This window comes from Pseudomonas triticifolii (assembly GCF_014358015.1).
Taxonomy (GTDB): domain Bacteria; phylum Pseudomonadota; class Gammaproteobacteria; order Pseudomonadales; family Pseudomonadaceae; genus Aquipseudomonas; species Aquipseudomonas triticifolii.
The window spans coordinates 1-56,221 of sequence record NZ_JACONV010000017.1 but is presented as its reverse complement, the minus strand read 5'-3'; the positions used below and the strand labels follow the sequence as shown (position 1 = coordinate 56,221).

Here is a 56,221-nt window from a genome sequence, read left to right as displayed (position 1 = left end):
CGAGCAGATCAAGCTGGCCAACGCCCATGGGCTGCACGCGCGCCCGGCGAAAATCCTTGCGCAACTGGCCAAGGAGTTCGAGGGCGAGATTCGCGTGCGTATCGTGGAAACCGGCGATAGCGCCGTCTCTGCCAAAAGCTTGAGCAAGCTGCTCAGCCTGGGCGCACGTCGCGGTCAGACGCTGGAATTCATCGCTGAACCGACCATCGCCCCTGACGCCTTGCCTGCCTTGCTGGCAGCGGTAGCGCAGGGCCTGGGTGAGGAGGTCGAGCCACTGCCGGTCGAGTCCGAAACCAAGGCAGCACCCGCGCCAGCCGCCGTTGCCAAACCGGTCAATGCACCGGCAGCCGGCAGCGTGTTGCAAGCCGTATCCGCCTCGCCGGGCATTGCGATTGGCCCGGCGCATATTCAGGTGTTGCAGGCCTTCGAATACCCTCAGCAGGGCGAGTCGGTCGCCGCCGAACGCGAGCGCCTGCAAAAGGCGCTGGCTGAAGTGCGCCGCGACATCGAAAACCTGATCCAGCGCAGCAAGGCCAAGGCTATCCGTGAAATCTTCATCACCCACCAGGAGATGCTCGACGACCCGGAATTGACCCACGAAGTCGAACAGCGTCTGAACCGCGACGAAAGCGCTGCCGCTGCCTGGGCGAGCGTGATCGAGGCGGCTGCCGTGCAGCAGGAACAGTTGCAAGACGCGCTGCTTGCCGAGCGTGCGGCAGACCTGCGTGACGTCGGTCGTCGTGTGCTGGCGCAAATCTGCGGCGTCGAAACCGTTGCCGCGCCCGACGAACCTTACATTCTGGTGATGGACGAAGTCGGTCCATCCGACGTGGCGCGTCTGGACCCGGCGCAGGTAGCGGGCATTCTGACGGCTCGCGGCGGTGCGACGGCGCACAGCGCCATCGTTGCGCGTGCGCTGGGCATTCCGGCGCTGGTCGGTGCGGGTGATGAAGTGCTGCTGCTCAAGCCGGGCACTGTGCTGCTGCTGGACAGCCAGCGCGGCCGTTTGACGGTGGCCCCGGACGACGCCACCTTGCAACGTGCCATTGAGGATCGCGATGCACGCGAGCAACGTCTCAAGGAAGCCGCAGCGCTGCGCATGGAGCCTGCGGTGACCCGCGACGGTCACGCGGTTGAAGTGTTCGCCAACATCGGCGACAGCACTGGCACACCGGCTGCGGTTGAGCAGGGCGCCGAAGGCGTCGGTCTGCTGCGTACCGAGTTGCTGTTCATGGCGCATTCACAGGCCCCGGACGAAGCGACACAGGAAGCCGAGTACCGCCGCGTGCTCGAAGACCTGGGCGGGCGTCCGCTGGTGGTGCGCACGCTGGACGTGGGCGGCGACAAGCCGCTGCCGTACTGGCCCATCGATAAAGAAGAAAACCCGTTCCTCGGCGTGCGCGGCATCCGCCTGACGTTGCAGCGCCCGGACGTGATGGAAAGCCAGCTGCGTGCGCTGTTGCGCGCCGCCAACAGCGGGCCGCTGCGGATCATGTTTCCCATGATCGGCACCGTCGAGGAATGGCGTCAGGCGCGGGACATGACCCAGCGCCTGCGTGAGGAAATTCCGGTCAGTGACCTGCAACTGGGGATCATGATCGAAGTGCCGTCCGCTGCGCTGATTGCGCCGGTGCTGGCCAAAGAAGTCGACTTTTTCAGCATCGGCACCAATGACCTGACCCAATACACCATGGCCATCGATCGCGGTCACCCGACCCTGTCGGCGCAGGCTGATGGTCTGCACCCTTCAGTGTTGCAACTGATCGATATGACCGTTCGCGCTGCTCATGCCAATGGCAAATGGGTCGGCGTCTGCGGTGAACTGGCGGCAGATCCGCTGGCCGTGCCGGTACTGGTCGGCCTGGGTGTGGACGAGTTGAGCGTTTCAGCGCGCAGTATCGGCGAGGTCAAGGCCTGCGTCCGTGAGCTGAGTCTGAGCAGCGCGCGTCAACTGGCGCAAACTGCGTTGACGGTGGGCAGTGCCGCCGAAGTCCGTGCTCTCGTGGAGGCCTTGTAATGGCGAAGATTCTTACCCTGACCATGAACCCGGCGCTGGACCTGACTGTGCAGTTGGGGCAGATCGAACTGGGCCAGGTCAATCGTAGCAACGCGATGCTCACTCACGCGGCGGGCAAGGGCCTGAATGTGGCGCAAGTGTTGGCCGACCTGGGACATGACCTGACCGTCGCCGGATTTCTGGGCATCGACAATCAGCAGGCGTTCGAGGCGCTGTTCGAGCGTCGAGGCTTCGTAGACGAGTTCGTGCGCGTGCCGGGCGAAACCCGCAGCAACATCAAGCTGGCCGAAGGCAGCGGCCGCATCACCGACCTGAATGGCCCCGGCCCGCAGGTCAGTGACGAGGCGCAGCAGGCGCTGTTCGCCCGGGTGCAGCAGATCGCGCCGGGTTTCGATGCGGTCGTCGTTGCTGGCAGCCTGCCACGTGGTGTAACGCCTGAATGGCTGCAAAAACTCCTGATGATGCTCAAGGACCTGGGCCTGAAAGTCGCGCTGGACAGCAGCGGTCTGGCCTTGCGTGCCGGTCTGGCGGCAGGTCCGTGGCTGATCAAACCCAACACCGAAGAGCTGGCCGACGCGCTGGACGCGCCGATCATCTCCATCGCCGCTCAGGCCGAGGTGGCGGCTCGTCTGCATACCCAGGGCATCGAGCACGTGGTGATTTCCCAGGGATCGGAAGGTGTGCACTGGTTCAGCCCCACACTTGCGCTGCACTCGCTGCCGCCCAAGGTCACCGTCGCCAGCACCGTGGGCGCGGGCGACTCGCTGCTGGCAGGCATGGTTCACGGTCTGATCAGCGGCGATGAGCCGCACAAAACATTGCGCACTGCGACGGCGATTGCCGCCATGGCAGTGACCCAGATCGGCTTCGGCATCACCGATGCCGCGCAACTCAAACGGCTTGAAGGCGGCGTCACTGTGCGCAGTCTGACAGAACAATAAGAGAGGATCGTCATGAAGTTAGCCATAGTAACGGCCTGCCCGAACGGCAAGGTCAGCAGCGTACTCAGTGCACGATTGCTCGAAGCGGCGGCGATGCGTCAGGGCTGGGAAACCAGCGTCGAGATCATTGACCCGCACAAACCGGATCGCCAACTGTCGGCCCAGGACATTGAGGCCGCCGATCTGGTACTGGTCGTCAATACCGGGCCTGTGGACCTGAGCCGCTTCGTCGGCAAGCGTCTGTTCCAGGACTCGCCTTCTCATGCCTTGCAGGACGTTGACGGCTTTCTGCTGCGTGCTGACAAGGAGGCGAAGGTCCACGTTGCCCAGCAGGCGGTCGCGCCTGAAACCGCGACCGGCTCCGGCGCTCAGCCGCGCATTGTTGCGATCACCGCGTGCCCGACTGGCGTGGCGCATACGTTTATGGCTGCCGAAGCCATCCAGCAAGCCGCCAAACGTCTGAATTACGACCTGCAGGTCGAGACCCAGGGTTCGGTCGGCGCTCGTAACCCGCTGAGCCCGAAGGCCATCGCTGACGCGGACGTGGTGTTGCTGGCCGCGGATATCGAGGTCAACACCGACCGTTTCGTCGGCAAGAAAATCTATCGTTGCGGCACGGGCATCGCACTTAAACAGTCCGAGGCCACGCTGAAAAAAGCGCTGGCAGAAGGTCAGGTCGAGTCCGACGCAACCGCTGCCAAGTCGCCTGCCGCGCAAGAGAAGACCGGCGTCTACAAGCACCTTCTGACCGGCGTATCGTTCATGCTGCCAATGGTGGTGGCCGGTGGTCTGCTGATCGCGCTCTCGTTCGTGTTCGGGATTACGGCGTTCAAGGAGGAGGGCACGCTGGCCGCCGCCTTGATGCAGATCGGTGGCGAGGCGGCGTTCAAACTGATGGTGCCGTTGCTGGCCGGTTACATCGCGTATTCCATCGCTGACCGGCCGGGCCTGGCGCCGGGCATGATCGGTGGTCTGCTGGCGAGCACGCTGGGAGCCGGTTTCATCGGTGGCATCGTGGCCGGTTTTCTGGCCGGTTACAGCGCGGCTGCGATCAATCGCTATGCACGCTTGCCGGCGAGTGTCGAAGCGCTCAAGCCGATCCTGATCATCCCGTTGCTGTCTAGCCTGTTCACCGGGCTTGTGATGATCTACGTGGTCGGCAAGCCGGTGGCGGGGATGCTCGAAGCGCTGACCCACTTCCTCGACAGCATGGGCACCACCAACGCGATTCTGCTGGGTGTGCTGCTGGGCGCGATGATGTGTGTCGACCTCGGTGGGCCGATCAACAAGGCGTCCTACGCCTTCTCGGTCGGCTTGCTCGCGTCGCAGAGTTACGCGCCGATGGCCGCTGCGATGGCCGCCGGTATGGTGCCGCCTATCGGCATGGGTATCGCCACGCTGCTGGCGCGCCGCAAGTTTGCCCAGAGCGAGCGTGAGGCTGGCAAGGCTGCGTTCGTGCTGGGGCTGTGCTTTATCTCTGAGGGTGCGATTCCGTTCGCTGCCAAGGACCCGTTGCGCGTGATCCCGGCGAGCGTCGTGGGTGGTGCACTGACCGGTGCGCTGTCGATGTACTTCGGCTGCAAACTCATGGCCCCGCACGGCGGCCTGTTCGTCATGCTGATCCCCAACGCCATCAATCACGCCTTGCTTTACCTGCTGGCGATCGTGGCTGGCAGCGTGGTGACGGGTGTGGTGTACGCCGTGCTCAAGCGGCCCGAAGTGGTCGACATGGACGTCGCCCCGGCCAGCGCTTGAGTGTCATCTGATCTGATGTAGATCACGCTCGTGCTTAACAACTCCGCTCCCACAGAAGAAAAGCTGTTTCTTCTGTGGGCGGCTGCGGTATCTCGCACTCATGTGTGAGTCGTCTCCCACGCTGCGCAAGCGCTGTCACACTCCCCCAACATTCCCCTGCTAGGTTGCTCTTTTGCCTGTCTGCGAGGGGATAACCGTGAGCCAGTTCGATCTCAAGCGTCGTCGTGTCATTCAGGCCGTCGGGGCCGGGTTGTTGTTGCCAGGGCTTGCGCCGGCGGTCATCGCGGCGGTGCAGGATCGTCCGAAGATGACCGACGGCGTCCAGTCGGGTGATGTGCTGGGCGACCGTGCGATGGTCTGGAGTCGCAGCGACCGACCTTCGCGCATGATCGTGGAGTGGGACACGCGCAGCATGTTTACCCAGCCGCGACGTGTCGTGTCGGCGCTGGCCGATCAGCGCACCGATTTCACCGCCCGCGTCGAGCTGACCGGCCTGCCCGTCGATCAGACGATCTTCTACCGGGTGTCGTTCGAAGATGCGCAGAGCGGCGTTGCCAGTGAGCCCTGGTTCGGCCATCTGCGCAGCATGCCGCAACAGCGTCGCAATATTCGTTTTGTGTGGAGTGGCGACACGGTCGGGCAGGGTTTTGGTATCAACCCGGACGTGGGCGGCATGCGTATTTACGAAGCCATGCGCCTGCGTCTTCCGGACTTTTTTATCCACAGCGGCGACACCATTTACGCCGACGGCCCTGTCCCGGCGCAGATCACCGTTGAGGATGGACGCATCTGGCGCAACCTCACCACCGAGGCGAAAAGCAAAGTCGCCGAAACGCTGGACGAATACCGCGGCAACTACCGCTACAACCTGATGGACGAAAACTTGCGCCGGTTCAACGCCGAGGTGCCGCAAATCTGGCAATGGGATGACCACGAAGTGACCAACAACTGGTCGCCGAGCAAACAGCTGGATGACCGCTACAAGGTCAAGGACATTCAGTTGCTGTCTTCCCGCGCGCGTCAGGCTTACCTGGAATATGCGCCGCTGCGTTTGCAGGAAGCGGATAACGGCGGGCGGATCTATCGCAAGATCCCCTATGGCCCGATGCTGGATGTGTTCGTCCTCGACATGCGCAGCTATCGCGATGGCAACGACGCCAATCTGGCCGACAAGCCTGGGCCGACCACGGCGTTCCTGGGGCGCGAACAACTGGACTGGCTCAAGCGTGAGCTCAAAGGCTCCAGGGCACAATGGAAGGTCATCGCAGCTGACATGCCGATTGGTCTGGGGGTGCCGGACGGTGAGGTCAGCCCAGGTGTTGCACGCTGGGAAGCGATTGCCAACGGCAATGACGGGCCTGCGCTGGGGCGTGAGCTGGAGGTGGCCGAGCTGCTGGCCTATCTGCGCGCGCAGAAAATTCGTGACTGTGTGTGGCTGACGGCGGACGTGCATTACTGCGCCGCGCATCATTATCAGCCGGATCGGGCCGTGTTTCAGGACTTCGACCCGTTCTGGGAATTCGTTGCCGGACCGTTGAACGCAGGCAGCTTCGGGCCCAATAAGCTGGACAAGACCTTCGGCCCGGAATTGGTCTTCCAGAAGGCACCGCCCGCGCAGAACACCTCACCGTTCGCCGGTTTTCAGTTCTTCGGTGAAGTGAATATCGACGGGCAGAGCGGCGAAATGACCGTGACCCTGCGCGATCTGGACGGTGTGTCGGTGTTCGAGCGCCAACTGCAGCCGACGGTGGAGGTCAGTCGCATCGTCTGACGCGTCGCGCTGTCAGGAGATTCGGTGTTTGCAGAAATTCCTTGCAACACGTCCGTCGTGGGTGGCTTATCATCAGCTACCTATCGACGGGACCGGGTGCGCTGGATGCTGGCTATTTTTCTTGAAACCCTGAACATCACCGCCCCGGTGTTCGCCATGCTGTTCCTCGGTGTGTTTCTCAAGCGCATCGGTGCCATCAACGATGGTTTCATCGTTGCAGCGTCGGGGCTGGTGTTCAATGTCACCATGCCTGCGCTGCTGTTTCTGGGCATCATCCACGCCGACCTGCGCGCGGCGCTGCAACCCAAACTGCTGATCTTCTTCGGCGTCGCCACGCTGCTGAGTTTCGCGTTCACCTGGTGCTGGGCGATCTGGCGCTGCCCGCAGGAAGACCGTGGGGTTTACGTGCAGGGCGCATTTCGCGGTAATAACGGCGTGATCGGTCTTGCCCTGGCCGCCAGTATGTATGGTTCCTACGGCATTTCACTGGGCGCGATTCTTGCGGCATTGGTCATCGTTTTTTACAACACGCTGTCGACCGTCGTGCTGGCGGTCTACAGCCCGGTGATCAAGTCCGACCCGTGGAGTGTGTTCAAAAGTGTATTGGCCAATCCGCTGATCATCAGTGTGATCATCGCCTCGCCTTTCGCCTACTTCAGCATCGGTCTGCCCAAATGGCTGGAAACATCCGGCAGCTATCTGGCGCAGATGACGTTGCCGCTGGCGCTGATCTGCATCGGGGGTACGCTGTCACTGGCTTCGCTGCGCAAGAGCGGCAAGCTGGCCATCAGTGCCAGTGTGATGAAGATGGTCTGGCTGCCGGTGCTGTGCACGTTCGCGGCCTGGCTGGTGGGCTTTCGTGGTGCGGAACTGGGCATTCTGTTTCTGTACTTCGGCAGTCCGACCGCCGCCGCCAGCTACATCATGGCGCGCACCGCCAATGGCAATTACGAGTTGGCAGCCGCGATCATCGTGCTGACCACACTGGCCGCCGCCGTGACGACCAATATCGGGATTTTTATCCTGCAGTGGGGCGGCTGGATCTGACGAAACCAGGCGTCTTCGCCTTCAGTAACCCGGTTGTTCAACAGGTTGCTTCTGTGCCTTTGAAAACCTGTAAAACAGATTCGGCTCGCTGACCACGTACAGATTGCCATCGCGGTCCATGGTCAGTCCTTCAGGCTGGGGGATGCTGTTTTTCAGGTCGGAAAGTCCCGCTGCCAACGATCTTATGCTGACGAATCTTCCGTTACCGTCCAGCTCCGTGATTGAGCGTGACTGGTCACTGAGTAGCAGCAAGTGTCCGGTACGTGGATCGTAGTAACCTTCCGAAAGATCACGGGCAGCAACACCCTCTGTCACCCAATCCAGCCGATCGACAACTTTTATCTGCAAGCGGCCCTGGTCGATGGACCGCAAGACGCCAGAAACCTCGAATAGCTGGCGTGGATCACGCTCCTTGATCGCGAATAGACGGTCGTTATCACGATCGTAAGTGACACCTTCAAAGCCCTTGTTGTGCAGGCTTGGATTGATCACTAACGCAATGTACTGGGCCTCTTCGACCTGGATTGGACGAGCGGCTGCCGGCAAGGTGACGATATCCAGTTGCTGAAGCTGCTCGTCGCAAAGCGCTACGCGTCCGTTACCCAGGTAGGCCACTCCTTCTGTGTCGTCAAAACCGATCAGGGGGTAGCGTTCGAGAATGTCGCCGTTCATGTCCAGCGCCAGCAGTTGCATCGGCCCCTTGTTGGTCACCGCCAGCAGGCGATGGTTGTCGTAGTCGTAAGCTATTCCCGAGATATTGGCCACATCCGGGCCGATGGGTTTGGCTTCGACAACCACCTGAAAGTCCGGCAACCCGATGTTTTTATCGGGTGCTTCATTTCCCTTCAACCAGGTGCGGCCGTACTGATAGAGCTGCTGATGGATCTGAAAGTGTGTCGACACGCCGTATGCCAGCATCAACACCCCAAACGTAACGGTGACGAGCAGTATCTGCGCGAGTGAGACTCGTCGTCGATACAGGCTCGACCCACCCTCGCGCGGCTTTCTTACCTTGTCCAGAAGCATGGCGTCAGGCACTCCCTGCTTGCTTGGCGATTGGGCTGGTGATCATTGGACAGGCTGTTTCCAGGCGAATCGATAGACTTCCAGAGGGCGTTCAGGCCGGCACACGCCGTTGTCGGCCTGGGTATCGACCACGAACCAGTCCGCTCTGGACGTCTGACCCAGCGCATGAGCCTTTTCCGGCAGGAAACAGTTGGCCAATAGCTCGCCTGGAACCAGCGCGAAAGTGCCGGGGTGCTCTCGCAGCCACTTGGCCGCCTGCTCGACCGCCAAGGGGCGGGCAAAGCCGAAATGCACGATGGGTTGGCGTGCATAAAGCCAGTGGCCCTCACGCCAGTTGACCAGGACCAGATCGGCTCCCTGAGTGACTTTAGCGGCCTGCTCCATCAGATCCTTGTGTGGATTCTCACCTTCGATGAGCGGTTCGACGAAGCCTCTGGCGAACCACAGACCCAGCCATACAACGACCACTGTCGGGAATATTCGCCGAGCCCAGGCGCGTTCCTTGAACCAGCGCCGCAGAAGCCAGGGCACCAGTGGGGCCGCGACCAGTACCAGGCCGGGGAGCGCCGGAAAGATGTAGAGCTTGCGTTTGCCACTGGAAAGGCTGAAGAACAGCAGCACCAGCAACACCCAGCCAAGCAGTACCAACACTCGGCCATCCTGTTTGCTCAATTGCCTGCGCCACGCCGGGATCAGCCAGGGCAGCGCGAAGATAAGTGGAAGCCAGTACTGAGGGATGACTTTGACAAAGAAATACCAGAAGGGCTCGCGGTGGTCCCACGCACTGGCGTAGCGATTGGCCGTCTGGTGCAAGAGTATTTCATGAATGTAAGCAAAGCCTTCCGGCCCCCCGTCACGTACGACCGAGATCACCATGGGGACCAGCCAGAGGCAGCACGCCAGCAATGTCACCAGTAAACCCAGTGCCCAGCGTGCAGCCTGGCCAGGCATTTTCACCACACCTTGCCAGTTTTTACGCACGGCGTAGGCATACGGAATCAGCATCAAGGCCGGTACAAAACCTACGCCTTTGCTGATGATTCCCAGGCCCATCGATGCGCAACTGAAATAAAACCAGCGCCAGGACGGTCCGAGCAACAGGTGACGAACCAGGCCGTAGAACCCAAGCGCGACCCATAGGCAGAGGAAGCTGTCGATCTGTCCGGTGCGCAGGATGCTATAGGTTTGATAAGTGGCCAAAAACAGCAAGGCGGCGTATCGACCGATGCGCCGGTTCCAGAGACGTCTTCCCAAGTCGAAGAGGACTGCGGTGGTCGCGCCTGCCGAGAACAGCGCGGGCAGATAGAGCGCTATGTTCGGGCTGCCGGTCAACCAAATGAAGAATGCAACCGCCCACATGAACAAGGGCGGTTTATCGGCATAGATTTCGGCTGCCCTGTGGGGGACGAACCAGGACCCGTTCTGCAGCATCTCCAGCGCAACGCCCAGGAAGCGTTCCTCGTCGACGTTCTGGGGCTGACGCAAACCCAGACCAGCCCCGATCAGCACGACGGCCAGCGCGACCAGTAACCATCCCTCGAGGCGAGGCGAAAAGGAAGTTCGCAAACTCATTGCTCCTTGGGTGTCTTGGCCTGTTGGCTGATCAACTGAAGGTTGCGCATGTACACGATCAGTCCAAAGGACTGACCTGCAATGAACACAGGGTCCTGTCGATAGATCGCGTAGATCAAAAGAATTGAGCTGCCCAGCATGCTCAGGTACCAGAAGCCCACCGGAATGACGCTGCGCTTCTTGAATTCGCTGTACAGCCATTGCAAGACGAAACGGCCGGTAAAGACGGCCTGCCCGACGAAGCCAAGGATTAGCCAGAGGGTTTCGCTATCGGGTTTCATGGGCGCTGCTCCTGTACCGGGACATCCAGGCGTGTCCTGCGGATCAGCCACCAGACACCGAACAGGTCAAGAATGCCGACCAGCGCCCGGTCCAGATTGCCGTACTTGGATACACCGGCCTGTCGGTGGCGGTGATTGACGGGGTGGATGACCATCCGGCCGTTGTGTCGCTGAATGAGTGCCGGAATGAATCGGTGCATATGGTCGAAGTAAGGCAGGCGCAAAAAAGCCGCTCGCTCGATCAGCTTCAGGCCACAGCCGGTGTCCGGTGTGGCGTCTTTGAGAAGGCGGCTGCGCAGGCCGTTCGCGAATCGCGAGGCCCAGCGCTTGCTGGCCGTGTCACGGCGATTCACCCGATGCCCCGCCACCAGTTGGATGGCATCCGGGCCCCCCTGACGAGCGCGTACCAGCGATAACATCCCTGGAATGTCGGCAGGATCGTTCTGGCCGTCACCGTCCAGCGTCGCCAGCCATTCACCCTCAGCGGCCAATGCAGCGTGATAAATCGATGTGCTCTGACCGAGAGATTGCTCATGGCGCAGGATGCGCAACGCGTCGAGGCCGCTTTCCTTCAGGTGCGTCAGCACGTGCAGGGTGTTATCCGTGCTGCCGTCGTCAACCACCAGTATCTCGTAGCGCTCGCCAACGAGCGCTGTACAGACTTCCCTGACCAGCGTGGGAAGGTTTTCGGCTTCGTTTTTAGCGGGAATCACGACGGACAAAAAAATGGGCGTGGTCATGGATGTCCTTATTAAAGAGATGGCAGACGGGGCCCGGATTGATAGTGATCTCGGTACCAGGCAACGAAGGCGCTCACGCCGGTGCCGACCGATACCTGCGGCTGGAAATCGATCCACTGGGTCAATGCAGTCACGTCGGCCCAGGTTTGCAGTACGTCGCCGGCTTGCAGAGGGAGATAGCGACGCTTGGCGCATACGCCCAGCGCTTTCTCCAGGCAATCGACGAACTCCAGCAGTTTGACGGGCTGGCCGCGGCCGATATTGAAGAGCTGATGAGGCGGCTCGCCGTCCACTGACTCAGGTGGACGCAGGCGCAGACGCATGATGCTTTCGACGATGTCATCGATGTAAGTGAAGTCTCGCGCCATCTCGCCGTGGTTGTAGATATCCACAGGCTCATCGCAGAGCATGGCCTGGGTAAACTTGAACAACGCCATGTCTGGTCGGCCCCAGGGGCCGTAAACCGTGAAGAAACGCAGCCCGGTGGCACGCAAGCCATACAAGTGGGAATAGCTGTAGGCCGTTAGTTCATTGGCGCGCTTTGTGGCGGCATACAGGGAGAGCGGCCTGTCGACCGCATCCTCTACCTGAAACGGCATACGCGTGTTGGCCCCGTAGACCGAGCTGCTGGAGGCGTAAACAAGGTGCGCTGGTCGGTGCTGACGGCAGGCCTCAAGCACATTGATAAAACCGACCAGATTGGACTGAACGTAGGCGTTGGGTTGTTCCAGTGAATAGCGCACACCGGCCTGGGCTGCCAGGTGAATGACCTGTTCGAAGCCATGCCGCTCAAATAGAGCGCCAAGACCCTCTGCGTCGGTAATGTCTAACCTGTTGAAGGTGAAGCCGGGCATGCACTGAAGCACGGCCAGTCGCGATTGTTTCAGTTCGACGCTGTAGTAATCGTTGAGGTTGTCGATGCCGACTACCTCAACACCGAGTTCACACAGACGCTTGGCAACATGGAATCCAATAAACCCGGCTGCGCCGGTCACGAGTACCGTCATGGGTGGACCCTCTGGCCGCGCCCGATGCCATAGTACGCAAAGCCCGCTTCCTGTAATTGCGTTGGATCGAACAGGTTGCGGCCATCGAAAACCACCCGATCACGCAGTGCCTTGCCGAGTTGATCCAGATTCAGAACGCGGTAGTCCTGCCACTCGGTCACCACCACCAATGCGTCCGCTCCTTCAAGTGCCTGTTCCTTGCAATCCACCAGTTTCATGTCCTCGCGCTCGCCGTAATGGCGACTCACGGCTTGCATCGCCTGCGGATCATGGGCCTGAACCTGCGCACCCGCGGCCCACAGCGCTTCCAGCAAGGAGTGGCTGGAGGCCTCGCGGATATCGTCGGTGTCGGGTTTGAAAGCCAGTCCCCAGACCGCAAGCACCTTGCCCTTGAGTGCGCCGTGGTAATGCGAGCGGATCTTCTCGAACAGGCGGTGTTTTTGGCGGCGGTTGACCTGTGCCACGGCGTTGAGAAGGGATGTTTCGATGCCGTGTTCTTCAGCGGTGCCGATCAACGCCTGAAGATCCTTGGGAAAGCACGATCCGCCGAAGCCGCAGCCTGGGTAGATGAAGTCGTATCCGATGCGCGGATCTGACCCAATGCCCAGGCGAACCTGCTCAATATCTGCGTCCACCCGCTCGGCCAGATTGGCCAGTTCATTGATGAAAGAGATCTTGGTCGCCAGCAGACAGTTGGCCGCGTACTTGGTCAGCTCAGCACTACGGGCATCCATGACCACAAACTTCTCACGGTTGCGGCTGAAGGGTTGATACAGCTCACGCATGAGCTCCAGCGCTGCCTGACTGGCACCGCCAACGATAATTCGATCCGGGCGCAGGCAATCACTGACAGCGGAGCCTTCCTTGAAAAATTCCGGGTTGCTGATCACTTCGAAGCCGTCATCACGTCGCGGGCTGGCAGCGATTTCGGCCAGTAAACGGTCCACCGTCCCGACAGGTGAAGTGGATTTGTTGACGATCAGCCGAGCACCGTCGGCGTGCCCGAGCAGGGAGCGCAGCACAGCAAACACCTGGCTCAGATCCGCTTTGCCGTCCGCCTGCGACGGTGTACCTACCGCGATGAACACGATCTCGGCAAAGCGGCTGGCTTCGGCAACGTCCGTAGTGAAATGCAAACGCTGGCAGTCCAGCCCGTTTCGCAACAGTTCTTCAAGGCCGGGTTCAAAGATTGGGCACAGGCCGTCGCGTAGCGCTTCGATACGGTTCTCGTCCACATCCATGCAACAGACGGTGTGGCCTACTTTCGCGAGGCAGGCGGCTTGTGTCAGCCCCACGTAGCCAGTTCCGAACACGGTCACTTTCATGCGCTGCTCCCTCTGCTCCTTGAGTCAATGAGCGTGTTTTTAATGCCCGATCGAAGCTGGACGTGTAGCGCAAGATAAATGTCATAAATATGTTAAGAAACGATGACTGTGTTTATTAAATAAGGGCGGGCGCATTGACTTTTTATCGCTCCACCTCGCCTGGACCAGGCAAGGTGGACATTAAGGGTGTTATTGCTCTGCCAGTGCGCCACCATCCAGGGTATTTCTGCACCCTGCAAATATATCCAGGGTCGGATCATAAGCCAGGGTGTTTACGCGCAGTAACCCCAGCATCGAGTGAAACAGGTTGTCCTGGCTCAGTGCTGAAGTGCGCTTCTTTTCCAGACAGGCTGAGTTGATCTCGAACGAGGCCTGATAGTTTTCAGAGAACCAGGCGATCATCGGCACATGTTTTTGTTGTGCTGGCGCCAGCATATAGGGTGTGCCATGCAGGAACAGGTTGTACTCCCCTAATGATTCGCCATGGTCTGAGAGATACACCATGGCGGTATCGACGTTTTCCTGGTTGCTGCGCAATATTTTAATCAAGCTGGCCAACACATGATCGGTATAGACCACTGTGTTGTCGTAACTATTGATGATGCTTTCTCGCGAGCAATTATTAAGCGCATTGCTCTCGCAAATCGGTGTGAATTTCTCAAACGTTTTTGGGTAACGTTTGTAGTACTCCGGACCGTGGCTACCCATTTGATGAAGTACCAGCACGGTGTCATTTTCAAGGCGGTCAATACGCGCTTGCAGGCCCTGCAACAGAATTTCGTCGCTGCACTCGTTATCCCGGCACAACGCAGAGTCTTTGAGATTGCTGACATCTTCAAATGTCACGCGGTCGCAAGTTCCTTTGCAGCCGGACTGGTTGTCTCGCCAGATCACATCCACACCCGCCCGTTTCAGCACATCAAGCAAGCTTTCCTGATTCTTGGCTGTGGTCGGATTGTAGTTTTTTCGCCCCATATTCGAGAACATGCACGGCACCGAAACCGCTGTCTCTGTGCCGCAGGATTGCACATCGCTGAATGCAATCACGCCCGGTTGGCTGCGCAGTTCCGGCGTCGTGTCGCGCGTGTAGCCGAGCAGTCCGAAATTATCAGCCCGTGCGCTTTCGCCAACGACCAAAACCGTCAACGATTTACGTGTGTGCTGCGTCCAGGCGCTGCTCAACGTTGCGTCTGCCGCGATCGTTGAAAACGGCTTCCGTGCGGAGATCGCTTTCTCACGCACGTAGCTAATGGAGGCACCGATGTAATTGCTGGGAACCACCATCAGTCGCAACTCATGGTGGTTGCGAAGAAGCGATGACAGCCCTTGGTAATTAAACAGTGCCATCGAACCTATCACAAAGCCGCAGCCTGCTATGACAAGCGCTTTACTGAGTAACGCTCTGTGCCAGCTTCTATGGTGGATCGGGGTTTTCCACAGGATGACAGAAGGCACGATCCCCAGCAGAACAAGGTAAGCGAGAAGTTTGAGCGAAAGCAGGCCTTGTGCTTCAGTGATGTTGGTTTCGGCCACGTTTCTGAACATGCCCACATCGATCAAGACGCCGTACTGGCTCATGAAATATGAAACCGCTGCACTTAGAATAAACAGCACTGTCAGCAGCGGTTTGAGGACGCGTTTAAACGCCAACAATGTAAGCACACTATTGAACATACACAGTACGATGAGGCCGAACGCGACACGCAGTACGGTATTTCCGTCATGGTTGTCAGTGATGTCGAACAAGTGTTGCCACAACGTTGTATTGAACGCCAGCAACAAAAACACGCTGGCGAGCATAATCGCAAGCTCGGGGCGAGCTGCTTTGATTTTCCACATGCCGGTCTTCCTGACTTCAGTAAGCAACTATTGGGCAGCGCGTTCGTGGCTGCGGCAAGGCTGCGAACTGTAGGGTGCGGATTATAAAATTTATGTGAAAAAGGTGGTAATAAAAGATCGGCAAGCGTGGCGAACATACCCGCTATGTTTCAACTAAGCCGACCACGGTCTTTTTTCAGAGAATCCTTCTCGTTACCCATTTTTTTTTGACATCTTCTTCACTGCTCTGCCACAGCAGTACCTTTATTTTACGCTCATGTTATAGCGCGAGACTTTACGTGCACGAAGCGGCATCACGGCGACCAACAGGAGCACTCACATGGCACATACGTTTATTCAGGATCTGGACGCGCTCAACATAAGCGTTGGCCCATTTCGCCTCTTCAGTTGGCGCACAGTGATCGCTGTCTGCTCTTTAATGCTGGCAATCACGCTGACGTGGTACCTGACCACGGCCGGTGTTGCAGACCTTGGCAGCAGCAAAAATCTGGTCAGCTCCGGGCTGGTCGAGCAGTGGAAGCATGGCGATGTAGTGGTCATGATCAGGCATGCAGAGCGTTGCGACCGGTCCGCGAACCGCTGTCTCGGCAGCGCTGATGGCATTACGGTGAATGGCAGCCATGTCGCGTCTGACGTAGGCGCGGGTCTGCAAAGGTTGGGCCTTGAACGGACACACATGATCGCCAGCCCATCTACCCGCACACAGCAGACAGCGAGTTATATCGCCGGACAAGCCGTGGTCGCTCAGGACTGGGTGGGTGAATGCAATAAACACTTCAAAGATGAGGTCGTCGGCCACAAAGTAAAAGGTGAAAATCTGGTGCTGATAACCCACAGCGGTTGTATCGATCATTTCGAACGAGCAATGGGGATGCCTGCGGGGGAGCGATCCAGTGAATACACTCAAGCATTCTTTGTAAAAATGGACGGCAAGGCGATACCCAGGATTCTCGGTTCCTTAAGCGCGGAGCAATGGAAGAGCCTGACCCACGAGCAGTTGAAATAATAACTGTTTATTGGGCTCGGCCTGACGTTTGATCAACGCATGTAGAGTTACTGTTGTGTCAGCAAGAAAACCTTTTTATACACAATCCGGCACCGGACAAGCGGTGCCACGGGCGTCTGTTACAGTTTACTCAGCACGTAGACCCGCCACATCGCGTAGAGCGGTATGAAATCAATACGCTCTTCGATGACGAACCCCGCCGAAAAGAATTCTGCTTCTGCGGTTGCCCGATGCAGTACAAAACGATTTGAGTTCTCTGCTTGTTCACCCGTTGCCCTGCGAGCGGCCTCTTGGCGTCTGCGCCTCCAGGATTTGTAGTTGCCATCCACCCACAGTGAAAGGATGACGGTCTCTCGGGTAACGCGGTGAAACTCTCTGAGCATCGTCATACGGTTTTCTGCCTCTGCTATGCGGTAAAGCAGACGCATGCTGAAAATGGTATCAACCGAGTTATTGGGCAGCGAAATATTGAACGCGGATGTCTGCAACGGCTTGACGCGCTTAACGATGTCCGGGTCCTGTAGCGAACAGGCAGTGCTCAAGATGTCTGCCGAGTGATCTGCCCCTATGATGATTCGACTTTTCTTTTCTGCCAGCACAGGCCAGAACCTGCCTGCGCCGCAGGGCAGATCCAATACCAATCCTGGATCTCCCGCTCGCTTGAGTGCTTTGCGCACCATGTGCTCATCCCGCAAGTGGGACAGGCGACCGGCGAGAGCGGCATGGTGTTTCAGGAAGTACTGCTCTGCAGGATCCTGATCGTACGGTTCATAAAACTTGAGTCTGACTGGGCCGCTCATGACGCTCTCCGGGTGGTCATGAGCAAAAAATAGAGCGATCGGCGTTGCGACTGAGTCAAGTGATCGTGAAAACCATGTTGCCCTGGAACGTACTATTCCGCCGGGCTGAGTTTATAACCAAGTCCATGAACGGTGTGAAGCAAGGGCGCATCAAAACCGCCGTGCAATGTACGCCTCAGGATATGGATAGTGCTGCGTAAGCTGTCGCTGTTGGGCGCGTCTCGCCCCCAAACGACATCTTCAAGTTCTGCGCGTTTTACAATGTGAGGGCTTTTGCGCATTAATAACTCCAGCAACTTCATGCTGGCGGGGTTGAGTTTAAGGCGCTTGCCGCTTCTGGAAACCTCCCAGGTGTCCAGGTCGAATTTCAGATCAGCAACGACCATGATTCGGTTATTCCGTCGTTGACTGCGGGCGACGACCGCCTCGACTCTGGCAAGGACTTCCGACATGGCGAACGGTTTCGTAATGTAATCGTCAGTGCCCACATTGAATCCTACAAGACGATCTTCAAGCTCGTCGCGGGCACTGAGCATGATGATTGCGACTTCAGTCTTGGCGTACTGGCGCAGGCTTCGACATATCTCATTGCCATCGATTCCCGGCAGCATGATATCGAGAATGATTGCGTCGAACTTCTGAGTGGCCGCCAGGTGCAGCCCGCTCAAACCGTCAAGCGCGCCCTTTACGTTGTGCCCTCTCAGTTCAAAGTATTCCACCAGGTTGTCGTGGATGTCGGGGTGATCCTCAATAACTAGAATATCCATTACGGTGCCTTATATTGTCCATCAACTCCACTGAGCATCTGCATCCACTGGGCGCCTGGCGGTAAACCCCGTGAAAGATCGCACCGAGCCCAGCGACAAACATGACGGCCACGAACGCAATCATCAGCGCGAACACAAGGACGATTCTTTTGGTGAGGCTGTGTCTGACGTCCATAGCGCTCCGGGTCATTGCTCAAGGCCGCCGGTATGGCCAGTCCTCCACTCGCAGCACTTTCCGATGGCGTCAGAGCAGTTCCGGGTAAAGATAGCGCATCGGGGAGGGGCGAGAACCGTAATCGTGGGCGGCGGGACCCGTTGATCATCGTTTGCTATTAGCTACTATCAGGCGGCGAGCCACGGCTTCATACATCAGCTTTTAATGGGGTCGAACACATCCGCGCCTGCACTGTAGCGAGGCAGGCACGCCTGGGTTGTTCTGATCGCCCTGTCCCTTTTGCGGAATGAATGCAGTTGCCACCCAATGGGTGGCAGCTGTTTCATCGACTGACTATCACCTCATGGAGGCTTGCAGGTAAGGCCCGGTTCTTAGTCTGGCTTCACGTAACTGTCGATCACTTCCTGCGCTGCGCGAAACGCCTCGATGGCGGCCGGTACGCCTGCATACACCGCGCAATGCAGCAGCGCTTCGCGGATTTCTTCCACCGTGCAGCCATTGTTCAGCGCACCGCGCACATGGCCCTTGAGCTCCTGCGAGCATTTGAGTGCGGTCAGGGTTGCCAGCGTGATGAGGCTGCGGGTTTTCAGAGGCAAGCCCTCGCGGCTCCAGACACTACCCCATGCGTGTTCGTTGACGAAATCCTGCAACGGCTGGCTGAAGTCGGTGGCGTTGCCCAGTGCGCGGTCCACATAGGCATCGCCCATCACCTGGCGACGAATCTGTTCGCCATCGCTGATCGTTTTGTCTGTCATGGCATTTCTCCTCAGGCGTAGTGGTCGGTCGTTTCGAATGGCGGTCAGTGTTGTTTTCGCCAGGCGCGCACGGTGCCAAAGGCAACGATCACGCCCAGCAGCGGCAGGATGAACCTGAGCATCATGCCTTCCAGGCGCTCGGCCAGCAGCATGCCGGAGCTGATCGACACGATGTGCAGGCCGTAGGTCAGGTAAAGCGACAACAGAAACAGCCCCTCGATGCGGTCTATCCGGTAGCCGGAATAGAACAGCGGCACGCAGAGTACCGCGACGCCCAGCATGATCGGCAAGTCGAAGACCAGCGCGTTGGGTGAGATGGTCAGCGGTACCGGCGCAATCAGCGCGGTTAACCCCAGCACGCCCAACAGGTTGAACAGGTTGCTGCCGATCACGTTGCCGACGGCGATGTCGCGCTCGCCACGCAAGGCTGCAATCAGCGAGGTCATCAAGGCGGGCAGTGAAGTGCCGATGGCGATAACGGTCAGGCCGATGATGCGCTCGGACAGGCCCAGGTTGATCGCGATCACCACCGAGGCGTCTACCAGCAACTGCCCACCCGCCGTCAGCAGCAGCAAACCTGCCGCCAGCATCGCGATGCGTATCAGGCTGCGGGGCTTTTCGGTCGTGGTTGCATCACCGTGGCGTGGCACCTGTCCACCCTGGCGGATAACAACAAACAGGCAGGCCAGCATGGCGGCCAGCAGCAGCACGCCATCGAACTTGCTGAGTTCACCGGTCCACGACAGGCCGATGACCAGCAGGCAGGCCGCGATCATCAGTGGGATGTCCACGCGCAGCACCTGCCGGGCCACCCGCAACGGAATGATCAGGGCACACAGCCCCAGAATCACCAGCACGTTGAAGATGTTGCCGCCGATCACGCTGCCCACGGCGATGTCGTTGTTGTCCGAGAAGGCCGCCTGCAGACTGACGGCCATCTGCGGCGCGCTGGTGCCCATTGCCACGACGGTCAGGCCGATGATCAAGGGTCTGACCTTGAACAGCGCGGCGAGGTGGACGGCCGACCGAACCGACAGCTCTGCGCCGATCAACAGCAATAAAAGGCCGCAGACCATCTGGATCAGGGCGGGGGCGGGCAGTGTGGATAGCTGGAGAATCGAGGGCGTCCTTAGTCGAGGGCCTGAATGCGTACAGGGGCGGTGCCGCTGCGCAGCATACCCAGTTGTTCGGCCGCCTTGCGAGAGACATCGATCAATCGGCCTCGCGTGTGAGGGCCGCGATCATTGATGCGCACGACGACGTATCTGTCGTTGTCGAGATTGGTCACTTTGACGCGCGTGCCGAATGGCAGTTGCCTATGAGCGGCGGTCAAGGCGTTCTGGTCGAAGGGTTCGCCACTGGCGGTACGGTTACCGTGATGTCGGGAGCCGTAATACGAAGCACGCCCGGTTTCATCATAACCGTGGGGGTCTATAAGACTGTTGCTGGAGCAACCAGCCAGTAATGTCAGCAGGCTGCAGGCAGAGAGAAGTCGGCGCATGGGTCGGGTCCTGAGTGCCTGTGGGTAAGCGCGGTTGTCATACAATTCCATGTGGCCCGGCTATTTGTGGGAGGCGGCTTGCCGGCGAAGGCGTCAGGCCAGTCATTAAGTTGTCGCCTGAAAAGACGCATCGCCGGTAACAAGCCGCCTCCCACAGTCTGTGCAAGGCGGCTGCGCATCTCTCGCAGGTATCAGCCTTCCAGTTTGGCCTTGAGCAGTTCGTTCACCTGCTGCGGGTTGGCCTTGCCTTTGGAGGCTTTCATGGCTTGACCGACGAAGAAGCCGAACATCTTGCCGCGTTTCGCTTCGTCTGCGGCGCGGTATTGTTCGACCTGTTCGGCGTTGGCCGCCAGGACCTCGTCGAGCATCGATTCGATGGCGCCGCTGTCGGTGACTTGCTTCAGGCCACGCTTCTCGATGACTTCATCGGCACTGCCTTCGCCATTGGCCATTGCCTCGAACACCATCTTGGCGATCTTGCCCGAGATGGTGTTGTCGGTGATGCGCTTGAGCATACCGCCCAGTTGTTCGGCGCTGACCGGAGACTGCTCGATCTCGACGCCCTGCTTGTTCAGCAGGCTGCCCAGTTCGACCATGACCCAGTTGGCGGCCAGCTTGGCATCGCCGCTGATGCTGACCACTTGCTCGAAGTAGTCCGCCTGCTCGCGGCTGGAGGCCAGCACACTGGCGTCGTAGGCCGACAGGCCGAACTGGCTCTGGAAGCGTTCGCGTTTCTGCGGCGGCAACTCCGGCAGCGTGGCGCGGGTCTCTTCCAGGAACGAGTCTTCGATGATCACCGGCAACAGGTCAGGGTCGGGGAAGTAACGGTAGTCGTTGGCTTCCTCCTTGCTGCGCATGGCGCGGGTTTCGTTGGTGTTCGGGTCGTACAGGCGGGTCTGCTGAATGACCTTGCCACCGTCTTCGATCAGGTCGATCTGGCGCTGAATCTCGCTGTTGATCGCTTTCTCGATGAAGCGGAACGAGTTGACGTTCTTGATCTCGCAACGCGTACCGAATTCGACCTGGCCTTTGGGGCGGATCGACACGTTGCAGTCGCAGCGCAGCGAGCCTTCGGCCATGTTGCCGTCGCAGATGCCCAGGTAACGCACGATCGCGTGGATCGCCTTGACGTAAGCCACGGCTTCCTTGGCGCTGCGCATGTCCGGCTCGGAGACGATCTCCAGCAGCGGCGTGCCTGCACGGTTCAGGTCGATGCCGGTCATGCCCTGGAAGTCTTCGTGCAGGCTTTTGCCCGCATCTTCTTCAAGGTGCGCACGCGTGATGCCGATGCGCTTGACCGTGCCGTCTTCCAGCGGGATGTCCAGGTGGCCCTTGCCGACGATCGGCAATTCCATCTGGCTGATCTGATAGCCCTTCGGCAGGTCAGGGTAGAAGTAGTTCTTGCGGGCAAACACGTTGTGTTGACCGATTTCGGCATCCACCGCCAGGCCGAACTTGACGGCCATGCGCACGGCTTCCTTGTTCAGGACCGGCAGTACGCCCGGCATGCCCAGATCGACGAGGCTGGCCTGGGTATTAGGCTCGGAGCCGAACGTCGTGGCGCTGCCGGAAAAAATCTTCGATTGGGTCGAAAGCTGGGTGTGAATCTCCAGCCCGATGACGACTTCCCATTGCATGTGTTTCTCCTCAGAAGCCTTCAGGTGCGCGAGTGTGCCAGTCGGTGACCTGCTGATACTGGTGCGCGACGTTGAGCAGACGGCCTTCCTGGAAATACGGTGCGAGCAATTGCACGCCCACCGGCAGACCTTCGACGAAGCCTGCAGGCATCGACAGGCCCGGCAGGCCCGCCAGGTTGGCGGTAATGGTGTAGAAGTCTTCCAGGTACTCGGCAATCGGGTCGTTGGTCTTGGCACCGATTTTCCAGGCCGGGTTAGGCGTGGTCGGGCCGAGGATCACGTCGACTTCGGCGAACGCATTCATGAAGTCATTCTTGATCAGGCGACGGATTTTCTGCGCCTGCAGGTAATAGGCGTCGTAATAGCCGGCCGACAGCGCATAAGCGCCAACCATGATGCGACGCTGCACTTCCGGGCCAAAGCCTTCGGCGCGCGAGCGCTTGTACAGGTCGGTCAGATCCTTGGGGTTTTCGCAGCGATAGCCGAACCGCACGCCGTCGAAGCGCGACAGGTTGGAAGACGCCTCTGCCGGTGCGATGACGTAATAGGCCGGGATACCGTGCTGCAGGTTCGGCAGGCTGATTTCCTTGACGATGGCGCCGAGTTTTTCCAGCTCCTTGACGCTGTCGTGGACCAACTGCGCGATGCGTGGGTCCAGGCCTGCACTGAAATACTCTTTCGGCAAGCCGATACGCAGGCCTTTGAGCGATGCGTTGAGGGTCGCCGAGTAATCCGGGACGGGCTCATCGATGCTGGTGGAGTCCTGTGCGTCGAAACCGGCCATGCCTTGTAGCAGCAGGGCGCAGTCTTCTGCAGTGCGGGCCATCGGGCCGGCCTGATCAAGGCTGGACGCGTAGGCGATCATGCCCCAGCGCGACACACGACCATAAGTCGGCTTGAGGCCGGTCAGGTTGGTCAATGCTGCAGGCTGGCGGATCGAGCCGCCGGTGTCGGTGCCAGTCGCGGCAGGCAGCAGGCGTGCCGCAACGGCCGCCGCCGAACCACCGGATGAGCCGCCGGGAACGCACTCAAGGTTCCACGGGTTTTTGACTGCGCCGTAGTGGCTCGACTCGTTGGCCGAACCCATGGCGAATTCGTCCATGTTGGTCTTGCCCAGCGTCACCGTACCGGCCGAGGCCAGTCGGGAAACCACGGTGGCATCGTACGGTGCCTTGAAATTGTCGAGCATCAGCGAGCCGCAACTGGTGCGGATGCCCTGGGTGCAGAACAGGTCCTTGTGAGCCAGAGGCGCGCCGAGCAGGGCGCCATTCTCACCGGCAGCACGGCGTGCGTCTGCGGCCTGGGCCTGGGTGATGGCCAGGTCTTCGGTCAGGCTGATGAAACTGTTGAGCTGAGGGTCGAGCTGCGCGATGCGCGCCAGCAGGACACGGGTCAGTTCTTCAGAGGAAAACTTCTTTTCGGCGAGTCCGCGGGCGATCTCGGCCAGAGTCATTTGATGCATGCAGGCTCTTTCCCTTACTCGATGACTTTCGGAACCAGATAAAGTCCGTCCTGGACGGCTGGTGCGATGGCTTGGTAAGTCTCGCGACGATTTCGCTCGGTAACGGCGTCTTCGCGCAGGCGCTGAGAGGCTTCCAGCGGGTGGGCGAGGGGTTCGATGCCGGTCGTGTCGACCGCCTGCATCTGATCGACCAGCCCTAAAATACTGTTGAGGGCTTCGGTGGTACGTGGGATATCGGCGTCATTAAGACCCAGTCGGGCCAGATGAGCGATCTTTTCCACGTCGGAGCGTTCAAGCGCCATGGGGGTATCTCCAGTGGAATACGAGCAGGTTTGCTTTATAGCAGAATGCGGAACACTATCGTGTTTCTGCGGTCTCAAGCCGCTAACGTCGAGGGTCGTGGTCATAAAAGCGCCAATTTAACATATTGGCTCCTTGCCCAAAATCCCTGTCGTTGTTAGAGTTTGCCGCACTTTTTTACCCACGCGTTCCCTAGGGTCCCTTTCCCATGTTCAAGAAACTGCGTGGCATGTTTTCCAGTGATCTATCCATCGACCTGGGCACTGCCAACACCCTTATTTACGTGCGTGAGCGCGGTATCGTTCTGAATGAGCCCTCTGTCGTTGCCATCCGTACTCACGGCAACCAGAAGAGTGTCGTGGCCGTCGGTACAGAAGCCAAGCGCATGCTGGGCCGTACACCAGGCAACATTGCAGCCATCCGCCCCATGAAGGACGGCGTCATCGCCGATTTCAGCGTCTGCGAGAAGATGCTTCAGTACTTCATCAACAAGGTCCACGAAAACAGCTTTCTGCAGCCCAGCCCTCGTGTGCTGATCTGCGTTCCGTGCAAATCCACCCAGGTTGAGCGCCGCGCCATTCGCGAGTCGGCCCTGGGTGCAGGTGCGCGTGAAGTGTTTCTGATCGAAGAGCCCATGGCTGCGGCCATCGGTGCAGGCCTGCCGGTTGAAGAGGCGCGTGGCTCGATGGTTGTCGACATCGGCGGCGGTACCACTGAAATCGCACTGATCTCCCTGAACGGCGTGGTCTATGCCGAATCCGTTCGTGTGGGCGGCGACCGCTTCGACGAAGCGATCATCACCTATGTGCGCCGCAACTACGGCAGCCTGATCGGCGAATCCACTGCCGAGCGCATCAAGCAGGAAATCGGCACGGCCTACCCGGGCGGCGAAGTGCGTGAAGTCGACGTGCGTGGCCGTAACCTGGCCGAAGGTGTTCCACGTGCCTTCACGCTGAACTCCAACGAAGTGCTCGAAGCGCTGCAGGAGTCGCTGGCGACTATCGTTCAGGCCGTGAAAAGCGCCCTTGAACAGTCTCCGCCGGAACTGGCTTCGGACATCGCCGAGCGCGGTCTGGTATTGACCGGCGGCGGTGCGTTGCTGCGTGATCTGGACAAACTGCTGGCTCAGGAAACCGGTCTGCCGGTCATCGTTGCCGAAGACCCGCTGACGTGTGTGGCACGTGGTGGTGGCCGTGCGCTGGAAATGATGGATAAGCACACCATGGATCTGCTCTCCAGCGAGTAATTCGCCGGGGTGCCTGACATGAGCCTTTTGTTTACAGGTGGCGCTTGTGCTGCCTGTATGCGTTAGGCTGATGTCAAATCAGGGTGCCTATTTCTTTCATCTGTCCAGGCCGGTTCCATACCGCATGAATATCTGCCAATTGAAGCTCGATCCGTTGATCGCATGCCCCGGAGGAGCGGCCTATTAAACCGCTTTTCGCAAAAGGCCCGTCATTGGGCGTTCGTCTGCTGGTACTGGCTGTGTTGTCTGTGGCGTTGATGGTGGTCGACGCACGCTTCACAATCCTCAAGCCCGTGCGCAGCCAGATGTCACTGGTCTTGATGCAATCCTACTGGATCGTCGATTTGCCGCAGCGCATGTTTCAGGGCGTTGCGAGCCAGTTTGGCAGCCGTACCGAGCTGATCGCCGAAAACGAAAAACTCAAGACCGAAGCGCTGCTGCTTCAGGGTCGCCTGCAAAAGCTGGCGGCACTGACCGAGCAGAACGTTCGCCTGCGCGAGTTGTTGAACTCCTCGGCGCTGGTCAACGAGAAAGTCGAAGTTGCCGAGCTGATCGGCATGGATCCCAATCCCTTCACCCATCGCATCATCATCAACAAGGGTGAGCGTGACGGCGTGGTGCTCGGTCAGCCAGTGCTCGACGCACGGGGTCTGATGGGGCAGGTGGTCGAGCTCATGCCTTATACCTCGCGTGTGCTGCTGCTGACCGACACGACCCACAGCATTCCGGTTCAGGTCAACCGTAACGGCCTGCGCGCCATTGCCAGCGGCACCGGGAACCCGGAACGCCTTGAATTGCGTCACGTCGCCGACACGGCGGACATCAAGGAGGGCGACCTGCTGGTCAGCTCTGGCCTGGGGCAACGCTTCCCTGCGGGTTATCCCGTGGCGACCGTGAAAGAAGTCATCCATGACTCCGGTCAGCCGTTCGCCATTGTGCGCGCCGTGCCGACGGCCGCCCTGAACCGCAGCCGCTACCTGCTGCTGGTGTTCTCCGACGGCCGCTCGCCTGAAGAGCGTGCCGCCGATGCCGCCCTGGCGCAGGAATCCATCGACAAGGGGCTTGAGCCCGCTACGGTGCCGACCCTGCCGCCGCCAGCCCCTGCGTTCCCGATGTGGTCGCAGCCGGTCGTGCCGGTGTTCCCGACCAGCACCACTACGCACCGTGCGGCGGGGCAGGGCGCAAGCCAGGCACCGGCTGCAGCACCGTCAACGCCCGCGTCAAGACCGGCCTCGCGGCCTGCTGCCTCCCAGCCCCCGGCTTCTTCACCTTCCAGCTCTCGGGAGCGTATCGATGGTTAGTCATGTTTCCGGACGCAATGGCTGGGTCGTCTGGCTTACCTTCGCAATTGGTCTTTTGCTGAGTGTTTCGCCGCTGCCGCAGTTCATGGAGATTTTCCGGCCTCTTTGGCTGGCCTTGCTGCTGACCTTCTGGGTGCTGGCCCTGCCGCACAAGTACGGCATGACCACTGCGTGGCTGCTGGGGCTTGCGGAGGACGTGTTGTATGGCACGTTGCTGGGTCAGAACGCGCTCATTCTCAGCCTGATCACGTTTCTGGTCATGTCGTTGCAGCAGCGCCTGCGCATGTTCCCGATGTGGCAACAGTGTCTTGTTCTGCTGGTGGTGTTCGGTCTGGCGCAGCTCGCCCAACTGTGGCTCAGTGCCTTGACCGGTAACCGTCAGCCAACCCTGGCGCTTGTCTTGCCCGCATTGGTCAGCGCCTTGCTGTGGCCTTGGGTCAGCTATGGCTTACGTGGATTGCGCAAGCGTTTGAAGATCAATTAAGCGCAACGTGAACACAGCGGCCTGCGTGGCGCCGTGTTCATTGTCACCGACACGGAGAGTTCCTCATGCCCTCGCTCTATCTGGCTTCCGGCTCACCGCGCCGTCGCGAACTGCTCACCCAGATCGGTGTGCCTTTCACGGTGCTGACTGCGCAGATCGACGAAACCCCTTTCGATTCGGAAACACCGTCTGCCTACGTCGAGCGTCTGGCGCTGGGTAAGGCGCGGGCGGGTCTGGCGCTGCTGGCCGGCGACCGGCAGGCGTGCGTGATGGGCGCCGACACCGCGGTGGTGCAAGGCAGCCGGATTCTTGGCAAACCTGTGGATGAGGCCGATGCCCTGGGCATGCTGGCCGCGCTATCGGGAACCGAGCATGAAGTCATGACCGCCATTGCCCTGATCGACCATCAGCGCAGCGAAGCCTGTGTCGTCACCAGTCGCGTGCGCTTTCGCCCGATTCAGCCCCATGAGGCCAGCGCCTACTGGGCCAGCGGCGAGCCGCATGACAAGGCCGGTGGCTATGCCATTCAAGGCCTGGCGGCAATCTTCGTCGAGAGCCTGCAAGGCAGCTATTCTGGAGTAGTTGGCCTACCTCTGTGCGAAACCGCGGAACTGCTGGGTCGTTTCGGCATACCCTGTTGGCAATACCTGGAAGGTAACAAGCCATGAGTGAAGAGATTCTGATCAACATCACCCCGATGGAGTCGCGGGTGGCGCTAGTGGAAAACGGTGTGCTGCAAGAGGTCCACGTTGAGCGGACCCAGCGTCGGGGCATCGTGGGCAATATCTACAAGGGCAAAGTTGTGCGTGTGCTGCCCGGCATGCAGGCCGCGTTCATCGACATTGGTCTGGACCGCGCTGCCTTCATTCATGCGTCGGAAATTTCCATGCGCGAAGGTCCCGCTGTCGAAAGCATTGCCTCGCTGGTGCATGACGGGCAGAGCCTGGTCGTACAAGTCACCAAGGACCCGATCGGCAGCAAGGGCGCGCGGCTCACCACGCAGTTGTCGATCCCGTCCCGTTATCTGGTCTACATGCCGCGCACCGCGCATGTTGGTATCTCGCTGAAGATCGAGGACGAGGCCGAGCGTGAGCGCCTCAAGAAAGTCGTCAGCGATTGTGTGGCGCTGGAAGGCATCAAAGAGTCGGGTGGCTTCATCCTGCGCACCGCCGCCGAAGGTGCAGGCGCTGACGAAATCCTCATGGACATCCGTTATCTGCGCAGGCTCTGGGATCAGATCGGCGAGCAGATCAAGACCGTCAGCCCGCCCACGGTCATCTACGAAGACCTGGGGCTGGCCTTGCGCACCTTGCGCGATCTGGTCAGCCCGCGCATCGAGAAGATCCGTATCGACTCACGCGAGACCTTCCAGAAAACCACGCAGTTCGTTGCCGAACTGATGCCGGAGATCGCCGATCGTCTTGAGCATTACCCGGGCGAGCGGCCGATTTTCGACCTGTACGGCGTCGAGGACGAAATCCAGAAGGCCCTGGAGCGCAAGGTGCCGCTCAAGTCGGGCGGCTATCTGGTGGTCGATCCTGCTGAAGCGATGAGTACCATCGACGTCAACACCGGGGCGTTCGTCGGGCATCGTAATCTGGAAGAAACCATCTTCAAGACCAACCTTGAAGCGGCCACCGCCATCGCCCGCCAGCTGCGCCTGCGCAACCTGGGCGGCATCATCATCATCGATTTCATCGACATGGAAGACGGTGAGCATCAGCGTCAGGTGCTGCGCACGCTGGAAAAGCAGCTGGAGCGCGATCACGCCAAGACCAACATCATCGGCATCACCGAGCTGGGGCTGGTGCAGATGACCCGCAAGCGCACCCGTGAAAGCCTGGAACAGGTGCTGTGCGAGCCTTGTCATTGCTGTCAGGGACGCGGCAAGTTGAAGACCCCGGAAACCATCTGTTACGAAATCTTCCGTGAGATTCTGCGTGAGGCCAGAGCCTACCAGGCAGTGGGTTATCGCGTGTTGGCCAACCAGCGTGTCGTTGACCGCCTGCTCGACGAAGAATCGGGCAATGTGGCTGAGCTTGAGAGCTTTATCGGTCGCACCATTCGTTTTCAGGTAGAAACCATGTACTCGCAGGAACAATACGACGTCGTACTGCTCTGAGATTGTCACCGTTCCATTGTTTGCAACAAGCGCCCGACGGGGTTCTGCCGGTCTACCCTTATATCGAGAATGATGCGTGGCGAATGAGCAAAACCTGTACCTGACCGGACCCGCCTGCGTGAATCATGTTCATGTCGAGCGCCCCGAACGGCGATGCCTGTCGTGGAGGGCGTGCTGATGCAACGTCTTCCGCGTCTGGTTGCGGCGATGACCCGTTGGGGCCTGAGTCTTTGCGCGCTGATTCTGGTACTCGCTGCACTTTATGTGAGCGTCGGGCGGCAGCTCACGCCGATGGTGGCCGAGTACCGCGTCGATGTGGAGACCAAAGCCAGCGCGGCGTTGAACATGCCACTGAGCATCGGCAGTCTCGAAGGCAGCTGGAGCGGCTTTACGCCTGTGGTGCTGGCCCACGATGTGATGGTGGGCGAGGGCAGCAGCGCCTTGCGTCTGGACAGCGTCAGGGTCGTGCCCGATATGTGGGAGAGCCTGCTGGCCCGGGACGTGCGGCTCGCGCATCTGGAGGTCGATGGCCTCAAGGTGGTGCTCAAGCAGGATCAGGACGGACACTGGGCGGCGCAAGGTTTGCCTGTCAGCCAGGACAGTGCCTTCAATCCGGAGCAAGTGCTGACGCAGATGCAAATGGTGTCGCAGCTGTCACTGCTCAACAGCCAGGTGACCCTGCAGCCCTTCGCTGAGTCCCCGTTGACCCTCACCTACGTCAACCTGAGCCTGGCGACAGGCAGCTATCACCAGCGCCTCGACGCCCGGCTGACCCTGCCCGATGGCCAGCCGCTGGCCGTAAATGTGCAGTCGCGCATTGAGGCCAGTCGCTGGAAGGAAGGCGAGGCCGACGTTTACGCAAGCCTGCCGCAAAGCGACTGGGCCAAGTGGCTGCCCAAAAGCATGACGCAGGAGTGGACGCTGTCCAGGCTGCAGGCCGGCGGCGAATTCTGGTTGAGCTGGGGGCAGGGTTCGGTGAAGAGTGCGGTCGCCCGTCTTCATGCCCCGATGCTCAAGGGTGTGTATGCCAAGCGCAAGCCAGCGACCATTGAAGATCTGGCGCTGAATGCCTGGTTCGAACGCACGGAAAAGGGCTTCGATGTGAAGCTTGATTCGCTGGCGATGAGCCTTGGCAGCACGCGCTGGGAAAGTCGGCTGCAGTTGAAGCAGACCGCCGCGACCGCTGACAGCGGCGAGCTGTGGCACGTGCAGGCCGACCGCCTTGACCTGACGCCTCTAACGCCCCTGATTGACTCGCTGGCACCGCTGCCTGACCCGGTCATGGCCGTGGTGGACGGGCTCAAGGTGACGGGCGGGCTGCGTAACGTATTGCTCGACTATCGCCCGCAGGAGACCGGCGACAAGCGCTTTGGCTTTGCTGCCAATCTGGACAAAGTCGGCTTCAACGCCTATCACGGCGCTCCGGCTGCCGCGAACGTCAGTGGGGCCATCAGTGGTGACCTTGGACAGGGCGAATTGCGTCTGGACACCAACGATTTCATGCTGCATCTGGACCCGATCTTCGCCAAGCCCTGGCGTTATCAGAAGGCCAATGCGCGCCTGACCTGGACACTGGACGATCGGGCCTTCACGTTGATCGCGCCTTACATCAAGGTATTGGGCGATGAAGGCAAGATCGCCGCCGATTTCCTGATTCGCATCCATCTCAAGCACGACCAGGAAGACTACATGGACCTGCGCGTCGGCATGGTCGATGGCGATGGGCGCTACACCGGCAAATACCTGCCAGCCGTCCTGAGTCCCGACCTGGACCAATGGCTGCGCACGGCCGTTGTGAGCGGCGCGGTCAAGCAGGGCTTTTTCCAGTATCAGGGTTCGCTGAACAAGAATTCCCCCGACACGGCGCGGGTGATCAGCCTGTTTTTCGACGTGAATAACGCAACCCTCGCGTTCCAGCCGGGCTGGCCTTCGCTGACCGGTGTGGATGGCAAGGTCTACGTCGAGAACAGTGGTGTGCGGGTCAAGGCCAGCAAAGGGCAGTTGCTCAATACGCAGGTCAGCAACGTCGTCGTCAATATTCCGCACGTGCCGTCAGGGCAGGACAGTCACCTTCTGGTGGACGGCAACTTCTCCGGCACGCTGGCCGATGGCATGAAGATTCTGCAGGAAGCACCTATAGGCACCGGCAGCACGTTCGCCGGGTGGCAGGCTGAAGGGCCGCTCAGCGGCAAGCTCAAGCTGGATATTCCGCTGGCCAAAGGCACCGAACCCAAGATCGCGGTGGATTTCAGCACCGAGAATGCACGCCTGAAACTGGCCGATCCTGTTTTGGACCTCACACAACTCAAAGGTGATTTCCGCTTCGACAGCGCCAGCGGGCTCAGTGGCAAAGGTATTCGTGCCCAGGCGTTCGACCGCCCGATCACGGCAGAGATTGCCGCCGAGGGCAAGCCGGGCGCCAATGTGACGCGCATCATGGCCAATGGGCAAATCACCCTCAAGCGTCTGACCGAATGGCTCGACGTCAAGCAGCCGCTGCCGGTCTCGGGCGACATGCCGTTTCAGTTGCAACTCACGCTGGACGAGAAAGACAGCCCGCTGCTGATCACCTCGCCCCTGAAGGGTGTGGTGATTGATCTGCCTGCGCCGTTTGGCAAGACGGCGGAGCAGGAGCGCGCCAGCGAATTCCGTATGACGCTCAAAGGCGCTGAAAGACGTTTCGGAGCCGCGTACGGCGACCTGGCCAACCTGGCTTATGCAGCGCCAGCGGGAAAGATCGCTGACGGACGCGGCGAACTGTTTCTGGGCCAAGGCGGCGCTATTGTGCCCGACGCCAAGGGACTGCGAGTCCGCGGCAGCCTGACGGAGCTGGACGTCGCGCCCTGGCAGGCTATCGCGGAGCGCTACTCGGGCAGCGACCCGGGCGGCAGCGCCAAACAGCTGGTCAACAGCGTCGACCTGCAGATCGGCAAGCTGACGGCGATGGGCACCACACTGGACGACGTGCGTGTGCAACTGCAACGCGCCGCTGCCGCCTGGTCACTGTCGCTGGACAGCGCGCTGGCCAAGGGCACTGCTACGTTGCCCGATGCCAAGTCCGCGCCGATCGGCATCAACATGCTGTACGTGCGTCTGCCTGCGGCCGACCCAAACGCAGCGGTGGTCGAGAACGCGCCCGACCCGCTGGCTGATATCGATCCCCGCAAGATTCCGGCACTGGACGTCAAGATATCCCAGCTGTTTCAGGGCGATCAGCTACTGGGCGCCTGGGCGCTGAAGACTCGTCCAAGCGTTGCAGGCATGCGCATGACTGACCTCAGCCTTGGCCTCAAAGGCATTCTGCTGGAAGGTGAAGGTGTGTGGGAGGGGACGCCCGGATCCAGCAGCAGCTGGTTCAAAGGGCATCTGGGCGGCAAGAGTCTGGGCGATGTGCTCAAGGCCTGGGGGTTTGCACCGACGGTCACCAGCGAAAGCTTCGACCTGAATTTTGACGGCCGCTGGCCTGGTTCCCCGGCATGGGTGGGGCTCAAACGTTACACTGGCAGCCTGGACGCGACGTTGCGCAGCGGCCAGTTCGTCGAGGTCGAGGGCGGTGCCCAGGCCCTGCGTGTGTTCGGCTTGCTGAACTTCAACTCCATCGGCCGTCGCCTGCGTCTGGATTTCTCTGACCTGCTCGGCAAGGGCCTCAGCTATGATCGGGTCAAAGGTCTGCTGGTGGCCAGTGACGGCGTTTACGTCACCCGCAACCCCATCACACTGACAGGGCCATCGAGTAACCTTGAACTCAACGGTACGCTGGACATGGTCAAGGACCGTGTCGATGCCAAGCTGCTGGTCACGCTCCCCGTCACCAACAACCTGCCGATTGCCGCGCTGATCGTTGGCGCGCCAGCCATTGGCGGTGCGTTGTTCCTGGTGGACAAGCTGTTGGGCGACAAGGTCGCTCGCTTTGCCAGTGTGCAGTACAAGGTCGAAGGTCCGTGGAAAGAACCGAAGATCACCTTCGACAAGCCTTTTGAAAAGCCTCAATAGCGCGGCATGGAGTACAGTGGTGCCCATGTCATTCAAAAAAGGGTCGCCATGTCTTTTGCCGTGATTCAGATGGTCAGTCAGAGCGATATCGCGGGCAATCTGGCTCGCGCACGTGCCTTGCTGGAACAGGCCGCTGAGGGCGGTGCCCGGCTTGCTGTGCTGCCCGAGAACTTTGCCGCCATGGGCCGTCGCGACGCAGCTGACATTGGTCGCGCTGAAGCCTCTGGTCAGGGATTGATCCTGCCGTGGTTGAAACAGGCCGCCCGTGACCTCAGGTTATGGATAGTTGCCGGAACCATTCCCCTCCCGCCCGATGGCCAGCCCGAGCGCAAGGTCACGGCCTGCTCGTTGCTGGTCGATGAGCACGGCGAGCAGGTAGCGAGGTACGACAAGCTGCACCTGTTCGATGTGGACGTTGCCGACAGTCGAGGTCGCTACCGGGAGTCGGATGACTATGCTCATGGAAACAACGTCGTGGTGGCCGACACTCCGGTTGGAAGGCTCGGACTCAGTGTCTGTTATGACCTGCGCTTCCCGGAGCTGTACACCGCGCTGCGTGAAGCCGGTGCCGAGCTGATCACTGCGCCGTCGGCGTTTACCGCTGTGACGGGGGCCGCGCACTGGGAAGTTCTGCTCCGGGCGCGGGCCATCGAAACCCAGTGCTACCTGCTGGCCGCCGCGCAAGGCGGGGTGCATCCAGGGCGCCGCGAAACTTACGGACACGCCGCCATTATCGATCCATGGGGGCGGGTCCTGGCTCAGCACGCGCAGGGTGAAACCGTGCTGCTGGCCACGCGTGACAGTGAAGAACAGGCGTCCATACGGGCGCGGATGCCGGTGTCCAGTCACCGGCGCTTTTTTTCGCAGGACGCCTTGCGGCCTGCTTCGGAGTGAATATGAGTGACGTGTCCTCAGTCAGCGAACACCTTCTGGCCCCCGGCGGCCTGAGCCTCGACAGCCTGCAATCAGTGTTGGGCGAGCTGGCAGGCCCGGGTATCGACGCAGCTGATCTGTATTTTCAAGGCATGATTTCTGAATCCTGGTCGCTCGAAGACGGAATCGTCAAAGAAGGCAGTTTCAACCTTGATCAGGGTGTGGGAGTCCGTGCGCAATCCGGTGAGAAGACCGGTTTTGCGTACAGCAATGCCATCACCGAAGAAGCGCTGCTTACCGCCGCGCGTGCTGCGCGCTCCATCTCCCGTGCCGGGCAGAATGGTCGTGTTCAGGCGTTCACCTCCCAGGACGTGACGCAGCTCTATGCACCGGATAACCCGCTGGAAGTACTGACCCGCGCTGAAAAGGTGGCCTTGCTCAAGCGCATCGACGTGGCAACCCGTGCCCTGGATTCGCGTATCCAGCAGGTCTCGGTAAGCATGGCCGGTGTCTGGGAGCGGATTCTGGTGGCGGCTGCCGATGGCAGCCTTGCCGCCGATGTGCGCCCGCTGGTGCGCTTCAACGTCAGTGTCATCGTCGAGCAGAACGGCCGTCGCGAGCGTGGCGGCCATGGCGGTGGCGGGCGTACTGACTACCGCTATTTCCTGACCGACGACCGCGCCATGGGCTATGCCCGCGAGGCGCTGCGTCAGGCGCTGGTCAACCTGGAAGCGATTCCCGCACCGGCAGGCACCTTGCCAGTCGTGCTGGGTTCGGGCTGGTCGGGCGTTCTGCTGCACGAAGCGGTGGGGCATGGCCTGGAAGGCGACTTCAATCGCAAAGGCAGCTCAGCCTACAGCGGCCGCATGGGCGAGATGGTCGCTTCCAAGTTGTGCACCATCGTTGATGACGGCACGCTGGCCGGTCGTCGTGGTTCTCTGAGCGTCGATGACGAAGGCACGCCCACAGAATGCACGACCCTGATCGAGAACGGCGTTCTCAAGGGTTATATGCAGGACAAACTGAACGCACGGCTGATGGGCGTGGCGCGGACCGGCAACGGCCGTCGCGAATCCTATGCACACCTGCCGATGCCACGCATGACCAACACCTACATGCTGGGCGGTCAGAGTGATCCACAGGAAATCATCGCCTCGGTGAAGCGCGGCATCTATTGCGCCAATCTGGGCGGCGGCCAGGTGGACATCACCAGCGGCAAGTTCGTGTTCTCGACCAGCGAGGCGTATCTGATCGAAGACGGCAAGATCACCGCGCCGGTCAAAGGTGCGACCTTGATCGGGAACGGGCCGGAAGCCATGAGTCGGGTTTCGATGGTGGGTAACGACCTGTCGCTGGATAGCGGCGTCGGTACCTGCGGCAAGGACGGGCAATCTGTGCCAGTGGGCGTGGGTCAGCCTACGCTGAAAATCGACGCGATTACCGTGGGCGGCACAGGCAACTGAACATGAGTCGGGACTGGCCGATGGCGGCCGGTCCCGAGGTCGAGATCAACGCAGACCGCGTTGAATTTCGTCCAGCTCACGGATGTATTTGAAGATTTTGCGGCTGGTGGCCGGCGGTTTGTTGCGTGCAACTTCGTGTTGCGCCTGACGGATCAAAGAGCGCAGTTGCTGGCGATCGGCGTCCGGGTATTCGACCACGAATTTTTCCAGGTCGCTGTCATCACCCGCGATCAGGCGATCACGCCAGCGTTCAAGACCGTGGAAACGTTCGTTGTATTGGCGAGTGGAGGCATCGAGTTGGTCCAGCAAAACCAGAATGGCTTCCTGATCCTGATCGCGCATCAGCTTGCCAATGAACAGGATGTGCCGCTTGCGCGCAATGTTGGCCGTGTGCTTGGGCGCTTCGGCCAAAGCCTTGCGCAGCGCATCGGTCAACGGCAGCTTGGCCAGTACATCGGCTTTAAGTGTCGTCAGTCGCTCGCCGAGATCAACCAGAGCATGCAGCTCTCGTTTGACCTGGGTTTTGCTTTTCTCCCCGTCGAGGGAGTCGTCGTAAGAATCAACCATGGGGGCAGTCCGCTAAGAAACGCCGCCATGATAACCAGTCGAGGGCCGCTTGTCCGGCCCGGTCGGTATTCGGCCTGTGCCGAAAGCAGAATTTGATGGAGAAAGTCATGAGTGCAACTCAAAGCGTCGGCCCACAGGCCTTGCCCGAACTGCAGGAACAGGTCGAGCAGATCATCGCCGAAGCCAGGCGTCAGGGCGCCAGCGCATGTGAAGTCGCGGTGTCGCTGGAGCAGGGACTGTCGACCTCGGTACGTCAGCGCGAAGTCGAAACGGTCGAGTTCAACCGCGATCAGGGGTTTGGCATTACCTTGTACGTCGGCCAGCGCAAAGGCTCGGCCAGCACTTCGGCCACGGGTGCCGATGCGATTCGCGAAACGGTCGCTGCAGCCTTGGCGATTGCCGAGCATACGTCGGAGGATGAAAGCTCGGGTCTTGCCGATGCTGCGTTGATGGCCAGGGAGACCATGGATTTTGATCTCTATCACGCCTGGGACATCACGCCCGAGCAGGCCATCGAGAAGGCGCTGCTGTGCGAGGCTGCCGCTTTTGATGCAGACAACCGCATCAAGAACGCCGATGGCACCACGCTCAACACCCATCAGGGCTGCCGTGTGTACGGCAACAGCAATGGTTTTATCGGGGGCTACGCCTCGACCCGTCACAGCCTCAGTTGCGTGATGATCGCCGAAGGCGAAGGCCAGATGCAGCGTGATTACTGGTACGACGTGAATCGTCAGGGGCAGTTGCTGGCGGATGCCGAGAGCATCGGTCGCAAGGCGGCGCAGCGCGCCGCGAGCCGCCTGGGCGCGCGCCCTGTCCCGACCTGCGAAGTGCCAGTACTGTTTTCCGCCGAACTGGCGGGTGGTCTGTTCGGCAGCTTTCTGGGCGCGGTTTCCGGCGGCACGCTGTATCGCAAATCCTCATTCCTGCAGGACTCGCTGGGGCAACGCCTGTTTCCCGAGTGGATGACCATCGACGAGCGTCCACACCTGATGCGGGCCATGGGCAGCTCTGCATTCGACAGCGACGGCCTGGCGACCTACGCCAAACCCTTTGTTGAAAAGGGCGACCTGGTGTCTTACGTGCTCAGCACCTATTCGGGCCGCAAACTGGGCATGCCGAGTACGGCCAACGCGGGCGGTGTACACAACCTGTTCGTTACCCATGGCACGGAAGATCAGGACGCGCTGATCCGGCGCATGGGTCGTGGCCTGCTGGTCACCGAGCTGATGGGCAGTGGCCTGAACATGGTCACGGGTGATTACTCGCGTGGCGCGGCGGGTTTCTGGGTCGAGAATGGCGAGATTCAGTTCCCGGTTCAGGAAGTCACCATTGCCGGCAACATGCGTGACATGTTCAAGCAGATCGTCGCCGTTGGCAGCGATCTTGAACTGCGCAGCAACATACGCACGGGTTCGGTACTGATTGAGCGTATGACGGTGGCGGGTAGCTGACGCACATCCGTTTGGTGGGGTCGTGCATCTTTTCGCGAGGGTCGTATCTCCAAAGGTGCATCTCGATTGACGGTTCCCGCCTCTTCGCGAGCAAGCTCGCTCCCACGAGGTTATGGAGTTCTGAGTGGTAGCAAGCTTGCTCCCACGAGGTTGCGTAGTCATGAGTGGGAGCGAGCTTGCTCGCGAAGGCTGTGTTTCGGGCGCTGGGTTTCAATCGGACGGACCAGCGCTTTAGCGAAAAAGCTCGCCCCATTTGCCACGCAGTCGGCTGATTGCGCCCATTCTCTTCCCACCAACCCGCTAGCGCAGCGCACGGTAATACCCGCCTGGCACCCTTCATCCGATCTTCCCCTCCGATCAGAAATCCAACACCGCTCTTGTTTTGATTATTGATCTCATTCAATAATGAATCTCATTTCATATTGAGATGCGTTCATGGGATCTGTTCTGCACGAGCTGCCTTATCTGGAAAACTGGCGTGGTTTGAGCCTGCGGATTCGCTGTGCCTTTGAGCCTGACGAGCCGAGGCTGATCGAGCATTACCTCGCCGAAGGGCGCTATCTGGCGCGTTTCACCGCCACCCCTCACACCCTGATCGCCGAAACCGCCTTCCGTCTTTTAATGGATACCGCTCGCGACACGATGCTGCCCTGGCATTGGCGCTGCCTGTGTCTGGATCAGGCCTGGCGCCCGCTGCGCGATGTCGAGGCGCTTGCCTCCACGCCTGCTCGCCGTCAGCGCTGGGAGGCCTGTGTTCATCAACTGGCGTCCTGCGTGCTGCAACCCTCGATTTCTTCTTCTGAACTGGTGCAAGGACATTGCGATGAGTAATACCCGTATCGAACGCGACAGCATGGGCTCGTTACAAGTGCCGGCCGAGGCTCTGTATGGCGCTCAGACTCAACGTGCGGTGGATAACTTTCCGATCAGCCATCAGCGTATGCCTGCGCAATTCATTCGGGCCTTGCTGCTCGCCAAGGCTGCGGCGGCTCACGCGAACCTTGAGCTGGAGCAGATCAGCGAAGGGCAGAGCACAGCGATTGTCGGTGCAGTCGAGCAACTGCTGGGCAGCGATTTCATGACCCATTTTCCGGTGGATATCTTTCAGACCGGATCGGGTACCAGCACCAACATGAACGCCAACGAGGTGATCGCCACCCTCGCCAGCCGCATTCTGGGCGAGCCGATCAACCCCAATGACCACGTCAACTGCGGGCAAAGCAGCAACGACATCATTCCGACGACGATTCACGTGAGCGCCGCGCTGGCGCTGCATGAACAACTGCTGCCCGCCTTGAATCATCTGGTGCACGTCACAGAACACAAAGCCGTTCAGGTTCACAGCTTCGTCAAGACCGGCCGCACACACTTGATGGACGCCATGCCGGTGCGCATGAGCCAGGTGCTGAACGGTTGGTCGCAGCAGATTCGCGCCAACATCGAACATCTCCAGGGGCTGCAACCCAGTCTTCAGGCGTTGGCCCAGGGTGGCACGGCAGTCGGCACCGGGATCAATGCGCACCCCGAGTTTGCCGGTCGCTTCAGTGCGCACCTCAGCGCACTGAGCGGCGTCAACTTCACACAAGGCAAGGATTTGTTTGCGCTGATCGGCTCCCAGGACACAGCGGTCGCTGTCTCGGGTCAGCTCAAGGCGACGGCCGTTTCGCTGATGAAGATCGCCAATGACCTGCGCTGGATGAATTCCGGCCCATTGGCAGGACTCGGTGAAATCGAGCTTGAGGCCCTGCAGCCGGGCTCCTCGATCATGCCGGGCAAGGTCAATCCGGTGATCCCGGAAGCCACCGCGATGGTGGCGGCACAGGTGATTGGCAACGACGCCACGATCACTGTGGCTGGCCAGTCCGGCAATTTTGAGCTGAACGTGATGCTGCCCATCATCGCGCAGAACCTGCTCAGCAGCATTGAATTGCTCGCTAACGCCAGCCGCCTGCTGGCTGACAAGGCGATTGCCAGCTTCAAGGTCAACGACGCCCGGCTCAAGGAGGCGCTGTCTCGCAACCCGATTCTGGTCACGGCGCTCAACCCGATCATTGGCTACCAGAAGGCTGCTGAAATTGCCAAGAAAGCCTATCAGGAAGGTCGTCCGGTGATCGACGTTGCGCTTGAGCACACCGACTTGCAACGCAGCCAGCTGGAAGTGCTGCTCAACCCCGAAAAACTCACCGCCGGCGGCATCTGATTCCATCCGGCCAACGCACCTGGAGGTCTGTCATGCAGCATTGGAAACGCACCATTGAGCTGGCCAATCGCTGTTTCAATCTCGGCGAATGGGTCGAAGCCCGCGAGCTGTACCTCCAGGCCCTGGCGCTGGCGCAAGTGCTGTTCGGGCGCTGGGCCGATGCTGACGAAGCCGTTGCGGCCTGTGTGGTTTCTCACCACAACCTGGCCGACCTGCACCTGAGTCTGGGTCAGCCGGAGGAGAGTGCCGAGTACCTGTGCGCCATCCACCAGCACCTATTGCAGACCCTGCAGGACACGCGTTTGTCGCCCGCCTTGCGTCAGGCTGCGTTGCGCCATAGCCGTAAAACCTATGCCGAACTGTTGGCGTTCATCAGCGAGTACGGCGAATACCCACGCACCCATCGATTGCTGAACAGCAGTGGCCAGCACACGCGCTCATCGTTGCAGCGTGATTCAGCGGCCACCTCAGGCCTTTTCTACGGAGCACATTGATATGCCTTATACCTTGCCAGCACTGCCTTACGCCTACGATGCGCTTGAGCCGCACATTGATGCGCAGACCATGGAGATCCACTACACCAAGCACCACCAGACGTACATCAACAACCTTAACGCCGCTGTGGAGGGCACCGAATACGCCGAATGGCCTATCGAAAAACTGGTCGCCAGCGTCAAGCAGTTGCCTGAAAACCTGCGTGCTGCGGTGATCAACCAGGGCGGCGGGCACGCCAACCATTCGTTGTTCTGGGAGGTCATGGTGCCCGGCGGTGGTGGTTTGCCAAACGGGGGAGTTGCCCAGGCCATCGACGAACAATTGGGCGGCTTCGACAGTTTCAAGGAAGCGTTCACCAAGGCTGCGCTGACGCGTTTCGGCAGCGGCTGGGCCTGGCTGAGCGTCACACCGGACAAAAAACTGGTGGTGGAAAGCAGCGGTAATCAGGACAGCCCACTGATGAATGGCAACACACCGATTCTCGGCCTCGATGTCTGGGAGCACGCCTACTACCTGCGCTACCAGAACCGTCGTCCGGAATACATCAACGCGTTTTACAACGTCGTCAATTGGGACGAAGTGTCCCGGCGCTATCAAGCCGCTGTGGCCTGATTTTCCATCACCATCATCCAGGGCCGTTTATGCGTTCTGAAATACTCGCGACCAGCAGTGTGCGGTTGTTTCGTCTGGCGGTAGGGACCGTGCTGCTTCTGGCGGGTATGGTGTTACTGGCGGCCCAGGGGCTGGCGTGGTTGAACCTTGAGCCGCGCCTGTTGCACGCTCTGGACGGTGGCGCGGTCTGTGGCTTGGGCGCGGAGGGCGGGGCGGGGTTGACGGCTCACTCGCCCTCGTCGAACCGGTTGTTGATCAGCTCGACCAGACCGTCCAGTGCGTCCTGCTCGCCGTCGCCTTCAGTCAGCAAATGAATCTCGGTGCCTTTACCGGCGGCCAGCATCATCACAGCCATGATGCTCTTGCCGTCGACCATGCTGTCCGGCGAACGGCCGACGCGGATCTGGCAGGGAAACTTGCCGGCTACCCCAACGAACTTGGCGGCCGCACGGGCGTGCAGGCCCAATTTGTTGATGATGGTGATTTGACGGGCGGGCATCGCAGAAAAGATCCTTTCAGCTGAGGTCGCGGTGGCGAACCTGAACGTTCTTGAGTGATTGTTGCAAGACCTGACCCAGTCGCTCTGTCAGGTAGACGGAACGATGATGCCCGCCTGTGCAGCCTATGGCGATAGTCACGTACGAGCGATTGCTGGCCGCGAAACGGGGTAGCCATTTGTTGAGGTACGAGAATATATCCTGAAACATCTCTTCGACGTCCGGCTGTGCCGCCAGGTATTCGATCACCGGCTCTTCAAGTCCGGAATGATCGCGCAGTTCAGGCTTCCAGTACGGGTTGGGCAGGCAGCGCACGTCGAACACCAGGTCGGCATCGATCGGCATCCCGCGCTTGAAGCCGAAGGACTCGATCAAAAACGCAGTGCCGGGTTCAGGCTTGTTCAGCAGACGCAGCTTGAGGGCGTCGCGCAACTGATAAAGATTGAGATGCGTGGTGTTGATCTTGAGGTCGGCCAGATCGATGATCGGCCCCAGCAACGTTGTTTCGTCACGAATCGCCTCGGCCAGCGAGCGGTCGGAGGTGCTTAGCGGGTGTCGGCGACGCGTCTCGGAAAAGCGCTTCAGCAAGGTGGCTTCGTCAGCATCCAGATACAGCACGTCGCACTGGATGTTGCGAGCGCGCACTTCGTCGAGCATGGCCGGGAAGCGTGTCAGGTGGCTGGGCAGGTTGCGTGCGTCAATGGACACCGCCAGAAGCGGCTCTGCCAGTTCCGTGTTGATCAGTGCGCGTTCGGCGAGCTCCGGCAGAAGGCCGGCCGGCAGGTTGTCGACACAGTAGAAACCACTGTCTTCCAGCACGTCGAGCGCCGTGCTCTTGCCCGAGCCGGAGCGGCCGCTCACGATGATCATGCGCATGATCAGTTGCCGTTCTGCACGTCTAGCACGACTTGGTAGAGCGCCTCATTGGTCTTGGCGCTGCGCAGGCGTTTGCGTACGTCTTCACGGTCGAGCATGCTGGCAATCTGTCGCAGCAGCTCCAGGTGTTTGTCGGTGGCGGCTTCCGGAACCAGCAGCACGAAGAGCAGGTCCACGGGCGCGCCGTCGATGGCGTCGAAATCCACGGCTGATTCAAGATGGATCACTGCGCTTACAGGATCGCCACAGGCGGCAAGGCGGCAGTGAGGGATGGCAATACCATTGCCAAAACCGGTGGAGCCCAGTTTTTCACGGGCAACCAGCGCTTCAAAAACAGTTTGCGAATCCATGCCCGGCACTTCGCGGCCGATCAGATTGGCAATTTGTTCGAGTACACGCTTCTTGCTGCCGCCCGGCACGTTCACGAGGGAACGGCCGGGGGTCAGGATTTCTTCAATTCGAATCATGTGTGATGAGTGTCAGCGAGCGGTTGCACCCTTGAGGATACTTTGCTGCTTTTCCTTATGCTTGAGCAATTGTCTGTCGAGCTTGTCAGTGAGCAGGTCGATGGCCGCATACATGTCGTCATGTTCAGCATTGGCAACTACCTCCCCACCGTGGATATGCAGCGTGGCTTCGATCTTCTGCTTCAGTTTCTCGACCGCCATCGTGACCTGCACGTTTGTAATCTTGTCAAAATGCCCTTCGAGCTTCTTGAGCTTAAGCTCAACGTATTCACGAAGGGGCTTGGTCACTTCCAGTTGGTGTCCACTGATGTTGACTTGCATACAGCTTTCTCCTTTGCCAGTGCATAAAGAGGCAGGCATGGCGCCTGCCACTGGAACGCTGTGGCTCGGCCTGCATCACATCAGTCGCTTGCGCTCGCTGGAGGGCGCAATCCCAAGGGATTCGCGGTACTTGGCGACTGTGCGGCGGGCTACTTGAATGCCTTGTGCCTCCAGTAAACCAGCGATCTTGCTATCACTCAACGGCTTTTTCTGATTTTCGGCAGCAACCAGTTTTTTGATGATTGCGCGAATAGCCGTGGATGAGCATTCGCCGCCTTCAGAGGTGCTGACGTGGCTGGAAAAGAAGTATTTCAGCTCGTAAATACCGCGCGGCGTATGCATGAACTTCTGGGTGGTCACCCGGGAAATCGTCGATTCGTGCATACCCACTGCCTCGGCAATGTCGTGCAGAACCAGCGGTTTCATGGCTTCATCACCATATTCAAGGAAGCCACGCTGGTGCTCGACGATCTGTGTGGCGACCTTCATCAGTGTTTCGTTGCGGCTCTGCAGGCTCTTGATGAACCAGCGGGCTTCCTGCAGCTGATTGCGCATGAAGGTGTTGTCGGCGCTGGTGTCGGCGCGACGCACGAATCCTGCGTATTGCGGATTGACGCGCAGACGGGGAACCGACTCCTGGTTCAGTTCGACCAGCCAGCGTTCGTTGTCCTTGCGCACGATGACATCCGGTACTACGTATTCGGCTTCGGTGGATTCGATCTGCGAGCCCGGACGTGGATTGAGGCTTTGAACCAGTTCGATGACCTGACGAAGCTCGTCTTCCTTGAGCTTCATGCGGCGCATCAACTGGCCGTAATCGCGGCTGCCCAACAGGTCGATGTAATCGGTCACCAGGCGCTGCGCTTCGGCAAGCCACGGGGTTTTGGCAGGCAATTGACGCAATTGCAGCAGCAGGCATTCGCTCAGGTTGCGCGCGCCTATGCCTGCGGGTTCGAATTGCTGGATGCGATGCAGGACCGCTTCGATTTCATCCAGCTCGATATCCAGTTCGGGATCGAAGGATTCAAGAATCTCTTCGAGGGTCTCGTCCAGATAGCCTTGATTGTTGATGCAGTCGATCAGCGTTACGGCGACCAGACGATCCTTGTCGGACATCGGGGCCACGTTGAGCTGCCACAGCAGGTGGCTTTGCAGGCTTTCACCGACAGAGGTGCGGGTGGTGAAGTCCCACTCATCATCGTCGTTGCTTGGCAGGCTGCTGGCGCTGGTCTGGTAGATATCTTCCCAGGCGGTATCGACAGGCAGCTCGTTGGGAATGCGTTCGCTCCACTCACCGTCTTCAAGGTTGTCTACGGTGGGGGCAGACTCCTGATAGGTCGGTTCCTGGACGTCGGGATTGGGTTTTTGCTCGATGTTGTCAGCCAGAGGGTCGGAATTGTCGAAATCGTCGCCTTCTTCCTGACGTTCCAGCATAGGGTTAGATTCCAGCGCCTCCTGAATCTCCTGCTGGAGGTCCAGAGTGGATAACTGAAGTAAGCGGATTGCCTGTTGCAGCTGCGGTGTCATCGTCAGCTGCTGGCCCATTCTCAAGACTAGCGATGGTTTCATGGCAGGGGCTAAACACCTTATTCGCCGGCGCTCACGCGCCATCCACTACAGGCGCCGAAACGCCAACTTAAGCAAATTATATGCCTGAAAGCGGGTCGTTTGCCTAGAGCACCTCGACAAATAATGCATTGTCAACAGGCCGCTTGGGCATTGGTCGCCTGATCAGGCCGGATGCAGTGACTACAGGCGGAATTCGTGACCCAGATAGACTTCCTTCACCAACTGGTTGGCCAGGATGGTTTCCGAGTCGCCTTCTGCGATCAATTGCCCGTCGTTGACGATGTAGGCTGTCTCGCAAATATCCAGCGTCTCACGGACGTTGTGGTCGGTGATCAGTACACCGATACCCTTGGCCTTGAGGTGGTGGATGATCTGCTTGATGTCGCCTACCGAAATAGGGTCGACGCCTGCGAAAGGTTCGTCCAGGAGGATAAACTTGGGGGCTGTGGCCAGCGCGCGCGCAATCTCCACACGACGACGTTCGCCGCCCGACAAGCTCATGCCCAGGTTGTCGCGGATGTGCGTGATATGGAATTCCTGCAGCAGACTTTCCAGCTCCTTGCGACGCCCCGCCTGATCGAGCTCCTTGCGGGTCTCAAGGATGGCCATGATGTTGTCGGCCACTGAAAGCTTGCGAAAGATCGAGGCTTCCTGCGGCAAATAGCCGATGCCGGCGCGTGCGCGACCGTGCATGGGCTGGTGGCTGACGTCCAGGTCGTCGATCAGCACGCGGCCCTGATCAGCCTGAACCAGGCCAACGATCATGTAGAAACAGGTGGTCTTGCCGGCGCCGTTAGGGCCCAGCAAGCCAACGATCTGACCGCTGTCGATGGAAATGCTCACATCGCGTACGACCTGACGGCTCTTGTAGCTTTTAGCCAGATGCTGGGCTTTCAGCGTCGCCATTTACTGGGCCTTCTGCGGTTGATCGGTTTTCTTTTTCGGCTGGATGACCATGTCGATCCGTGGGCGCGGGGCTGTCACTTTCGCACCGCCATTGGCCCGGCCTGCGCTGACGATCTGCTTGACGGTGTCGTAGACGATCTTCTCGCCTTCGGACGTGTTGCCGTCATTGATGACCTTGGCCTTGTCGATCAGCACGATACGATCCTGCGCCGCGTAGTACTGAATGGTGACGGCATAGGCCTGCACGATCGGCTTGTCCACGGCAGGCTTCTGCTCGTAGTACGCCAGGTTGCCAACGGAGGTGAATACGTCAACTTCGCCCTGTGCATTACGGGTGATGGTCACGGTGTTGCCGGTGATCTTCATCGAGCCTTGCGTGATGATGACATTGCCCTTGTAGGTGGCAACGCCTTTCTTGTCATCGAGCTGCGCATCGTCGGACTGGATGTGGATCGGCTGATCGCGGTCGGTCGGCAGAGACCAGGCGCTCGCGCTTCCCAGTGCTGCGCCCAGGCCGAGCAAGAAAGGAAGAGTTTTAACGAGCCTCATACTGTCCTCTTACGTTGGACAGCAGGTCCATCCTGCCGTCGTTCAAATACGCTTTCATTCCCTTGGCCGTAGTGACACCGCCCGCGCCGTCGATTCTAACGACTTGCTCGGTCTGCGCATATTGCTTCTGTGGGAATACCGTCATGCGACTACTGGTGATGATAGTCGTACGTTGTTTTTCGTCGGTTCGCGCAACGCGAACGGAATCGATGAGTTCGACCTGGTCGCCGCCGGGCGATACCTCGCCCTGCTTGCTCTGTACATGCCAGGGGAAGAGGGTGCCGCGGTACATCTGCAGGTCAGGCGTGGTCAGCAGGGTCACGTCAGTGGCCTTCACGTGCTCGACCTTGTCGGCAGTCATGTCGTACTGGAGCTTGCCATCGGGCAGGTACTGGACGCTGTGCGCGTTGATTGCGTAGTAATCAATCGCGTTTTCGTCGGCAGCAGCCACAGGCTGGTCCATGAAACTTTCCGGGCTTACGTTCCAGTAGCCGACAGCGGCGAGCAACAGCGCCAGTACTCCGAAAAGCAGGTACTTTCGAATTTTTTTACTGAACATAAATGGCTTCTATAAATAGGCGGAGTGAGCCGCTTCAAGGTTGCCTTGCGCACTCAGAATCAGTTCGCAGAATTCGCGTGCCGCACCTTCGCCGCCGCGCGCCTGTGTAACCCCGTGCGCGTGCTGGCGAACGAACCCGGCCGCGTTGGCAACCGCCATGCCCAGGCCGACGCGTCGGATGACTGGCAAGTCTGGCAGATCGTCACCCAGATAGGCGACCTGTTCGTAACTCAATTTCAATTCGCTCAGCAGTTGGTCAAGGACCACCAGCTTGTCTTCACGCCCCTGATACAGGTGCTCGATGCCCAGGTTTTTGGCCCGGCGCTCGACTACGGGTGTCTTTCGACCGCTGATGATAGCCGTCGTTACACCGGAGGCTATCAGCATTTTGATGCCTTGGCCGTCGAGCGTGTTGAATGTCTTGAATTCGCTACCGTCTTCAAGGAAGTAGAGTCGCCCGTCGGTCAGCACGCCATCGACGTCGAAGACCGCCAGTTTAATGGCCTTGCCGCGTTGCATCAGTTCGCTGTGAGCTGTCTGGGTCTGCATCACATCACTCCCGCGCGCAGTAGGTCCTGCAAATTGAACGCGCCGACCGGGCGGTCTTGTGGATCAACCACGATCAGGGCGCTGATCTTGAAGTCTTCCATTATTTTCAGGGCTTCGGCGGCGAGCATGTCCGCATGGGCCGTCTTGCCGTGAAGCGTCATGACTTCGTCGATGGTGGTCTGGCGAATATCGATCGGGCGGTCCAGGGTGCGGCGCAAGTCGCCGTCCGTGAAGATCCCGGCCAGCGTGCCGTCCGTTTCAAGTATCGCAGTCATGCCCAGGCCCTTGCGGGTCATTTCCAGCAGCGCATCGCGCAACAGCGTGCCGCGTTGAACGGTAGGCAGTGCATCGCCGGAATGCATGACGTGCTCGACCTTCAGCAGCAGGCGTCGACCCAGTGCACCGCCAGGGTGGGAAAAGGCGAAGTCTTCAGCCGTGAATCCACGTGCTTCGAGCAGCGCGACTGCCAGCGCATCGCCCATCACCAGTGTGGCGGTGGTCGAGGAGGTAGGCGCAAGGTTGAGCGGGCAGGCTTCGTGAGCGACCTGGACGTTGAGGTTGACGTCAGCCGCCTTGGCCAGCGTCGAGTCCGGGTTGCCGGTCAGGCTGATCATCTTGATGCCCAGACGCTTGATCAACGGCAGCAGGGTGACGATCTCGTTGGTCGTGCCCGAGTTGGACAGGGCCAAAATGATGTCATCGCGAGTGATCATGCCCATGTCGCCATGGCTGGCTTCGGCCGGGTGTACAAAAAATGAGGTGGTGCCGGTGCTCGCCAGTGTCGCGGCAATCTTGTTGCCTACGTGGCCGGATTTACCCATGCCGACTACGACGACGCGCCCTTTGCTGGCCAGGATCATGTCGCACGCGCGCACGAAATCGGCATCAAGACGTCCCAGCAAGCCTTCAATGGCTTCTATCTCGAGGCGGATGGTGCGTTGCGCGGATTGGATCAGGTCACTGGATTGGTTCATATCTTGAAAGGGTCGGCCTGCTGAAAGCCGGCGATTATAGCGGTAATGTACGATTCCCTCACGTCTGATCGTCGTTGTGATGTTTTTAAACGAATTTCCTACGGGTTGGCAGGTCTGTACTCGGGCAGTTGGCTATCGCGTCATAGGCTTAAAAAATATCGGTGAATAACTGAACCTACTGGTTCTCTTCTTGGGTGGCCGTAACGAGGATGGTATAGTTCGCGCCCTGTTCGGCCCGCCTGGACAGCCTGTCTTCCTTCGGGACTCGGCGGCTGAGGAGGGAGGCTGTATCGCAAGGAGTTTAGATGAGTCCTGATGACGCCTACGCCGTCGAGTTGAAAGGGGTTTCTTTCAAACGCGGTGCGCGCAGCATTTTCAATAATGTCGATATTCGTATTCCTCGGGGCAAAGTCACCGGGATCATGGGGCCATCGGGCAGCGGCAAGACCACTCTGCTGCGTTTGATGGGCGCGCAGCTGCGCCCCAGCGAAGGCCAGGTATGGGTCAACGGTCAGAACCTGCCCGAGCTTTCGCGCAGCGATCTGTTCGATGCCCGCAAGCACATGGGCGTGCTCTTTCAGAGCGGCGCGCTGTTCACCGATCTGGATGTGTTCGAAAACGTCGCCTTTCCGTTGCGCGTGCATACCGATCTGCCCGAAGAAATGATTCGTGACATCGTGTTGCTGAAATTGCAGGCAGTGGGGCTGCGCGGGGCCGTCGAACTGATGCCCGACGAGCTGTCCGGTGGCATGAAGCGACGCGTTGCGCTGGCGCGTGCAATCGCCATGGATCCGCAGATTCTGATGTACGACGAGCCCTTCGTCGGTCAGGACCCGATTGCGATGGGCGTGCTGGTGCGTCTGATCCGGCTGCTAAACGATGCATTGGGCATTACCAGTATTGTGGTGTCACATGATCTGAGCGAGACGGCGAGCATCGCCGATTATCTGTACGTCGTGGGTGACGGCCAGGTACTCGGGCAGGGGACGCCGCAGGAGCTGTTGTCTTCGGATAACCCGCGCATTCGTCAATTCATGACCGGCGAACCGGATGGCCCTGTGCCGTTTCACTATCCGGCTCCGGATTTTCGCGAAGATCTTTTGGGGAAGCGCTGATGCGCAAGAAGTCATTGATGGACCGTGTCCGCCTGCTTGGGCGTTCGGCCATAGATATCGTTACCGTTCTGGGGCGTTCAGGGATCTTTCTCGGTCATGCCCTGTTGGGGCGTGGCGGAACCGGCAGCAGCTTTCAGCTGCTGGTCAGGCAGTTGTACTCGGTCGGCGTGATGTCGCTGGTCATCATTGTTGTGTCGGGTATGTTCATCGGCATGGTGCTTGCGCTTCAGGGCTTCAGCATTCTGAGCCAGTACGGTTCGGAGCAGGCGGTGGGCCAGATGGTTGCGCTGACCTTGCTGCGTGAACTGGGGCCGGTCGTTGCCGCGCTGCTGTTCGCGGGGCGCGCCGGTTCAGCGCTGACGGCCGAGATCGGCAACATGAAATCGACCGAACAGCTGTCCAGTCTGGAAATGATCGGCGTCGATCCGCTCAAATACATCGTTGCACCGCGCCTTTGGGCGGGGTTTATCTCGTTGCCGATTCTGGCAATGATCTTCAGCGTGGTCGGTATCTGGGGTGGATCCTGGGTCGCGATCGACTGGTTGGGAGTCTATGAAGGTTCTTTCTGGTCGAACATGCAGAACAGCGTTTCCTTCACGAATGATGTGCTTAACGGGGTCATCAAAAGCGTCGTATTTGCCTTTGTGGTGACATGGATTGCCGTTTTTCAGGGGTATGACTGTGAGCCCACTTCCGAGGGCATCAGTCGCGCCACGACCAAAACCGTGGTTTATGCCTCGCTGGCAGTGTTGGGCCTGGACTTTATTTTGACCGCCTTGATGTTTGGAGATTTCTGATGCAAAACCGCGCCATCGAAACCGGTGTCGGCCTGTTCCTGCTGGCCGGGATACTGGCTTTGCTCTTGCTGGCCCTGCGAGTCAGTGGTCTGAGCACCAGTGCGACCAACGACAGTTATAAACTTTACGCCTACTTCGACAATATTGCCGGTTTGACTGTCAGAGCCAAGGTAAGCATGGCTGGCGTGACGATCGGCAAGGTTACCGCGATCGATCTGGATCGTGATTCCTTTACCGGTCGTGTCACGCTGGAGATCCAGAAGAAGGTCGACAACCTTCCCGCGGACTCCACTGCGTCGATCCTGACGGCTGGCCTGCTGGGTGAAAAATACATTGGGTTGAGCGTCGGCGGCGATGAAGCGCTGCTCAAGGACGGGGCAACCATCCATGACACGCAGTCGTCGCTTGTGCTCGAAGATCTGATCGGGAAATTCCTGCTCAATACCGTAAGTAAAGACGCCAAGTAAGGAGCTTTAAATGATCTCTATTCTGCGCCGTGGCCTGCTGGTATTACTGGCTACCCTGCCGATGCTGGCCAACGCTGCGACGTCGCCTTCAGCTCATGACCTGGTAGATCGCACCACCAAGGAGTTGTTGAGCGACCTGGCCGCCAACAAGGAACAGTACAAAACCAATCCGGGGGCCTTTTACGATGCCTTGAACCGCATCGTCGGTCCGGTTGTGGACGCTGACGGCATTTCTCGCAGCATCATGACCGTCAAGTATTCGCGCAAGGCGACCCCTGCACAAATGCAGCGCTTTCAGGAAAACTTCAAGCGCAGCCTGATGCAGTTCTATGGCAATGCCTTGCTGGAATACAACAACCAGGGCATTACCGTCGCGCCTGCCAAGGATGAGGGGGCTGATCGCACCAGCGTCGACATGCAGGTCAAAGGCAACAATGGCGCTGTTTACCCGGTTTCCTACACCCTGGAAAAAATCAGCGGTGAGTGGAAGGTGCGTAACGTCATCATCAACGGTATCAACATCGGCAAGCTGTTCCGTGATCAGTTCTCCGACGCCATGCAGCGTAACGGCAACGATCTGGACAAAACCATCGATGGCTGGGCGGGCGAAGTGGCGAAGGCCAAGGAAACCACCGACGAAGCTGCGCAGAAGACCGCGCAATGACCGAGACGGCTGTCCGCCTGGTCGGGCCTGGTGAACTGAAACTGGTCGGCGTGCTGGATTACCGTACAGGGCCGCAACTGCGCAAGCAGGGCGCAGCCCTGATCAGGTCCGGCGACTTGAACAGCCTGACGCTGGATTGCTCGGGCGTCGAGAAGTCCAGCAGCGTGGGCCTGGCCCTGCTGCTGGCTTTTATGCGCGATGCAAGTGAAGCCGGCAAAACGATCAAAGTGCAGTCTTTGCCCGAAGACATGCGTAAAATCGCTCAGGTTTCAGGCCTGAACGAGCTTCTGGACATCCATTAACCGGTAGATCGGAAAAGCCCTCTGTCCGCCGCCCCATCACCGGGGTTCGCATAGCATGGGCTTTTTTGTATCATGGCCGACCCGCGCGCGTTCAGCGCCGATCGAGGTTAAGCATGCAGGCCGTAGAAGTTAAAGGCTTCCTTGAAGGAAAGCTGCCCGAAATCAAAGTGGAAGTTGAAGGCGAAGGCTGCAACTTTCAGCTGAACGTCATCAGTGACGAGCTGGCCAGCCTGAGCCCCGTCAAGCGTCAGCAACAGATCTATGCCCATCTGAACCCTTGGATTGCCGATGGCAGCATCCACGCGGTGACTATGAAATTTTTCAGCCGCGCTGCCTGGGCCGAGCGCACCTGAGCCAATTGGTGTCGAGATTCTAATGGATAAATTGATTATTACCGGTGGTGTTCGTCTTGATGGCGAAATCCGCATCTCCGGGGCAAAGAACGCTGCCTTGCCGATCCTTGCAGCAACCCTGCTGGCCGATGGGCCGGTTACCGTTCAGAACCTGCCGCACCTGCACGACATCACCACCATGATCGAGCTGTTCGGTCGCATGGGCATCGAGCCTGTGATCGACGAAAAGCTCAGCGTGGAAATCGACCCTCGCACGATCAAGACACTGATCGCGCCGTATGAGCTGGTCAAGACCATGCGTGCGTCGATCCTGGTGCTCGGCCCGATGGTGGCTCGTTTCGGTGAAGCCGAAGTCGCGCTGCCCGGCGGCTGCGCCATCGGTTCGCGTCCGGTCGACCTGCACATTCGTGGCCTTGAAGCCATGGGTGCGATCATCGACGTGGAAGGCGGCTACATCAAGGCCAAGGCGCCGGAAGGCGGCCTGCGTGGCGCCAACTTCTTTTTCGATACCGTGAGCGTGACTGGTACCGAGAACATCATGATGGCCGCCAGCCTGGCCAACGGCCGCAGCGTTCTGCAGAACGCCGCGCGTGAGCCTGAAGTGGTCGATCTGGCCAACTTCCTGATAGCCATGGGTGCAAACATCCAGGGCGCGGGCACCGACACCATCACCATCGATGGCGTGAAGCGTCTGGGGCCTGCGACTTACAAGGTCATGCCCGACCGTATCGAAACCGGCACCTATCTGGTTGCCGCTGCCGTGACCGGCGGCCGCGTGAAGGTCAAGGACACCGATCCGACCATTCTGGAAGCTGTCCTGCTTAAGCTTCAGGAAGCCGGTGCTGAAATCACGACCGGTAATGACTGGATCGAGCTGAACATGCACGGCAAGCGTCCCAAGGCCGTCAACGTGCGGACCGCGCCTTACCCGGCGTTCCCGACCGACATGCAGGCACAGTTCATTTCGCTCAACGCCATTGCCGAAGGCACGGGTGCTGTGATCGAGACCATCTTCGAAAACCGCTTCATGCACGTTTATGAGATGCACCGCATGGGCGCGCATATCCAGGTGGAAGGCAACACGGCCATCGTGACCGGCATGCCAAGCCTCAAGGGCGCGCCAGTCATGGCGACCGACCTGCGTGCTTCGGCCAGTCTGGTGATTTCAGCCCTGGTGGCTGAAGGCGACACGCTGATCGACCGCATTTACCACATCGACCGTGGTTACGAGTGCATCGAAGAGAAGCTGCAGATGCTGGGCGCCAAGATCCGTCGCGTTCCGGGCTAGTCGTTTGCGACCCTGGCGCTTTTCGGCGTCAGGGTTGCTGTTCGATAGCCGGTGTGATTTTCTGATTCGTTCCACCTCCGGCATCCGTTGCCTGAGGGTTGTCATGCGCCGTTTGCGTCATGCCAAAAGTTTCCTGATAAGGACTTACGTTTCCCATGTTGACCATCGCACTGTCCAAGGGCCGCATTCTTGATGACACCCTGCCGCTTCTCGCTGAAGCGGGCATCGTGCCGACCGAGAATCCGGACAAGAGCCGCAAGCTCATCATTCCTACGACCCAGCCAGACGTGCGTCTGCTGATCGTGCGCGCGACCGATGTACCGACGTACGTCGAGCATGGCGCTGCCGACCTGGGTGTTGCGGGCAAGGATGTGCTGATGGAATACACCGGCCAGGGCCTGTATGAGCCGCTGGATCTGCAGATTGCCAAGTGCAAGCTGATGACTGCCGGTGCCATTGGTGCGGTCGAGCCCAAGGGCCGTCTGCGCGTGGCGACCAAGTTCGTCAATGTCGCCAAGCGCTATTACGCCGAGCAAGGCCGCCAAGTCGACATCATCAAGCTGTATGGCTCGATGGAGCTGGCACCGCTGATCGGTCTGGCTGACAAGATCATCGACGTGGTCGATACCGGCAACACGCTGCGTGCCAACGGTCTTGAGCCACAGGAACTGATCGCCACCATCAGCTCGCGTCTGGTGGTGAACAAGGCTTCCATGAAAATGCAGCACGCGCGCATTCAGGCGCTCATTGACACCCTGCGCAAGGCAGTGGAGTCGCGACACCGCGGCTGATCCGATCACGCAACGTTGAGTTGCGTCCAGCTATCCGTGTCATAGCCAAATTTCTCAGGTGCCTGCGCGGATAGCTTGGTAGCTTTAGGCTCCTGAGCATCCGCCAATTATTGAGGCCCTCGCCATGACCACGTCCACTGCAATTCGCCGACTCAATGCTGCCGACCCGGATTTCGCCCGACATCTGGATCATCTGCTGAGCTGGGAAAGTGTGTCTGACGACTCGGTCAATCAGCGCGTGCTCGACATCATCAAGGCCGTGCGTGAGCGTGGCGATGCGGCCTTGGTGGAGTTCACCCAGCGCTTTGATGGCCTGCAGGTTGCGTCGATGGCCGATTTGATTCTGCCCCGCGAGCGTCTGGAACTGGCCCTGACCCGTATCACGCCGGTCCAGCGTCAGGCGCTTGAGAAAGCCGCCGAGCGCGTGCGCAGCTATCACGAGAAACAGAAGCAGGATTCGTGGAGCTACACCGAAGCCGATGGCACTGTGCTGGGCCAGAAAGTCACCCCAGTGGATCGTGCTGGTTTGTATGTGCCGGGTGGCAAGGCGTCCTATCCGTCGTCGGTGTTGATGAACGCCATCCCTGCCAAAGTGGCAGGTGTGACCGAAGTAGTCATGGTGGTGCCGACGCCGCGTGGCGAGATCAACGAGTTGGTGCTGGCTGCGGCCTGCATCGCCGGTGTCGATCGTGTGTTCACCATCGGTGGCGCGCAGGCTGTGGCTGCGCTGGCCTACGGCACCGAAAGCGTGCCCAAGGTCGACAAGGTCGTCGGGCCTGGCAACATTTATGTCGCCACGGCCAAGCGCCATGTATTCGGCCAGGTCGGCATCGACATGATCGCCGGTCCTTCCGAGATTCTGGTGGTGTGTGACGGCCAGACCGATCCTGACTGGATCGCCATGGACCTGTTCTCCCAGGCCGAGCATGACGAAGACGCGCAGGCGATTCTGGTCAGTCCGGACGCCGGGTTCCTCGACAAGGTGGCCGCCAGCATTACGCGCCTGCTGCCAACGATGGAGCGTGCGGCGATTGTCGAGACGTCCATCAATGGTCGTGGTGCGTTGATCAAGGTAGCGGACATGGCTCAAGCCATTGAAGTTGCCAACCGGATTGCGCCTGAACACCTGGAATTGTCGGTGGCCGATCCGGAAGCGTGGTTGCCGCATATTCGCCATGCCGGTGCCATCTTCATGGGGCGTCACACGTCCGAGGCGCTGGGCGATTATTGCGCCGGTCCCAACCACGTATTGCCAACTTCCGGTACGGCGCGCTTTTCGTCGCCGCTGGGTGTTTACGATTTCCAGAAGCGCTCGTCGATCATCTATTGCTCGCCCGAAGGTGCGTCTGAATTGGGCAAGACAGCCTCCGTGCTGGCCCGTGGCGAGTCGCTGAGTGGCCATGCCCGCAGCGCCGAATATCGAATTACCGACCCGAGCTGGAAAGCCGGCGGCACAGAGGAAGGCAAATAATGAGTAAATTCTGGAGTCCGTTTGTCCGCGATCTGGTGCCTTACGTGCCGGGTGAGCAGCCAAAACTGAGCAAGCTGGTCAAGCTCAACACCAACGAAAACCCTTACGGCCCATCGCCCAAGGCGCTTGAGGCCATGCGTGGTGCGCTCTCTGACGACCTGCGTCTGTACCCTGACCCCAATAGCGATCTGCTCAAGCAGGCCGTTGCCACTTACTACCGTGTCGAGCCGAACCAGGTTTTCCTGGGCAACGGTTCCGACGAAGTGCTGGCGCATATCTTTTACGGGTTGTTCAAGCACGATGCGCCGTTGCTATTCCCGGACATCAGCTACAGCTTCTATCCGGTGTACTGCGGCCTGTATGGCATCGAGTACGAGACTGTCGCGCTGGATGAGCAGTTCCAGATCCGGGTCGAGGATTACGCAAGGCCGAACGCCGGGATCATCTTTCCCAACCCCAACGCGCCGACTGGCTGCCTGTTGGCCCTGGATGCCGTCGAGCAGATCGTCAAGTCCAGCCCCGATTCGGTGGTGGTCGTGGATGAGGCCTATATCGACTTTGGCGGCGAGACTGCGATTGCGCTGGTCAATCGCTATCCGAACCTGCTGGTGACGCAGACCCTGTCCAAATCACGTTCGCTGGCAGGCCTGCGCGTCGGGCTTGCGGTCGGCCATCCGGACCTGATCGAAGCGCTGGAGCGGGTCAAGAACAGCTTCAACTCCTATCCGCTGGACCGCATGGCCAATGTGGGCGGTGCGGCAGCGTTCGAGGATCGTGAGCACTTCGAGGTGACGCGCAACAAGGTCATTGAAAGCCGTGAAGCGCTGGTCGAGCAATTGCAGGCCAAGGGCTTCGAGGTTCTGCCTTCAGCTGCCAACTTCATCTTCGCCCGCCACCCGCAGCACGATGCGGCCGCACTGGCGGCGAAGCTGCGTGAGCAGGGCGTGATCGTGCGTCACTTCACGCAGCAACGCATCGCGCAATTCCTGCGCATCAGCATTGGTACGCCGGAGCAGCATCAGGCGTTGCTGGAAGGGTTGAGCGATATCTGAGGCAAGAGTGACTCAGCGCGTCACTGGCAAAACGCCGGTGACGTGCCGAGCGCCTACCTTGCGCAGGTAGCACAGTCTGTGTGCGAGCTTGCTCGCGAAGAGGCCACTACATCCAGCAGG

General features: G+C 59.6%; 55 protein-coding genes and 1 pseudogene (1 of these 56 cut by a window edge). 30 read left to right on the top strand and 26 right to left on the bottom strand.

What is annotated here, in order from left to right:
- The 5 genes from ptsP to H8S56_RS18900 form a co-directional block, all read left to right on the top strand.
- On the top strand, window positions 1–2,017 hold the 3' portion of the coding sequence (gene ptsP, locus H8S56_RS18920; RefSeq protein ID WP_187519474.1) for a phosphoenolpyruvate--protein phosphotransferase. 851 nt of this gene lie to the left of the window's left edge; 2,017 of the gene's 2,868 nt are visible here — the last part of the coding sequence; the start codon falls outside the window, past its left edge; it ends in the stop codon at window positions 2,015–2,017.
- Window positions 2,017–2,958: a 1-phosphofructokinase gene (pfkB, locus tag H8S56_RS18915; RefSeq protein WP_187519473.1), complete on the top strand. Its 942-nt coding sequence runs from the start codon at window positions 2,017–2,019 to the stop codon at window positions 2,956–2,958. The genes ptsP and pfkB overlap by 1 nt, the downstream gene beginning before the upstream one ends.
- A gap of 12 nt (window positions 2,959–2,970) precedes the next feature.
- Entirely contained in the window at window positions 2,971–4,713 is a 1,743-nt protein-coding gene (locus H8S56_RS18910; protein WP_187519472.1) for a PTS fructose-like transporter subunit IIB, read from the top strand.
- Window positions 4,714–4,909: 196 nt separating this feature from the next.
- Window positions 4,910–6,484 carry an alkaline phosphatase D family protein gene (locus tag H8S56_RS18905; RefSeq protein WP_187519471.1) on the top strand — a complete coding sequence of 525 codons (1,575 nt, stop codon included), beginning with the start codon at window positions 4,910–4,912 and terminating at the stop codon, window positions 6,482–6,484.
- A gap of 105 nt (window positions 6,485–6,589) precedes the next feature.
- Window positions 6,590–7,531 carry an AEC family transporter gene (locus H8S56_RS18900; RefSeq protein WP_024687498.1) on the top strand — a complete coding sequence of 314 codons (942 nt, stop codon included), beginning with the start codon at window positions 6,590–6,592 and terminating at the stop codon, window positions 7,529–7,531.
- A gap of 21 nt (window positions 7,532–7,552) precedes the next feature.
- Here H8S56_RS18900 and H8S56_RS18895 read toward each other — a convergent pair whose 3' ends face one another.
- From H8S56_RS18895 to H8S56_RS18865, 7 genes are all read right to left on the bottom strand, one after another.
- Entirely contained in the window at window positions 7,553–8,557 is a 1,005-nt protein-coding gene (locus tag H8S56_RS18895) for an SdiA-regulated domain-containing protein (protein ID WP_187519470.1), read from the bottom strand.
- Window positions 8,558–8,599: 42 nt separating this feature from the next.
- Window positions 8,600–10,129 (bottom strand): ArnT family glycosyltransferase, encoded by a 1,530-nt coding sequence (locus H8S56_RS18890; RefSeq protein ID WP_187519469.1) that lies wholly within the window; start codon window positions 10,127–10,129, stop codon window positions 8,600–8,602.
- Window positions 10,126–10,410: a lipid-A-disaccharide synthase N-terminal domain-containing protein gene (locus H8S56_RS18885; protein ID WP_024695125.1), complete on the bottom strand. Its 285-nt coding sequence runs from the start codon at window positions 10,408–10,410 to the stop codon at window positions 10,126–10,128. Before H8S56_RS18885 ends, H8S56_RS18890 begins: the two co-directional genes overlap by 4 nt.
- Entirely contained in the window at window positions 10,407–11,150 is a 744-nt protein-coding gene (locus tag H8S56_RS18880) for a glycosyltransferase family 2 protein (RefSeq protein ID WP_024695126.1), read from the bottom strand. Before H8S56_RS18880 ends, H8S56_RS18885 begins: the two co-directional genes overlap by 4 nt.
- Before the next feature lie 11 nt (window positions 11,151–11,161).
- Window positions 11,162–12,157 (bottom strand): SDR family NAD(P)-dependent oxidoreductase, encoded by a 996-nt coding sequence (locus H8S56_RS18875; RefSeq protein WP_187519468.1) that lies wholly within the window; start codon window positions 12,155–12,157, stop codon window positions 11,162–11,164.
- On the bottom strand, window positions 12,154–13,482 hold the full coding sequence (locus H8S56_RS18870; RefSeq protein ID WP_187519467.1) for a UDP-glucose dehydrogenase family protein: 1,329 nt from the start codon (window positions 13,480–13,482) through the stop codon (window positions 12,154–12,156). Before H8S56_RS18870 ends, H8S56_RS18875 begins: the two co-directional genes overlap by 4 nt.
- Window positions 13,483–13,671: 189 nt before the next feature.
- Window positions 13,672–15,321 carry a phosphoethanolamine transferase gene (locus H8S56_RS18865; RefSeq protein ID WP_187519466.1) on the bottom strand — a complete coding sequence of 550 codons (1,650 nt, stop codon included), beginning with the start codon at window positions 15,319–15,321 and terminating at the stop codon, window positions 13,672–13,674.
- 319 nt (window positions 15,322–15,640) lie between these two features.
- Here H8S56_RS18865 and pmrG point away from each other — a divergent pair, with 319 nt between their 5' ends.
- Entirely contained in the window at window positions 15,641–16,327 is a 687-nt protein-coding gene (gene pmrG / locus H8S56_RS18860) for a lipopolysaccharide core heptose(II)-phosphate phosphatase PmrG (RefSeq protein ID WP_187519465.1), read from the top strand.
- A 119-nt stretch (window positions 16,328–16,446) separates the two neighbouring features.
- Here pmrG and H8S56_RS18855 read toward each other — a convergent pair whose 3' ends face one another.
- The 8 genes from H8S56_RS18855 to gatC form a co-directional block, all read right to left on the bottom strand.
- Window positions 16,447–17,127, bottom strand: a complete 681-nt coding sequence (locus H8S56_RS18855) for a class I SAM-dependent methyltransferase (protein ID WP_187519464.1) — start codon at window positions 17,125–17,127, stop codon at window positions 16,447–16,449.
- A gap of 92 nt (window positions 17,128–17,219) precedes the next feature.
- On the bottom strand, window positions 17,220–17,894 hold the full coding sequence (locus H8S56_RS18850) for a response regulator transcription factor (RefSeq protein WP_024695132.1): 675 nt from the start codon (window positions 17,892–17,894) through the stop codon (window positions 17,220–17,222).
- A 546-nt stretch (window positions 17,895–18,440) separates the two neighbouring features.
- A complete protein-coding gene (locus tag H8S56_RS18845; RefSeq protein WP_024687497.1) occupies window positions 18,441–18,824 on the bottom strand; it encodes a carboxymuconolactone decarboxylase family protein in 384 nt (127 codons plus the stop codon).
- 44 nt (window positions 18,825–18,868) lie between these two features.
- Complete coding sequence (locus tag H8S56_RS18840) at window positions 18,869–19,900, bottom strand: calcium/sodium antiporter (protein WP_187519463.1); 1,032 nt, start codon at window positions 19,898–19,900, stop codon at window positions 18,869–18,871.
- A 53-nt stretch (window positions 19,901–19,953) separates the two neighbouring features.
- Window positions 19,954–20,325, bottom strand: coding sequence for a septal ring lytic transglycosylase RlpA family protein (locus H8S56_RS18835; protein ID WP_024687495.1), 372 nt, complete (start codon window positions 20,323–20,325; stop codon window positions 19,954–19,956).
- Window positions 20,326–20,516: 191 nt separating this feature from the next.
- Window positions 20,517–21,962 (bottom strand): Asp-tRNA(Asn)/Glu-tRNA(Gln) amidotransferase subunit GatB, encoded by a 1,446-nt coding sequence (gene gatB / locus H8S56_RS18830; RefSeq protein WP_024687494.1) that lies wholly within the window; start codon window positions 21,960–21,962, stop codon window positions 20,517–20,519.
- Between the two features lie 10 nt (window positions 21,963–21,972).
- The gene (gene gatA / locus H8S56_RS18825) at window positions 21,973–23,424 is read right to left on the bottom strand and encodes an Asp-tRNA(Asn)/Glu-tRNA(Gln) amidotransferase subunit GatA (RefSeq protein ID WP_024693996.1); all 1,452 of its coding nucleotides are present in this window, start codon (window positions 23,422–23,424) and stop codon (window positions 21,973–21,975) included.
- 14 nt (window positions 23,425–23,438) lie between these two features.
- A complete protein-coding gene (gatC, locus tag H8S56_RS18820; RefSeq protein WP_024687492.1) occupies window positions 23,439–23,726 on the bottom strand; it encodes an Asp-tRNA(Asn)/Glu-tRNA(Gln) amidotransferase subunit GatC in 288 nt (95 codons plus the stop codon).
- Between the two features lie 206 nt (window positions 23,727–23,932).
- On the opposite strand from gatC, the gene mreB reads away from it, so the two are divergent.
- The 8 genes from mreB (at window position 23,933) to tldD (ending at window position 35,206) form a co-directional block, all read left to right on the top strand.
- Window positions 23,933–24,970 carry a rod shape-determining protein MreB gene (gene mreB, locus H8S56_RS18815; protein WP_002555108.1) on the top strand — a complete coding sequence of 346 codons (1,038 nt, stop codon included), beginning with the start codon at window positions 23,933–23,935 and terminating at the stop codon, window positions 24,968–24,970.
- 212 nt (window positions 24,971–25,182) lie between these two features.
- The gene (gene mreC / locus H8S56_RS18810; protein ID WP_214654152.1) at window positions 25,183–26,271 is read left to right on the top strand and encodes a rod shape-determining protein MreC; all 1,089 of its coding nucleotides are present in this window, start codon (window positions 25,183–25,185) and stop codon (window positions 26,269–26,271) included.
- Window positions 26,264–26,755, top strand: coding sequence for a rod shape-determining protein MreD (gene mreD, locus H8S56_RS18805; protein WP_024687490.1), 492 nt, complete (start codon window positions 26,264–26,266; stop codon window positions 26,753–26,755). The genes mreC and mreD overlap by 8 nt, the downstream gene beginning before the upstream one ends.
- A gap of 65 nt (window positions 26,756–26,820) precedes the next feature.
- Window positions 26,821–27,423 carry a Maf family protein gene (locus H8S56_RS18800; RefSeq protein WP_187519462.1) on the top strand — a complete coding sequence of 201 codons (603 nt, stop codon included), beginning with the start codon at window positions 26,821–26,823 and terminating at the stop codon, window positions 27,421–27,423.
- Complete coding sequence (rng, locus tag H8S56_RS18795; protein ID WP_024687488.1) at window positions 27,420–28,877, top strand: ribonuclease G; 1,458 nt, start codon at window positions 27,420–27,422, stop codon at window positions 28,875–28,877. The genes H8S56_RS18800 and rng overlap by 4 nt, the downstream gene beginning before the upstream one ends.
- Before the next feature lie 177 nt (window positions 28,878–29,054).
- A complete protein-coding gene (locus H8S56_RS18790; protein WP_187519461.1) occupies window positions 29,055–32,870 on the top strand; it encodes a YhdP family protein in 3,816 nt (1,271 codons plus the stop codon).
- A 48-nt stretch (window positions 32,871–32,918) separates the two neighbouring features.
- A complete protein-coding gene (locus tag H8S56_RS18785) occupies window positions 32,919–33,764 on the top strand; it encodes a carbon-nitrogen hydrolase family protein (protein ID WP_187519460.1) in 846 nt (281 codons plus the stop codon).
- Window positions 33,765–33,766: 2 nt separating this feature from the next.
- Complete coding sequence (tldD, locus tag H8S56_RS18780) at window positions 33,767–35,206, top strand: metalloprotease TldD (RefSeq protein WP_024687485.1); 1,440 nt, start codon at window positions 33,767–33,769, stop codon at window positions 35,204–35,206.
- Between the two features lie 45 nt (window positions 35,207–35,251).
- On the opposite strand, the gene yjgA is transcribed toward tldD, so the two are convergent.
- Window positions 35,252–35,773, bottom strand: coding sequence for a ribosome biogenesis factor YjgA (yjgA, locus tag H8S56_RS18775; protein WP_024687484.1), 522 nt, complete (start codon window positions 35,771–35,773; stop codon window positions 35,252–35,254).
- Window positions 35,774–35,880: 107 nt separating this feature from the next.
- On the opposite strand from yjgA, the gene pmbA reads away from it, so the two are divergent.
- The 6 genes and pseudogenes from pmbA to H8S56_RS25045 form a co-directional block, all read left to right on the top strand.
- On the top strand, window positions 35,881–37,227 hold the full coding sequence (gene pmbA / locus H8S56_RS18770) for a metalloprotease PmbA (protein ID WP_024687483.1): 1,347 nt from the start codon (window positions 35,881–35,883) through the stop codon (window positions 37,225–37,227).
- A 435-nt stretch (window positions 37,228–37,662) separates the two neighbouring features.
- A complete protein-coding gene (locus H8S56_RS18765) occupies window positions 37,663–38,058 on the top strand; it encodes a hypothetical protein (protein WP_024694606.1) in 396 nt (131 codons plus the stop codon).
- Entirely contained in the window at window positions 38,051–39,427 is a 1,377-nt protein-coding gene (locus H8S56_RS18760) for a class II fumarate hydratase (RefSeq protein ID WP_024687481.1), read from the top strand. The genes H8S56_RS18765 and H8S56_RS18760 overlap by 8 nt, the downstream gene beginning before the upstream one ends.
- Before the next feature lie 32 nt (window positions 39,428–39,459).
- Entirely contained in the window at window positions 39,460–39,921 is a 462-nt protein-coding gene (locus H8S56_RS18755) for a tetratricopeptide repeat protein (RefSeq protein ID WP_187519459.1), read from the top strand.
- Window position 39,922: 1 nt separating this feature from the next.
- A complete protein-coding gene (locus H8S56_RS18750; RefSeq protein ID WP_187519458.1) occupies window positions 39,923–40,534 on the top strand; it encodes a superoxide dismutase in 612 nt (203 codons plus the stop codon).
- Window positions 40,535–40,563: 29 nt separating this feature from the next.
- Window positions 40,564–40,749 (top strand): annotated as a pseudogene (locus tag H8S56_RS25045) (ZIP family metal transporter); the annotation flags it as partial.
- Window positions 40,750–40,760: 11 nt separating this feature from the next.
- On the opposite strand, the gene H8S56_RS18745 reads toward H8S56_RS25045, so the two are convergent.
- From H8S56_RS18745 to H8S56_RS18700, 10 genes are all read right to left on the bottom strand, one after another.
- Window positions 40,761–41,033: an HPr family phosphocarrier protein gene (locus tag H8S56_RS18745; protein ID WP_024687478.1), complete on the bottom strand. Its 273-nt coding sequence runs from the start codon at window positions 41,031–41,033 to the stop codon at window positions 40,761–40,763.
- Between the two features lie 16 nt (window positions 41,034–41,049).
- Window positions 41,050–41,907: an RNase adapter RapZ gene (gene rapZ / locus H8S56_RS18740; protein ID WP_024687477.1), complete on the bottom strand. Its 858-nt coding sequence runs from the start codon at window positions 41,905–41,907 to the stop codon at window positions 41,050–41,052.
- A gap of 2 nt (window positions 41,908–41,909) precedes the next feature.
- On the bottom strand, window positions 41,910–42,374 hold the full coding sequence (gene ptsN / locus H8S56_RS18735) for a PTS IIA-like nitrogen regulatory protein PtsN (protein ID WP_024687476.1): 465 nt from the start codon (window positions 42,372–42,374) through the stop codon (window positions 41,910–41,912).
- 12 nt (window positions 42,375–42,386) lie between these two features.
- The gene (hpf, locus tag H8S56_RS18730) at window positions 42,387–42,695 is read right to left on the bottom strand and encodes a ribosome hibernation-promoting factor, HPF/YfiA family (protein WP_024687475.1); all 309 of its coding nucleotides are present in this window, start codon (window positions 42,693–42,695) and stop codon (window positions 42,387–42,389) included.
- Window positions 42,696–42,770: 75 nt separating this feature from the next.
- The gene (locus H8S56_RS18725) at window positions 42,771–44,264 is read right to left on the bottom strand and encodes an RNA polymerase factor sigma-54 (RefSeq protein ID WP_024687474.1); all 1,494 of its coding nucleotides are present in this window, start codon (window positions 44,262–44,264) and stop codon (window positions 42,771–42,773) included.
- 180 nt (window positions 44,265–44,444) lie between these two features.
- On the bottom strand, window positions 44,445–45,170 hold the full coding sequence (gene lptB / locus H8S56_RS18720) for an LPS export ABC transporter ATP-binding protein (protein WP_024687473.1): 726 nt from the start codon (window positions 45,168–45,170) through the stop codon (window positions 44,445–44,447).
- Complete coding sequence (gene lptA, locus H8S56_RS18715) at window positions 45,171–45,719, bottom strand: lipopolysaccharide transport periplasmic protein LptA (protein WP_024687472.1); 549 nt, start codon at window positions 45,717–45,719, stop codon at window positions 45,171–45,173.
- Window positions 45,706–46,278: an LPS export ABC transporter periplasmic protein LptC gene (gene lptC, locus H8S56_RS18710; protein WP_024694604.1), complete on the bottom strand. Its 573-nt coding sequence runs from the start codon at window positions 46,276–46,278 to the stop codon at window positions 45,706–45,708. The genes lptA and lptC overlap by 14 nt, the downstream gene beginning before the upstream one ends.
- 9 nt (window positions 46,279–46,287) lie before the next feature.
- Window positions 46,288–46,827 (bottom strand): KdsC family phosphatase, encoded by a 540-nt coding sequence (locus H8S56_RS18705; RefSeq protein ID WP_024687470.1) that lies wholly within the window; start codon window positions 46,825–46,827, stop codon window positions 46,288–46,290.
- A complete protein-coding gene (locus H8S56_RS18700; protein WP_187519457.1) occupies window positions 46,827–47,801 on the bottom strand; it encodes a KpsF/GutQ family sugar-phosphate isomerase in 975 nt (324 codons plus the stop codon). The genes H8S56_RS18705 and H8S56_RS18700 overlap by 1 nt, the downstream gene beginning before the upstream one ends.
- Window positions 47,802–48,106: 305 nt before the next feature.
- Here H8S56_RS18700 and H8S56_RS18695 point away from each other — a divergent pair, with 305 nt between their 5' ends.
- From H8S56_RS18695 to hisC, 10 genes are all read left to right on the top strand, one after another.
- Window positions 48,107–48,916 (top strand): ATP-binding cassette domain-containing protein, encoded by an 810-nt coding sequence (locus H8S56_RS18695; protein WP_024687468.1) that lies wholly within the window; start codon window positions 48,107–48,109, stop codon window positions 48,914–48,916.
- A complete protein-coding gene (gene mlaE, locus H8S56_RS18690; RefSeq protein ID WP_024687467.1) occupies window positions 48,916–49,713 on the top strand; it encodes a lipid asymmetry maintenance ABC transporter permease subunit MlaE in 798 nt (265 codons plus the stop codon). The genes H8S56_RS18695 and mlaE overlap by 1 nt, the downstream gene beginning before the upstream one ends.
- Window positions 49,713–50,180, top strand: a complete 468-nt coding sequence (gene mlaD, locus H8S56_RS18685; protein ID WP_024687466.1) for an outer membrane lipid asymmetry maintenance protein MlaD — start codon at window positions 49,713–49,715, stop codon at window positions 50,178–50,180. The genes mlaE and mlaD overlap by 1 nt, the downstream gene beginning before the upstream one ends.
- Before the next feature lie 10 nt (window positions 50,181–50,190).
- On the top strand, window positions 50,191–50,844 hold the full coding sequence (locus H8S56_RS18680) for an MlaC/ttg2D family ABC transporter substrate-binding protein (protein ID WP_024687465.1): 654 nt from the start codon (window positions 50,191–50,193) through the stop codon (window positions 50,842–50,844).
- Window positions 50,841–51,146: an STAS domain-containing protein gene (locus tag H8S56_RS18675; protein WP_024687464.1), complete on the top strand. Its 306-nt coding sequence runs from the start codon at window positions 50,841–50,843 to the stop codon at window positions 51,144–51,146. The genes H8S56_RS18680 and H8S56_RS18675 overlap by 4 nt, the downstream gene beginning before the upstream one ends.
- A gap of 113 nt (window positions 51,147–51,259) precedes the next feature.
- Window positions 51,260–51,499, top strand: coding sequence for a BolA family protein (locus tag H8S56_RS18670; protein WP_024687463.1), 240 nt, complete (start codon window positions 51,260–51,262; stop codon window positions 51,497–51,499).
- Window positions 51,500–51,521: 22 nt separating this feature from the next.
- Entirely contained in the window at window positions 51,522–52,787 is a 1,266-nt protein-coding gene (murA, locus tag H8S56_RS18665) for a UDP-N-acetylglucosamine 1-carboxyvinyltransferase (protein WP_024687462.1), read from the top strand.
- A 155-nt stretch (window positions 52,788–52,942) separates the two neighbouring features.
- Window positions 52,943–53,578 carry an ATP phosphoribosyltransferase gene (hisG, locus tag H8S56_RS18660; RefSeq protein ID WP_004881537.1) on the top strand — a complete coding sequence of 212 codons (636 nt, stop codon included), beginning with the start codon at window positions 52,943–52,945 and terminating at the stop codon, window positions 53,576–53,578.
- A gap of 124 nt (window positions 53,579–53,702) precedes the next feature.
- Window positions 53,703–55,049 (top strand): histidinol dehydrogenase, encoded by a 1,347-nt coding sequence (gene hisD / locus H8S56_RS18655; RefSeq protein WP_187519456.1) that lies wholly within the window; start codon window positions 53,703–53,705, stop codon window positions 55,047–55,049.
- Window positions 55,049–56,101, top strand: a complete 1,053-nt coding sequence (hisC, locus tag H8S56_RS18650) for a histidinol-phosphate transaminase (RefSeq protein WP_187519455.1) — start codon at window positions 55,049–55,051, stop codon at window positions 56,099–56,101. The genes hisD and hisC overlap by 1 nt, the downstream gene beginning before the upstream one ends.
- Window positions 56,102–56,221: the final 120 nt, after the last annotated feature.

Bases quoted from the DNA above. Each gene is read 5' to 3' on its own strand.
- tldD (WP_024687485.1), top strand. From the start codon at position 33,767: ATGAGTGACGTGTCCTCAGTCAGCGAACACCTTCTGGCCCCCGGCGGC.
- H8S56_RS18900 (WP_024687498.1), top strand. From the start codon at position 6,590: ATGCTGGCTATTTTTCTTGAAACCCTGAACATCACCGCCCCGGTGTTC.
- H8S56_RS18705 (WP_024687470.1), bottom strand. From the start codon at position 46,827: ATGCAGACCCAGACAGCTCACAGCGAACTGATGCAACGCGGCAAGGCC.
- hpf (WP_024687475.1), bottom strand. From the start codon at position 42,695: ATGCAAGTCAACATCAGTGGACACCAACTGGAAGTGACCAAGCCCCTT.
- H8S56_RS18760 (WP_024687481.1), top strand. From the start codon at position 38,051: ATGAGTAATACCCGTATCGAACGCGACAGCATGGGCTCGTTACAAGTG.
- H8S56_RS18785 (WP_187519460.1), top strand. From the start codon at position 32,919: ATGTCTTTTGCCGTGATTCAGATGGTCAGTCAGAGCGATATCGCGGGC.
- lptC (WP_024694604.1), bottom strand. From the start codon at position 46,278: ATGTTCAGTAAAAAAATTCGAAAGTACCTGCTTTTCGGAGTACTGGCG.
- H8S56_RS18840 (WP_187519463.1), bottom strand. From the start codon at position 19,900: ATGGTCTGCGGCCTTTTATTGCTGTTGATCGGCGCAGAGCTGTCGGTT.
- rapZ (WP_024687477.1), bottom strand. From the start codon at position 41,907: ATGCGCATGATCATCGTGAGCGGCCGCTCCGGCTCGGGCAAGAGCACG.
- H8S56_RS18895 (WP_187519470.1), bottom strand. From the start codon at position 8,557: ATGCTTCTGGACAAGGTAAGAAAGCCGCGCGAGGGTGGGTCGAGCCTG.
- H8S56_RS18875 (WP_187519468.1), bottom strand. From the start codon at position 12,157: ATGACGGTACTCGTGACCGGCGCAGCCGGGTTTATTGGATTCCATGTT.
- rng (WP_024687488.1), top strand. From the start codon at position 27,420: ATGAGTGAAGAGATTCTGATCAACATCACCCCGATGGAGTCGCGGGTG.
- lptA (WP_024687472.1), bottom strand. From the start codon at position 45,719: ATGAGGCTCGTTAAAACTCTTCCTTTCTTGCTCGGCCTGGGCGCAGCA.
- H8S56_RS18725 (WP_024687474.1), bottom strand. From the start codon at position 44,264: ATGAAACCATCGCTAGTCTTGAGAATGGGCCAGCAGCTGACGATGACA.
- gatC (WP_024687492.1), bottom strand. From the start codon at position 23,726: ATGGCGCTTGAACGCTCCGACGTGGAAAAGATCGCTCATCTGGCCCGA.
- gatB (WP_024687494.1), bottom strand. From the start codon at position 21,962: ATGCAATGGGAAGTCGTCATCGGGCTGGAGATTCACACCCAGCTTTCG.
- pmrG (WP_187519465.1), top strand. From the start codon at position 15,641: ATGGCACATACGTTTATTCAGGATCTGGACGCGCTCAACATAAGCGTT.
- pfkB (WP_187519473.1), top strand. From the start codon at position 2,017: ATGGCGAAGATTCTTACCCTGACCATGAACCCGGCGCTGGACCTGACT.
- H8S56_RS18835 (WP_024687495.1), bottom strand. From the start codon at position 20,325: ATGCGCCGACTTCTCTCTGCCTGCAGCCTGCTGACATTACTGGCTGGT.
- H8S56_RS18700 (WP_187519457.1), bottom strand. From the start codon at position 47,801: ATGAACCAATCCAGTGACCTGATCCAATCCGCGCAACGCACCATCCGC.
- H8S56_RS18765 (WP_024694606.1), top strand. From the start codon at position 37,663: ATGGGATCTGTTCTGCACGAGCTGCCTTATCTGGAAAACTGGCGTGGT.
- gatA (WP_024693996.1), bottom strand. From the start codon at position 23,424: ATGCATCAAATGACTCTGGCCGAGATCGCCCGCGGACTCGCCGAAAAG.
- H8S56_RS18800 (WP_187519462.1), top strand. From the start codon at position 26,821: ATGCCCTCGCTCTATCTGGCTTCCGGCTCACCGCGCCGTCGCGAACTG.
- H8S56_RS18750 (WP_187519458.1), top strand. From the start codon at position 39,923: ATGCCTTATACCTTGCCAGCACTGCCTTACGCCTACGATGCGCTTGAG.
- H8S56_RS18670 (WP_024687463.1), top strand. From the start codon at position 51,260: ATGCAGGCCGTAGAAGTTAAAGGCTTCCTTGAAGGAAAGCTGCCCGAA.
- lptB (WP_024687473.1), bottom strand. From the start codon at position 45,170: ATGGCGACGCTGAAAGCCCAGCATCTGGCTAAAAGCTACAAGAGCCGT.
- mlaD (WP_024687466.1), top strand. From the start codon at position 49,713: ATGCAAAACCGCGCCATCGAAACCGGTGTCGGCCTGTTCCTGCTGGCC.
- H8S56_RS18790 (WP_187519461.1), top strand. From the start codon at position 29,055: ATGCAACGTCTTCCGCGTCTGGTTGCGGCGATGACCCGTTGGGGCCTG.
- hisC (WP_187519455.1), top strand. From the start codon at position 55,049: ATGAGTAAATTCTGGAGTCCGTTTGTCCGCGATCTGGTGCCTTACGTG.
- mlaE (WP_024687467.1), top strand. From the start codon at position 48,916: ATGCGCAAGAAGTCATTGATGGACCGTGTCCGCCTGCTTGGGCGTTCG.
- hisG (WP_004881537.1), top strand. From the start codon at position 52,943: ATGTTGACCATCGCACTGTCCAAGGGCCGCATTCTTGATGACACCCTG.
- H8S56_RS18855 (WP_187519464.1), bottom strand. From the start codon at position 17,127: ATGAGCGGCCCAGTCAGACTCAAGTTTTATGAACCGTACGATCAGGAT.
- mreB (WP_002555108.1), top strand. From the start codon at position 23,933: ATGTTCAAGAAACTGCGTGGCATGTTTTCCAGTGATCTATCCATCGAC.
- H8S56_RS18695 (WP_024687468.1), top strand. From the start codon at position 48,107: ATGAGTCCTGATGACGCCTACGCCGTCGAGTTGAAAGGGGTTTCTTTC.
- H8S56_RS18850 (WP_024695132.1), bottom strand. From the start codon at position 17,894: ATGGATATTCTAGTTATTGAGGATCACCCCGACATCCACGACAACCTG.
- H8S56_RS18755 (WP_187519459.1), top strand. From the start codon at position 39,460: ATGCAGCATTGGAAACGCACCATTGAGCTGGCCAATCGCTGTTTCAAT.
- mreD (WP_024687490.1), top strand. From the start codon at position 26,264: ATGGTTAGTCATGTTTCCGGACGCAATGGCTGGGTCGTCTGGCTTACC.
- H8S56_RS18870 (WP_187519467.1), bottom strand. From the start codon at position 13,482: ATGAAAGTGACCGTGTTCGGAACTGGCTACGTGGGGCTGACACAAGCC.
- pmbA (WP_024687483.1), top strand. From the start codon at position 35,881: ATGAGTGCAACTCAAAGCGTCGGCCCACAGGCCTTGCCCGAACTGCAG.
- yjgA (WP_024687484.1), bottom strand. From the start codon at position 35,773: ATGGTTGATTCTTACGACGACTCCCTCGACGGGGAGAAAAGCAAAACC.
- murA (WP_024687462.1), top strand. From the start codon at position 51,522: ATGGATAAATTGATTATTACCGGTGGTGTTCGTCTTGATGGCGAAATC.
- hisD (WP_187519456.1), top strand. From the start codon at position 53,703: ATGACCACGTCCACTGCAATTCGCCGACTCAATGCTGCCGACCCGGAT.
- ptsN (WP_024687476.1), bottom strand. From the start codon at position 42,374: ATGATTCGAATTGAAGAAATCCTGACCCCCGGCCGTTCCCTCGTGAAC.
- H8S56_RS18680 (WP_024687465.1), top strand. From the start codon at position 50,191: ATGATCTCTATTCTGCGCCGTGGCCTGCTGGTATTACTGGCTACCCTG.
- H8S56_RS18675 (WP_024687464.1), top strand. From the start codon at position 50,841: ATGACCGAGACGGCTGTCCGCCTGGTCGGGCCTGGTGAACTGAAACTG.
- H8S56_RS18910 (WP_187519472.1), top strand. From the start codon at position 2,971: ATGAAGTTAGCCATAGTAACGGCCTGCCCGAACGGCAAGGTCAGCAGC.
- H8S56_RS18745 (WP_024687478.1), bottom strand. From the start codon at position 41,033: ATGCCCGCCCGTCAAATCACCATCATCAACAAATTGGGCCTGCACGCC.
- H8S56_RS18865 (WP_187519466.1), bottom strand. From the start codon at position 15,321: ATGTGGAAAATCAAAGCAGCTCGCCCCGAGCTTGCGATTATGCTCGCC.
- H8S56_RS18885 (WP_024695125.1), bottom strand. From the start codon at position 10,410: ATGAAACCCGATAGCGAAACCCTCTGGCTAATCCTTGGCTTCGTCGGG.
- H8S56_RS18890 (WP_187519469.1), bottom strand. From the start codon at position 10,129: ATGAGTTTGCGAACTTCCTTTTCGCCTCGCCTCGAGGGATGGTTACTG.
- H8S56_RS18845 (WP_024687497.1), bottom strand. From the start codon at position 18,824: ATGACAGACAAAACGATCAGCGATGGCGAACAGATTCGTCGCCAGGTG.
- H8S56_RS18880 (WP_024695126.1), bottom strand. From the start codon at position 11,150: ATGACCACGCCCATTTTTTTGTCCGTCGTGATTCCCGCTAAAAACGAA.